General features: G+C 51.8%; 62 protein-coding genes and 1 other RNA gene (2 of these 63 only partly in view). 46 read left to right on the forward strand and 17 right to left on the reverse strand.

The genetic code is table 11. The annotated features are described in order from the left end of the window. From hemH to PAECUDRAFT_RS00750, 5 genes are all read left to right on the forward strand, one after another. Positions 1-246, forward strand: partial view of a ferrochelatase gene (gene hemH / locus PAECUDRAFT_RS00730; RefSeq protein ID WP_006036166.1) — the end only. Its footprint begins 714 nt before the window's first position; the window shows 246 of its 960 coding nt (coding positions 715-960); the start codon falls outside the window, past its left edge; its stop codon occupies positions 244-246. Between the two features lie 141 nt (positions 247-387). Beyond that, positions 388-1,773 carry a CapA family protein gene (locus tag PAECUDRAFT_RS00735; protein WP_006036167.1) on the forward strand — a complete coding sequence of 462 codons (1,386 nt, stop codon included), beginning with the start codon at positions 388-390 and terminating at the stop codon, positions 1,771-1,773. A gap of 19 nt (positions 1,774-1,792) precedes the next feature. Then, on the forward strand, positions 1,793-2,524 hold the full coding sequence (locus tag PAECUDRAFT_RS00740; RefSeq protein WP_006036168.1) for a glycerophosphodiester phosphodiesterase: 732 nt from the start codon (positions 1,793-1,795) through the stop codon (positions 2,522-2,524). A 4-nt stretch (positions 2,525-2,528) separates the two neighbouring features. Continuing rightward, positions 2,529-3,434, forward strand: coding sequence for a DUF92 domain-containing protein (locus PAECUDRAFT_RS00745; RefSeq protein WP_006036169.1), 906 nt, complete (start codon positions 2,529-2,531; stop codon positions 3,432-3,434). A gap of 19 nt (positions 3,435-3,453) precedes the next feature. Further along, positions 3,454-4,467 (forward strand): LacI family DNA-binding transcriptional regulator, encoded by a 1,014-nt coding sequence (locus tag PAECUDRAFT_RS00750; protein ID WP_006036170.1) that lies wholly within the window; start codon positions 3,454-3,456, stop codon positions 4,465-4,467. Positions 4,468-4,557: 90 nt separating this feature from the next. Here PAECUDRAFT_RS00750 and pepF read toward each other — a convergent pair whose 3' ends face one another. From pepF to PAECUDRAFT_RS00765, 3 genes are all read right to left on the reverse strand, one after another. After that, complete coding sequence (gene pepF, locus PAECUDRAFT_RS00755) at positions 4,558-6,348, reverse strand: oligoendopeptidase F (RefSeq protein WP_006036171.1); 1,791 nt, start codon at positions 6,346-6,348, stop codon at positions 4,558-4,560. 241 nt (positions 6,349-6,589) lie between these two features. Then, positions 6,590-6,769, reverse strand: coding sequence for a hypothetical protein (locus PAECUDRAFT_RS00760; RefSeq protein WP_006036172.1), 180 nt, complete (start codon positions 6,767-6,769; stop codon positions 6,590-6,592). Between the two features lie 108 nt (positions 6,770-6,877). Then, on the reverse strand, positions 6,878-7,111 hold the full coding sequence (locus PAECUDRAFT_RS00765; protein ID WP_006036173.1) for a hypothetical protein: 234 nt from the start codon (positions 7,109-7,111) through the stop codon (positions 6,878-6,880). A gap of 163 nt (positions 7,112-7,274) precedes the next feature. Here PAECUDRAFT_RS00765 and PAECUDRAFT_RS00770 point away from each other — a divergent pair, with 163 nt between their 5' ends. The 3 genes from PAECUDRAFT_RS00770 to PAECUDRAFT_RS00780 all read left to right on the forward strand — a co-directional run bounded on the left by PAECUDRAFT_RS00770 (position 7,275) and on the right by PAECUDRAFT_RS00780 (position 9,170). Further along, the gene (locus tag PAECUDRAFT_RS00770) at positions 7,275-7,985 is read left to right on the forward strand and encodes a class I SAM-dependent methyltransferase (RefSeq protein ID WP_006036174.1); all 711 of its coding nucleotides are present in this window, start codon (positions 7,275-7,277) and stop codon (positions 7,983-7,985) included. A gap of 74 nt (positions 7,986-8,059) precedes the next feature. After that, positions 8,060-8,257: a cold shock domain-containing protein gene (locus PAECUDRAFT_RS00775; RefSeq protein ID WP_006036175.1), complete on the forward strand. Its 198-nt coding sequence runs from the start codon at positions 8,060-8,062 to the stop codon at positions 8,255-8,257. A gap of 118 nt (positions 8,258-8,375) precedes the next feature. Beyond that, positions 8,376-9,170 carry an alpha/beta hydrolase gene (locus tag PAECUDRAFT_RS00780; protein ID WP_006036176.1) on the forward strand — a complete coding sequence of 265 codons (795 nt, stop codon included), beginning with the start codon at positions 8,376-8,378 and terminating at the stop codon, positions 9,168-9,170. A gap of 71 nt (positions 9,171-9,241) precedes the next feature. On the opposite strand, the gene PAECUDRAFT_RS00785 is transcribed toward PAECUDRAFT_RS00780, so the two are convergent. After that, entirely contained in the window at positions 9,242-10,432 is a 1,191-nt protein-coding gene (locus PAECUDRAFT_RS00785; protein ID WP_006036177.1) for an MFS transporter, read from the reverse strand. 166 nt (positions 10,433-10,598) lie between these two features. Here PAECUDRAFT_RS00785 and PAECUDRAFT_RS00790 point away from each other — a divergent pair, with 166 nt between their 5' ends. The 3 genes from PAECUDRAFT_RS00790 to pfkA are packed head-to-tail and all read left to right on the forward strand — an operon-like array spanning position 10,599 to position 13,009. Continuing rightward, complete coding sequence (locus PAECUDRAFT_RS00790; protein ID WP_006036178.1) at positions 10,599-10,916, forward strand: hypothetical protein; 318 nt, start codon at positions 10,599-10,601, stop codon at positions 10,914-10,916. 33 nt (positions 10,917-10,949) lie between these two features. Beyond that, positions 10,950-12,017, forward strand: coding sequence for a tetraprenyl-beta-curcumene synthase family protein (locus PAECUDRAFT_RS00795; protein WP_040710543.1), 1,068 nt, complete (start codon positions 10,950-10,952; stop codon positions 12,015-12,017). Between the two features lie 23 nt (positions 12,018-12,040). Then, a complete protein-coding gene (pfkA, locus tag PAECUDRAFT_RS00800; RefSeq protein ID WP_006036180.1) occupies positions 12,041-13,009 on the forward strand; it encodes a 6-phosphofructokinase in 969 nt (322 codons plus the stop codon). Between the two features lie 116 nt (positions 13,010-13,125). On the opposite strand, the gene PAECUDRAFT_RS00805 is transcribed toward pfkA, so the two are convergent. The 4 genes from PAECUDRAFT_RS00805 to PAECUDRAFT_RS00820 all read right to left on the reverse strand — a co-directional run bounded on the left by PAECUDRAFT_RS00805 (position 13,126) and on the right by PAECUDRAFT_RS00820 (position 16,366). Next, the gene (locus tag PAECUDRAFT_RS00805; RefSeq protein ID WP_006036181.1) at positions 13,126-13,575 is read right to left on the reverse strand and encodes a peroxiredoxin; all 450 of its coding nucleotides are present in this window, start codon (positions 13,573-13,575) and stop codon (positions 13,126-13,128) included. A gap of 200 nt (positions 13,576-13,775) precedes the next feature. Continuing rightward, positions 13,776-14,963, reverse strand: coding sequence for a putative glycoside hydrolase (locus PAECUDRAFT_RS00810; RefSeq protein ID WP_006036182.1), 1,188 nt, complete (start codon positions 14,961-14,963; stop codon positions 13,776-13,778). A 224-nt stretch (positions 14,964-15,187) separates the two neighbouring features. Continuing rightward, on the reverse strand, positions 15,188-15,382 hold the full coding sequence (locus tag PAECUDRAFT_RS00815; protein WP_040711211.1) for a hypothetical protein: 195 nt from the start codon (positions 15,380-15,382) through the stop codon (positions 15,188-15,190). A 135-nt stretch (positions 15,383-15,517) separates the two neighbouring features. Next, entirely contained in the window at positions 15,518-16,366 is an 849-nt protein-coding gene (locus PAECUDRAFT_RS00820; RefSeq protein ID WP_006036184.1) for a YitT family protein, read from the reverse strand. A 117-nt stretch (positions 16,367-16,483) separates the two neighbouring features. On the opposite strand from PAECUDRAFT_RS00820, the gene PAECUDRAFT_RS00825 reads away from it, so the two are divergent. The 6 genes from PAECUDRAFT_RS00825 (at position 16,484) to PAECUDRAFT_RS00845 (ending at position 22,877) form a co-directional block, all read left to right on the forward strand. After that, a complete protein-coding gene (locus PAECUDRAFT_RS00825; protein ID WP_006036185.1) occupies positions 16,484-17,890 on the forward strand; it encodes an MBOAT family O-acyltransferase in 1,407 nt (468 codons plus the stop codon). 32 nt (positions 17,891-17,922) lie between these two features. Continuing rightward, positions 17,923-19,422: a copper amine oxidase N-terminal domain-containing protein gene (locus tag PAECUDRAFT_RS00830; protein ID WP_006036186.1), complete on the forward strand. Its 1,500-nt coding sequence runs from the start codon at positions 17,923-17,925 to the stop codon at positions 19,420-19,422. Positions 19,423-19,555: 133 nt separating this feature from the next. Then, the gene (locus tag PAECUDRAFT_RS00835) at positions 19,556-21,196 is read left to right on the forward strand and encodes a DEAD/DEAH box helicase (RefSeq protein ID WP_006036187.1); all 1,641 of its coding nucleotides are present in this window, start codon (positions 19,556-19,558) and stop codon (positions 21,194-21,196) included. Between the two features lie 154 nt (positions 21,197-21,350). After that, on the forward strand, positions 21,351-22,127 hold the full coding sequence (locus PAECUDRAFT_RS00840) for a YesL family protein (RefSeq protein ID WP_006036188.1): 777 nt from the start codon (positions 21,351-21,353) through the stop codon (positions 22,125-22,127). 48 nt (positions 22,128-22,175) lie between these two features. After that, positions 22,176-22,358, forward strand: a non-coding RNA gene (ssrS, locus tag PAECUDRAFT_RS25125) — 6S RNA. Between the two features lie 126 nt (positions 22,359-22,484). After that, on the forward strand, positions 22,485-22,877 hold the full coding sequence (locus PAECUDRAFT_RS00845; protein ID WP_006036189.1) for a DUF1499 domain-containing protein: 393 nt from the start codon (positions 22,485-22,487) through the stop codon (positions 22,875-22,877). Positions 22,878-22,958: 81 nt separating this feature from the next. Here PAECUDRAFT_RS00845 and tpx read toward each other — a convergent pair whose 3' ends face one another. Continuing rightward, positions 22,959-23,477 (reverse strand): thiol peroxidase, encoded by a 519-nt coding sequence (gene tpx, locus PAECUDRAFT_RS00850; protein ID WP_006036190.1) that lies wholly within the window; start codon positions 23,475-23,477, stop codon positions 22,959-22,961. 96 nt (positions 23,478-23,573) lie between these two features. Between tpx and PAECUDRAFT_RS00855 the strand changes: the two genes are divergently transcribed. Continuing rightward, a complete protein-coding gene (locus PAECUDRAFT_RS00855; RefSeq protein WP_006036191.1) occupies positions 23,574-24,188 on the forward strand; it encodes a rhomboid family intramembrane serine protease in 615 nt (204 codons plus the stop codon). 51 nt (positions 24,189-24,239) lie between these two features. Next, positions 24,240-25,145, forward strand: coding sequence for a LysR family transcriptional regulator (locus tag PAECUDRAFT_RS00860; RefSeq protein ID WP_006036192.1), 906 nt, complete (start codon positions 24,240-24,242; stop codon positions 25,143-25,145). Between the two features lie 64 nt (positions 25,146-25,209). Here PAECUDRAFT_RS00860 and PAECUDRAFT_RS00865 read toward each other — a convergent pair whose 3' ends face one another. Both PAECUDRAFT_RS00865 and PAECUDRAFT_RS00870 read right to left on the reverse strand, forming a co-directional pair. Then, positions 25,210-25,899 carry a zinc metallopeptidase gene (locus PAECUDRAFT_RS00865; protein ID WP_040711213.1) on the reverse strand — a complete coding sequence of 230 codons (690 nt, stop codon included), beginning with the start codon at positions 25,897-25,899 and terminating at the stop codon, positions 25,210-25,212. Between the two features lie 31 nt (positions 25,900-25,930). Continuing rightward, positions 25,931-26,395, reverse strand: a complete 465-nt coding sequence (locus PAECUDRAFT_RS00870; RefSeq protein WP_050794241.1) for a MerR family transcriptional regulator — start codon at positions 26,393-26,395, stop codon at positions 25,931-25,933. A gap of 367 nt (positions 26,396-26,762) precedes the next feature. Here PAECUDRAFT_RS00870 and PAECUDRAFT_RS00875 point away from each other — a divergent pair, with 367 nt between their 5' ends. Genes PAECUDRAFT_RS00875 through PAECUDRAFT_RS00885 form a run of 3 tightly spaced genes read left to right on the forward strand, consistent with a single transcriptional unit; the run spans position 26,763 to position 30,008 of the window. Beyond that, a complete protein-coding gene (locus PAECUDRAFT_RS00875) occupies positions 26,763-28,139 on the forward strand; it encodes an ammonium transporter (protein ID WP_040710566.1) in 1,377 nt (458 codons plus the stop codon). 42 nt (positions 28,140-28,181) lie between these two features. Next, complete coding sequence (locus PAECUDRAFT_RS00880; RefSeq protein ID WP_006036196.1) at positions 28,182-29,255, forward strand: DUF294 nucleotidyltransferase-like domain-containing protein; 1,074 nt, start codon at positions 28,182-28,184, stop codon at positions 29,253-29,255. Positions 29,256-29,273: 18 nt separating this feature from the next. Then, entirely contained in the window at positions 29,274-30,008 is a 735-nt protein-coding gene (locus PAECUDRAFT_RS00885) for a 3'-5' exonuclease (RefSeq protein WP_006036197.1), read from the forward strand. A 31-nt stretch (positions 30,009-30,039) separates the two neighbouring features. On the opposite strand, the gene PAECUDRAFT_RS00890 is transcribed toward PAECUDRAFT_RS00885, so the two are convergent. Then, a complete protein-coding gene (locus tag PAECUDRAFT_RS00890; RefSeq protein WP_006036198.1) occupies positions 30,040-30,534 on the reverse strand; it encodes a M67 family metallopeptidase in 495 nt (164 codons plus the stop codon). A gap of 207 nt (positions 30,535-30,741) precedes the next feature. Here PAECUDRAFT_RS00890 and PAECUDRAFT_RS00895 point away from each other — a divergent pair, with 207 nt between their 5' ends. Further along, on the forward strand, positions 30,742-31,293 hold the full coding sequence (locus tag PAECUDRAFT_RS00895; RefSeq protein WP_006036199.1) for a TlpA family protein disulfide reductase: 552 nt from the start codon (positions 30,742-30,744) through the stop codon (positions 31,291-31,293). A gap of 75 nt (positions 31,294-31,368) precedes the next feature. Here PAECUDRAFT_RS00895 and cimA read toward each other — a convergent pair whose 3' ends face one another. Further along, the gene (gene cimA, locus PAECUDRAFT_RS00900; protein WP_006036200.1) at positions 31,369-32,982 is read right to left on the reverse strand and encodes a citramalate synthase; all 1,614 of its coding nucleotides are present in this window, start codon (positions 32,980-32,982) and stop codon (positions 31,369-31,371) included. A 193-nt stretch (positions 32,983-33,175) separates the two neighbouring features. On the opposite strand from cimA, the gene PAECUDRAFT_RS00905 reads away from it, so the two are divergent. The 3 genes from PAECUDRAFT_RS00905 to PAECUDRAFT_RS00915 all read left to right on the forward strand — a co-directional run bounded on the left by PAECUDRAFT_RS00905 (position 33,176) and on the right by PAECUDRAFT_RS00915 (position 36,357). Next, positions 33,176-34,483, forward strand: coding sequence for a DNA polymerase IV (locus PAECUDRAFT_RS00905; protein ID WP_006036201.1), 1,308 nt, complete (start codon positions 33,176-33,178; stop codon positions 34,481-34,483). An 80-nt stretch (positions 34,484-34,563) separates the two neighbouring features. Continuing rightward, on the forward strand, positions 34,564-34,800 hold the full coding sequence (locus tag PAECUDRAFT_RS00910; RefSeq protein WP_006036202.1) for a ferredoxin: 237 nt from the start codon (positions 34,564-34,566) through the stop codon (positions 34,798-34,800). A 147-nt stretch (positions 34,801-34,947) separates the two neighbouring features. Beyond that, positions 34,948-36,357 carry a L,D-transpeptidase family protein gene (locus PAECUDRAFT_RS00915; RefSeq protein ID WP_006036203.1) on the forward strand — a complete coding sequence of 470 codons (1,410 nt, stop codon included), beginning with the start codon at positions 34,948-34,950 and terminating at the stop codon, positions 36,355-36,357. 7 nt (positions 36,358-36,364) lie between these two features. Here PAECUDRAFT_RS00915 and PAECUDRAFT_RS25850 read toward each other — a convergent pair whose 3' ends face one another. Beyond that, positions 36,365-36,502, reverse strand: coding sequence for a hypothetical protein (locus PAECUDRAFT_RS25850; protein WP_006036204.1), 138 nt, complete (start codon positions 36,500-36,502; stop codon positions 36,365-36,367). 221 nt (positions 36,503-36,723) lie between these two features. On the opposite strand from PAECUDRAFT_RS25850, the gene PAECUDRAFT_RS00920 reads away from it, so the two are divergent. The 5 genes from PAECUDRAFT_RS00920 (at position 36,724) to PAECUDRAFT_RS00940 (ending at position 42,118) form a co-directional block, all read left to right on the forward strand. Then, positions 36,724-37,821, forward strand: a complete 1,098-nt coding sequence (locus tag PAECUDRAFT_RS00920; RefSeq protein WP_006036205.1) for a quinone-dependent dihydroorotate dehydrogenase — start codon at positions 36,724-36,726, stop codon at positions 37,819-37,821. A 20-nt stretch (positions 37,822-37,841) separates the two neighbouring features. After that, positions 37,842-38,645, forward strand: coding sequence for a GTP pyrophosphokinase (locus PAECUDRAFT_RS00925; RefSeq protein WP_006036206.1), 804 nt, complete (start codon positions 37,842-37,844; stop codon positions 38,643-38,645). A gap of 65 nt (positions 38,646-38,710) precedes the next feature. Further along, the gene (locus PAECUDRAFT_RS00930; RefSeq protein ID WP_006036207.1) at positions 38,711-40,483 is read left to right on the forward strand and encodes an RsmB/NOP family class I SAM-dependent RNA methyltransferase; all 1,773 of its coding nucleotides are present in this window, start codon (positions 38,711-38,713) and stop codon (positions 40,481-40,483) included. Then, positions 40,484-41,266, forward strand: coding sequence for a pseudouridine synthase (locus PAECUDRAFT_RS00935; RefSeq protein WP_006036208.1), 783 nt, complete (start codon positions 40,484-40,486; stop codon positions 41,264-41,266). A gap of 21 nt (positions 41,267-41,287) precedes the next feature. After that, a complete protein-coding gene (locus PAECUDRAFT_RS00940) occupies positions 41,288-42,118 on the forward strand; it encodes a Cof-type HAD-IIB family hydrolase (protein WP_006036209.1) in 831 nt (276 codons plus the stop codon). 68 nt (positions 42,119-42,186) lie between these two features. Here PAECUDRAFT_RS00940 and PAECUDRAFT_RS00945 read toward each other — a convergent pair whose 3' ends face one another. The 3 genes from PAECUDRAFT_RS00945 to PAECUDRAFT_RS00955 all read right to left on the reverse strand — a co-directional run bounded on the left by PAECUDRAFT_RS00945 (position 42,187) and on the right by PAECUDRAFT_RS00955 (position 45,582). Then, positions 42,187-42,285, reverse strand: a complete 99-nt coding sequence (locus PAECUDRAFT_RS00945; RefSeq protein WP_006036210.1) for a hypothetical protein — start codon at positions 42,283-42,285, stop codon at positions 42,187-42,189. Positions 42,286-42,606: 321 nt separating this feature from the next. Then, entirely contained in the window at positions 42,607-44,043 is a 1,437-nt protein-coding gene (locus tag PAECUDRAFT_RS00950; protein ID WP_006036211.1) for an RsmB/NOP family class I SAM-dependent RNA methyltransferase, read from the reverse strand. A 36-nt stretch (positions 44,044-44,079) separates the two neighbouring features. Continuing rightward, a complete protein-coding gene (locus PAECUDRAFT_RS00955) occupies positions 44,080-45,582 on the reverse strand; it encodes a DEAD/DEAH box helicase (protein ID WP_006036212.1) in 1,503 nt (500 codons plus the stop codon). Between the two features lie 162 nt (positions 45,583-45,744). On the opposite strand from PAECUDRAFT_RS00955, the gene PAECUDRAFT_RS00960 reads away from it, so the two are divergent. The 15 genes from PAECUDRAFT_RS00960 to spoVAD form a co-directional block, all read left to right on the forward strand. Further along, entirely contained in the window at positions 45,745-46,044 is a 300-nt protein-coding gene (locus PAECUDRAFT_RS00960; protein ID WP_006036213.1) for a hypothetical protein, read from the forward strand. A 172-nt stretch (positions 46,045-46,216) separates the two neighbouring features. Then, a complete protein-coding gene (locus PAECUDRAFT_RS00965; RefSeq protein ID WP_006036214.1) occupies positions 46,217-46,864 on the forward strand; it encodes a phosphorylase family protein in 648 nt (215 codons plus the stop codon). Further along, the gene (locus PAECUDRAFT_RS00970; protein ID WP_006036215.1) at positions 46,857-47,387 is read left to right on the forward strand and encodes an AAA family ATPase; all 531 of its coding nucleotides are present in this window, start codon (positions 46,857-46,859) and stop codon (positions 47,385-47,387) included. The genes PAECUDRAFT_RS00965 and PAECUDRAFT_RS00970 overlap by 8 nt, the downstream gene beginning before the upstream one ends. Then, positions 47,371-47,913, forward strand: coding sequence for a YfiT family bacillithiol transferase (locus tag PAECUDRAFT_RS00975; protein ID WP_233516703.1), 543 nt, complete (start codon positions 47,371-47,373; stop codon positions 47,911-47,913). Before PAECUDRAFT_RS00970 ends, PAECUDRAFT_RS00975 begins: the two co-directional genes overlap by 17 nt. Beyond that, the gene (locus PAECUDRAFT_RS00980) at positions 47,901-48,377 is read left to right on the forward strand and encodes a GNAT family N-acetyltransferase (RefSeq protein ID WP_407636286.1); all 477 of its coding nucleotides are present in this window, start codon (positions 47,901-47,903) and stop codon (positions 48,375-48,377) included. Before PAECUDRAFT_RS00975 ends, PAECUDRAFT_RS00980 begins: the two co-directional genes overlap by 13 nt. A 13-nt stretch (positions 48,378-48,390) precedes the next feature. After that, positions 48,391-48,816 carry a GNAT family N-acetyltransferase gene (locus tag PAECUDRAFT_RS00985; protein WP_006036218.1) on the forward strand — a complete coding sequence of 142 codons (426 nt, stop codon included), beginning with the start codon at positions 48,391-48,393 and terminating at the stop codon, positions 48,814-48,816. After that, entirely contained in the window at positions 48,813-49,490 is a 678-nt protein-coding gene (locus tag PAECUDRAFT_RS00990) for a hypothetical protein (protein WP_050794242.1), read from the forward strand. The genes PAECUDRAFT_RS00985 and PAECUDRAFT_RS00990 overlap by 4 nt, the downstream gene beginning before the upstream one ends. Before the next feature lie 230 nt (positions 49,491-49,720). Continuing rightward, positions 49,721-50,203 (forward strand): SRPBCC family protein, encoded by a 483-nt coding sequence (locus PAECUDRAFT_RS00995; RefSeq protein WP_006036220.1) that lies wholly within the window; start codon positions 49,721-49,723, stop codon positions 50,201-50,203. A gap of 69 nt (positions 50,204-50,272) precedes the next feature. Next, positions 50,273-50,884: a LysE family translocator gene (locus PAECUDRAFT_RS01000; RefSeq protein ID WP_006036221.1), complete on the forward strand. Its 612-nt coding sequence runs from the start codon at positions 50,273-50,275 to the stop codon at positions 50,882-50,884. A 44-nt stretch (positions 50,885-50,928) separates the two neighbouring features. Then, positions 50,929-51,180: a DUF2164 domain-containing protein gene (locus tag PAECUDRAFT_RS01005; RefSeq protein ID WP_006036222.1), complete on the forward strand. Its 252-nt coding sequence runs from the start codon at positions 50,929-50,931 to the stop codon at positions 51,178-51,180. Between the two features lie 154 nt (positions 51,181-51,334). Further along, a complete protein-coding gene (locus tag PAECUDRAFT_RS01010; protein ID WP_006036223.1) occupies positions 51,335-52,126 on the forward strand; it encodes a lipid II flippase Amj family protein in 792 nt (263 codons plus the stop codon). A 135-nt stretch (positions 52,127-52,261) separates the two neighbouring features. Further along, positions 52,262-53,017 (forward strand): phosphoribosylformimino-5-aminoimidazole carboxamide ribotide isomerase, encoded by a 756-nt coding sequence (hisA, locus tag PAECUDRAFT_RS01015; protein WP_006036224.1) that lies wholly within the window; start codon positions 52,262-52,264, stop codon positions 53,015-53,017. Between the two features lie 103 nt (positions 53,018-53,120). Next, positions 53,121-53,351, forward strand: a complete 231-nt coding sequence (locus PAECUDRAFT_RS01020) for a hypothetical protein (protein WP_006036225.1) — start codon at positions 53,121-53,123, stop codon at positions 53,349-53,351. A gap of 655 nt (positions 53,352-54,006) precedes the next feature. Continuing rightward, a complete protein-coding gene (spoVAC, locus tag PAECUDRAFT_RS01030; protein ID WP_006036226.1) occupies positions 54,007-54,501 on the forward strand; it encodes a stage V sporulation protein AC in 495 nt (164 codons plus the stop codon). A gap of 1 nt (position 54,502) precedes the next feature. Further along, positions 54,503-55,295 carry the 5' portion of a stage V sporulation protein AD gene (spoVAD, locus tag PAECUDRAFT_RS01035; protein ID WP_006036227.1) on the forward strand. The gene runs 221 nt beyond the window's last position, so the window shows 793 of its 1,014 coding nt (coding positions 1-793); it begins with the start codon at positions 54,503-54,505; its stop codon lies beyond the right edge, outside the window.

The following is a 55,295-nucleotide window of genomic DNA, read 5'->3' on the forward strand; positions in this document are numbered from 1 at the left end:
GGGCCAGATGTCCTGGAGACGCTGAAAACGCTCCGTGAGGAAGGATATGAAGCGGCGCTCGTTGCGCCGATCGGTTTCGTGTCGGACCATCTTGAGGTGCTGTACGATCTGGATATCGAAGCGAAGGCGTTCACGCAAGAGCTCGAAATGTCGCTGGAGCGGATTGCGATGCTCAATAGCGATCCTCGTTACATGGAGACGCTTGCGGATGCAGTGGCGGAAGCTGCAGGCAAGCTTGCGCGATAAACGCTTTGCCTAATCGAATAGCCCGTCCGTAAACGCCAAAAGTGCGTGACATGGACGGTCGTAATGCTGGTATAATGGGTGAAGTCCCGTTATACCTTTTTTTTATAAATTTGTCCTAATAGCCCTTATCGGAGGTTGGTCATGTACGTATCGCGTTCGGATTCGCAGCAGCAGAACAAGAAACGGCGACGGAGGCGAGTGCGCCGGCTGGTCGTCATTAATTTCACTATGCTCGCCATCATACTGATACTGGTTGCCGTGTTCTGGTCAACGATTTTTTCCTCCAAGCAATCGGACGGCGGATTAACTAGCAAGGCGGAGCACGGGAATTCGGACACAAACAATGCCCCAAGCGAGCCTGAACAAGTAGATAAACCGAAGGCTGCGCCCGATATATCTGATAGCGGACAGCATTCTGCAAAGGATAATTCGGTAAAACCTCCGGATACAACAGATGACGCGAAACCCGGCGACACAGAGTCTCCTTCGACAGATTCATCTAAACCGGACGATGCAAGCAACCAGCCGCCTGCGGCGAATGAAGGCGAGCAGGGTGCGGCAACGGATGATTCGCAGCAGGCATCGTCATCGGTTAATCTGGCATTTGTCGGCGATATATTGTTAGGCTCCTCCGTCGAATCGACGATGCGAAGCCAAGGCTTCGACTATCCGTTCTCTGGCGCGTTGAATTTGTTAACGGGAGCGGACCTGACAGCCGGAAACTTGGAGGGCCCAATTACGACGCGCGGCGTCCCCGCACAAAATAAGCAGTACGTATTCAAAGGCGCGCCGGATTTATTGAAGTCGCTGACGGATTCCGGTTTTGATGTCGTATCGCTAGCGAATAATCATACATTAGATCAAGGCGCGCAAGGCTTGCTGGACACGATCAAGCATCTGGATAAGGCTGGATTGCCGCACATGGGCGGCGGGAACAACGATGCCGAAGCATTCGCGCCAACGATTCTGGAAGCGAGTGGCGTGAAGGTCGCCTACATCGGACTAAGCCGTGTAGTGCCCGAGACCAACTGGAAAGCGGATAAGGATCATCCGGGCGTGGCAGAGACGTACGATTCGACGCGTGCGGTTGCGGCAATCAAGAAGGCGAAGGAGCAGGCAGATCTCGTTGTCATTATGGTCCATTGGGGCGTAGAGCGCGCGGAGCAGCCGGTCGAACATCAGACAACGTTGGCGCGGCAATATATCGATGCAGGCGCGGACCTCGTCATCGGCAGCCATCCTCACGTGCTGCAAGGCTTCGAGCAGTACAAAGGCAAGTGGATTGCGTACAGTCTCGGCAATTTCGTTTTCAATGAAACGGCAACCCCGCGTACGAAGGATACTGGCGTACTGGAAGCGGCTTGTTCCAAATCGGGCGATTGCAAGCTGACGATTCACCCGATGGTGGCGAAGCAATCCCGGCCAGCGCCAGCTGATCCCGATAAGGCGAAGGAAATTATCAGCTACCTGACCCGAATCTCGTTAGGCGCGAAGGTCGATGCAGAAGGCCATATTATTTCAAAATAACGGTTGGGAGAGTGAAGCCGTGCGGAACCCTTGTGTAGCGCATCGTGGCTGGTCGGGCAAAGCGCCGGAAAATACGCTCGCTGCGATACGATTGGCGATGGCGGAGCACGATTTGTTTTGGATCGAAATCGATGTTCAGCTGTCCAAGGACGGCATTCCGGTCGTTATTCACGACTATACGCTCGGCCGAACGACGAACGGCTGGGGCGAGGTGCGGGCGCATACAGCCGCACAGCTGCAGCAGCTGGATGCAGGCAGCTGGTACGGCGAGGAGTTCCAAGGAGAGCCGGTGCCAACCTTGGAGCAGGTGCTCGCCATCACATGCGGACGCTGCCGGCTTAATGTCGAGCTGAAGACGGATGGACGATATGCAGGCTTGGCGGATAAGGTTCTCCAGCTGCTGTATAAATACAGCCTCCAGCATGATACCGTCCTGACCTCATTCCATATCCCTTCCTTGCGAGAGGTTCGCAAGCTGAACGATGAAGTTGTCACTGGCTTAATTATCGATGGATGGCGCGAAACGCTGATCGATGAGCTGCGGCAGATGAAAGCGAGCTTCCTCTCGCTTGGTTACCCGCATGCAACGCCTAAGCGCATTAAGGCGCTTAAGGCCGCCAAAATTCAGACGATGCTGTGGACGTTAAACGATGCGAAAACGATCAAAAAATATGCAGCGCTTGACCCCGATGTCATGATTTGCACGAATTACCCCGACAAGTGGCGGGAAGGCACGTCAGGAGAGCTATAATACAATGAACTTATTGGATTGGCAGAGTTGGGTACACGATACGAGCTGGATATGGGGAGGCCATGAGGGGTTAATCCCCCGGGCAGTCGTAGGTGTTGCCGGCGGGGCATACGTAGGGCGAATGGCAATTCGAAAGCGAGCCTTAACACGGTCAGGAGCTGCTGCGGCTGCTGTAATGGGGGCTTGTTACACAACGTTCGGAGGCGTACTTTGGTTCGCTACCTTGCTGATGTTCTTCGTGACGTCATCGATGCTATCCCGATGGAAGAAACATCATCGGAGCAAACAGGCAGCTGAGCAGAATTATGAGAAGAAGGGCGCGCGCGACGCAGGGCAGGTATGGGCAAACGGCGGCGTTGGCCTCCTGTTGTGCATCGTACATGCAGCGTGGCCGAGTCCCTATTGGCTGGCTGCTTTCGTCGGCGTCATGGCAGCTGTTAACGCCGATACCTGGGCGACGGAGGTCGGTGCATTAAGCCGCCAAAGGCCGCGCTCCATCTTGACGGGCAAGCGTGTCGCGACTGGAACGAGCGGAGGCGTCACGATGCTGGGGAGCGGTGCGGCTGCAGCCGGAGCGTTTGTCATCGGACTGACAGCGGCATGCTTGGCTGCCGTGCCGGGTTATCAGCAGGCTGGCGGCTATGCAGTTTCCTTCGGGCTGCTTGCTGGAATCGGCACGCTGGCGGGTGTTGCTGGAGCATTTATCGATTCTTACTTGGGCGCGACGATTCAAGCGATGTTTCGGTGCAGCGTGTGCGGCAGCGAGACGGAGCGGATGAGTCACTGCGGACAAGCTACAGCGCCAGTTCGCGGATGGGCGTGGATGAACAATGATCGAGTAAATATGCTGGCCTCTGTCGCAGCGGGTGCGGTAGCGTGGGGATTAAGTTTATTAATCCATATAAATTGATCTAAGAGGGGTGAGGGCAATGGCTTCCATTACGGACGTGGCTAAGCATGCAGGCGTCTCGGTCACAACGGTCTCCAAAGTAATAAATAATTACTCGGACGTCAGCGAGAAGACGCGGAAAAAAGTGAATGAATCGATTCAACTGCTTCGTTATGAACCGAACGTCGTAGCGCGCGGACTAGTCAAAAGACGTTCCTGGACGATCGGCATTTTGCTGCACAATATTATGACCAATCCGTTCGTTTCGGAATTAATGGCGGGGATGCAGCAATCGTTATCCAAGAGCGGCTATGATTTGCTTCATTTGACAGCGGACTTCAACGATCCCGAATATTCGGTTGTGCGCCATTGCTCTAGCCGCAACGTCGACGGAATGGTCGTATTCGGGGTAGGTCGAGACAATAAGATTCCGCTGGACCTCGTCAAAGCAGAATTGCCAACGATGTTTGTCGACACCGATTTGATCGGCAGGCGCGCAGGATATATAACGGCGGATAATCGAAACGGCATTTTAATGGTAGTGGAGCATCTGTATGAGCTTGGCCATCGAAAAATTGCATTCGTTTCAGGCTTCATGGGCTACGTTGCGGGTCGAACGCGGTTTGAGGGCTATCAGCAAGGCTTGAAGCAGTTCGATCTTCCCTACCATTCGAATTATGTGGAGGTTTGCAGCTTCGACAGCATGGGGGGCTACAATGCGATGCAAAATTTGCTTAAGCTGCCGGATCCGCCGACAGCGGTCGTATGTGCAGCCGATGCGATCGCGATTGGTGTTATGAATGCGATTTCAGACGCGGGGCTGCGTGTGCCAACTGACATTTCGGTTGTCGGTTTTGATAACACAGCGTTTGCCTCGATCGTAAAACCGGGGTTGTCTACGGTTAATCAGAACATTTTCTCAATCGGCGAGCGAGTCGTAAATCAATTAATCGAGATGGTGGAAAACCCGGACCATTCTCCGCCGATCGTCGTGGAGCCCGTCGAGCTAATCCTGCGGGAGTCCACCTGTGCTCCGCGCAGCACAACGCAGTAGGAAACATAAAAACGCCGCTATCATAAAAAAAGGCTCGCCAGCTTGTCGGTCGACAGGCAAGCGAGCCTATTTATTTGATCGGATCGGCAATTACTTCGTGAGCTGCTCCATTTGCTCGATGAGCTGCTCAAACACAGCCATCGCTTGCTCAATCGGCTCCGGCGAGGACATATCGACGCCCGCACGCTTGAGGATGTTAATCGAATAGTCGCTGCCGCCGCTCTTCAGGAAGCCAAGATAACGCTCGACTGCAGGCGCGCCTTCGTCAAGAATTTGCTTCGCGAAGCTGGTTGCAGCCGAGAAGCCCGTAGCGTATTTGTATACGTAGAAGCTCGTATAGAAGTGAGGAATGCGTGCCCATTCCACCTCAATGTCCTTATCCACGACCATGCCTTTGCCATAGTACAGCACATTCAGGTCATAGTAAATTTTGGACAGATCCTGCGGCGTCAGCGACTCTCCCGCTTCTGTACGCTCGTGTACGATTTTTTCGAATTCCGCGAACATCGTCTGGCGGAATACCGTCGTACGGAACTGATCGGCGTAATAGGTGAGCAGATACATTTTTTCTTTTGGATCGGTCGATTTGTTCAGCATGTGATCCATCAGCAGCGCTTCATTCAACGTAGAAGCGACTTCTGCGAGGAAGATCGTATATTGCGCATCACGATAGTTCTGCGAGCTGTCCGAGTAGTAGGAGTGCAGCGCATGGCCCATCTCGTGCGTCAACGTGAACATGCTGTTCAGGTTGTCTTTATGGTTCAGCAGCACGTAAGGATGCGTGCCGTAAGCGCCCCAGCTGTAAGCGCCGCTGCGCTTGCCTTCGTTCTCGTACACATCGATCCAACCCTGGTCAAACCCCTCTTGCAGAACGTTAAGATAAGCATCGCCGAGCGGCTTGAGGCTCTCTTTGACGGTCGTTTTTGCTTGGTCATAGGTAATATCCATCTTAAACTCATCAACGAGAGGAGCGAATAGGTCATACATATGCAGCTCGTCGACGCCAAGCAGCTTCTTGCGGAGCTCCATATAACGATACATGAGCGGAAGATGCTTATGTATCGTATCGATTAGATTCGTATACACTTCCTTCGGAATGTTATCGCCGAAGAGCGACATTTCGAGAGCAGAAGGGTATTTGCGAGCGCGGGAATAAAAGACGTTTTTCGTTACGTTAGCATTAAGCGTTGCAGCCATCGTGTTGCGAAGCTTGCCGTATGTATCGTACATCGCCTTGAAGGCATTGGCGCGAACATCGCGATTTTTGCTCTCCAGGAATTGAATGTATCGGCCTTGCGTCAGCTCGATTTCTTCGCCTTGCTCATTTTTTACTTTTGGGAATTTCAAGTCCGCATTGCTCAGCATGCTGTAGATCGTATTAGGAGCTTGCGTGACGCTGCCAACCTGAGCAAGCAGCGCTTCCTCGGCCTTCGACAGCACATGCGCTTTTTGGCGGCGCATTTCCTCCAGCGTCTTCTTGTAAAGCGCGAGATCGCTATTATTAATGAGTGCGTCAAGCTGCTCGTCAGAGAGGCTAAGCACCTCAGGCGTCACATACGATAGCGCTTCGCCCGTCTCAACGCTAAGCTTTTTGGTTTTATCGGAAAGCGCCTGGTAAGTGGGCTCGGCTGTATCCTCATGATGCCGCATGTTCGCATATACATAGAGGCGTTCGACATGCAGCGACAGCTCGTCCTCGAGCTCGAAGCAAGCTTTGAGCTGGGCAGGGTCAGCCAGTTTGCCCTCATAGGCTGCCGCTTGCTTGATTTGCTCTTTAGCAAGGGCATATTCACGGTCCCAGGAAGCTTGATCGCCGAACAGATCCTCCAACTTCCAGTGGTGTTCAGCAGCGGTTTCAGAACGTTTCGGTACGCTTGTCATCTTATTCCTCCTAGAATGAGAATTCGGTTGTATTTTTTCAGATCCGAGTTGCCTGACATAGGATAATGGTGCCTGAGCGTGGACATTAGGCGCGGAATCGCCAAGGAGAGCAGTCGGCAGCAGCAGGACAGGCAGTAGAGCGGAATACCATTTCATCGGCACACACCTCGCAGCACAATTTGCCACTAGTATGCCGGTATAGGCGGGGGCATATCCGTCTAAGACGGAATGCCCTGCCGGGTTAGCTGCCCATGGTTGTCAGGCTGTAGACGATGAGAAAAAAAGCAAACAAAATGAAGACGATAGCAGAAAGCGCAAGCGGGCGCCGCAGCGAAGCGGGCATGTTGTTCCGATTCATGAGAATAACGCCGCCTAACACGAATGCCGCAATGATGAAAATAAGCGTTGCCTTCGGATCCATGAACGATCTTATCCTCTCGTAGTGACTAGTATGCGGATGCTGTATTCGATATGTTCGCCATTCACATGGAATATCCTTCCGTATGGTTTTCGGCGAAAGGGGAGGAGGCTATACCTCTTTGAAAGCCGCCATAATCGTTGCCAGTTCTTCTTCGCGGCCAACGAAGTCGCTTGGGCGGAAGCGATTCTCTGCCCAATGCAGCATTTCGGGACGGCTGACGAAAGTGTGGCACTCTTCGCCCCATTGATCCGAAATTTCACGGACGATTAGCGTTTTGCCTTGCACCTCGACGGTGAGCATGTTGTATTTGTCGGTTTTGTAAATCTGATGTTTCTTGAACATGGGATATGCCCCTCTCAAAGGTTTGCATTCATCATAGCCAATGAATGGGGTGGAAATCAACCTTAGTTAGTGGTAGGATTAGGTATCCGGAATCCATGCGGCGGCTTGACCGACCGGTGCCGGACCAGTTGAGCATGAGAAGAAGAGAAGGAGACGAGTAGAGATGAGCGTAAACAAGAGGGACGTATATGAGCAGGTTGGCGTTGCAGCCACTTGCCGAGGGTTTGAAGAATACAAGCGCATGTTTGTGCTGCCGGACCAGCTTGAGCATTCACGCATTCTTGATATTGCGGGCGGCGCATCTTCTTTCACGGCGGATTGCCGATCGAGAGGCATTGACGCCATTGCGGTTGATCCTAGATATGCATTAGAGCCAGAGCTCATGCTTGCGGACGGGAAGCAAGAGATTGAGACTTCCACCGAGAAGCTGCGTGCGTTAGCCCATCGATTCGACTGGACTTTTTATGGCAATATTGATCTGCATCGGGAAGGACGATTGCGTTCCTTCGACAAGTTTGCTGCAGATTATGCGTCATCCACGGCCAAGGGCCATTATATAGCGGGATCGCTTCCGGAGCTTCCATTTGAAAGCGGGACCTTCGATCTTGTGTTGTGCAGTCATTTCTTATTTTTATATGCCGAGCAGTTTGATGCGAGCTTTCACGAGCGTGCCGTGCTCGAAATGATGAGATTATGCCGTCCTGGCAGCGGCCAAGTCCGCATTTATCCGCTTATGTCGCTGCGGTGGGAGCCGTATGCGCATATGGATAGATTGCTGGAGACTATCCGCCGAGCAGGAGGCAGGCCGCGTTTTGAGCGTTCCCAGCTGCCGTTTATGCCGGGATCAGAGGACCTGCTCGTCGTCGAAGTTTAATTGCAATTTTTATAGGGCGCGTGTATAATAAGTGTATTCGCCGTATACGGCGATAAGCTTAGGAGGTTGTTTACATGAAAGGCACAGTAAAATGGTTTAACGCAGAAAAAGGCTATGGCTTCATTCAAGTAGAGAACGGTGAAGACGTATTCGTACACTTCTCCGCGATCACAGGCGAAGGCTTCAAAACGCTTGAAGAAGGTCAAGCAGTAGAATTCGACATTACCGACGGTAACCGCGGTCCCCAAGCAGCTAACGTCATTAAATTATAAGATAAAAGCTTATAATAGATGCCCTAGCACGACGAAGAGGCTCTCTGCTCAAGCAGAGGGCCTTTTTCTTACCTCTACTCATCATGCACCTATTCCATGAAGCGAAGGAGCACTGCACATGAATGCCAATATCTATCTATGGCCGGAAGGCGCGCCGTATGCGGCTGGAGAGCAGGAGCAGGATCGTCCGCATTTGATTCCTTACCTGTTGCATTCGGAGAAATCGGTTAGCGCTGTCATTGTATGCCCAGGCGGCGGTTACGAGTTTCTTGCCGATCACGAGGGAGGGCCAATTGCACAGTGGCTGAACGAGAATGGGATCGCGGCATTCGTGCTGAAGTACCGGGTTGCTCCGTACAAGCATCCCGTGCCTCTGATGGATGTGCAGCGTGCAATCCGGCTCGTGCGGCTCAGGGCAGCAGAGTGGAACATTGATGCGAGCCATATCGGGATTCTCGGTTTTTCTGCTGGCGGGCATTTGGCATCGACGGCGGCGACCCATTTCGATGACGGGCAAGCTGAAGCGGCAGATCCGGCGGAACGGCTATCGTGCCGGCCCGATGTGGCGGTGGTTTGTTATCCGGTTATTTCGATGGGCGAGTTCCGGCATAATGGATCACGGGAGAATCTGCTAGGACACAACCCGACCGAGGCCGAAATAGCGCTGCTGTCCAATGAGCTGCAGGTAACGCCTTCAACGCCGCCGGCTTTCATCTGGCATACGATGGAGGATGATATCGTGCCTGTCGAAAATGCGCTATTGTTCGCAAGCGCGCTGCGCCGTAACGGCGTGCCATTCGAGCTTCATGTTTATGAGCGCGAAGGCCATGGGATGGGGCTAGCCGAATGGGAGCCATCTGCGCGGACATGGCCGAATTTATGTGCGGAGTGGCTAAGGAAGCAAGGGTTCTAGCGGAGAACAAAAAAGCCGTCTATCGATTGAACGATTGCAAGGCGTTCAATCGATAGACGGCTTTTTTGCATTCATGTGGCCTGACGCCGTTCAGAGAGATGCTTGCTCAGGAAGCCGACAGCGGCTATACATGCTAATCCGGCAGCAAGCAGATAAAAAGCTTCACGGCCCATGTGGCCGTAAACATATCCGCCGAAGAGTCCGCTAATCGCGCCGGAAATGCCGTTCCAGACGACAGCGAATACGGCTTGTCCAGACGACCGGAAGTCATCTGGTATCAGATGCGAGATATAGCGCAGCGAAGTCGTAAAGAAGATGCCGAACGTCACGCTATGCATCAGCTGCGTAACAACGACCATCCAAGGCTCAGTCATCTCAGCGACGAGCAGGAGCCGGATCGCATAGAGGGCGCTTGCGATAAACAAGAGCGGCAGCTCCTTGAATTTGTGGCCGTATTTGCCCAGTAAGAAGAAAATCGGAATCTCACTGCAAGCCGACAGCATCCAAGCTAGCCCGACTAACGAATCGCTGGCGCCCATATGCCGCAGCGTAACCGCGAGAAAGCCTTCGTACATTCGATGAGCGGTCGAAATGATAAGCAGGATGGCGAAGAAGGAGACGACCTCCGGCTTGCGAAGCAGATGGAAGAAGCCGGAGAAGTTCATTTTCTTCACGGCCCCTTGATAGTCGCGAAGCAAGAAGGTCAACGCTAACGTAATACCGATTGTACATAGAGCTAGCGGAATCGTATAGCCGGAACCGACTTGCTTGAGCAATAAGCCGAACGCATATGCAGACAATGCAAAGCCAAGCGATCCAAATACCCGAATGTGGGCGTAGGGCCTGCCTGTATAGCTGCTCGACAACAGAATTAAGCTGTCGCTGAGCGGATTAATGGGCGTCTGGAAAAAATAAAAGCCGACCATAACCAAGCAGGTAAGCACAAAGGTGTGGAAGGGAAACAACAGCGACACCATGACCAATTGGCCAAACAGCAGCACGTGGAGCAGCTTTTTGATCGTCCGGTATTTGTCGCTGGCTATCCCCATAATCAAGTTCGCTACGATAGAAATGAGCGGGCCTGTTGAATAGATGACGCCGATCTGCTGCTCGGAAAAGCCTTTGTCGAGAAAATATAAAGGAAAATAGGAAACGGTGAGCGCTTGTGTAGCATAGGCGCCAAAGCTAAATGCCCGCAAGGCGGTCGTTTCTTTAGCTGATGATCGCTTAGGGTGTGCGGCCGCATAAGATGTAGGTTCCATGATGTACTCACTCCTTGATGTAGAGGGCGAGCGGCGTCCCCCGCTCTGCGCATGTCCTTCACAGTATACCACGGTCATTCGGGTGGGAGGGGAGTATTTTCTGAACCGTGCAAGGCTGGATTTATAGACCGTAAAATGTTAAATTAGGAATGGAGGATTGCGAAGAATGACGAAATATCAGTTCGTTTGGAATGACCGTCTGGGCATCTCGCTGCCGACGCTTGAACTGCAATGGGACGACTACACGGATGCTGAGCGTCTGGCTATCGTCGAGCAGTGGGAGACGATCAGAGGGGCGATCCCGGATCGGATAATAGCCCTCGAGCAGCTCATCCGCGTACAGCAGGCACGGCTATACGATGAAGAGGATTTTGAGGCCAGCTGTTTGCTGAATTTTGATATTGCAGAGCTCGCAAGCCAGATTAACGATTTACATATTTGGTACCGCATCAATCAAGAGATTGAATCGCGGCGTCATTCCTGACGGATCGGACACAAAGGAGGCGCCAATCTCAAAATGGGTACAACGATGATGCCGACTGGAGCATTGCGAATGATGTATCGCGTATACAGATTCGTGCTGCCCGAGGTGCGCAAGGAGCTTGCCGTTTGGCGTCAGCATGCGGCGGGCATTCCGGATCCGGAGTTGCGCGCGCAGGCGCTTGCCAGCCTGGCAACCAAGCAGTTTCACTGCGAAGGGGGAGCGGTTTACGCCGCTGCGAATCCAGCCTATAGGCATGTCTTGATACCATTAATTGTAGCGCTTCAGACCATTAGCGATTACTTGGACAACCTATGCGATCGAAGCACATCGCTAGATCCGGACGATTTTCGGCTGCTGCATCAGTCGATGCTTGATGCGATTGATCCACGCGCAACTGCGCGCGATTATTATGAGCGCCGTGTCGAACGGGACGATGGAGGGTATCTGCAAAGGCTGGTGTTCACCTGTCAGCAAGCTGTGGAGCAGCTGCCATCCTTCGCATCCGTCCAGCCTTATGTTACGGAGCTTGTCCGTCTTTATTGCGATCTTCAAGTGTATAAGCATATTCGAATCGAGCAGCGAGGACCCGAACTCCTTGCATGGCGCGAACGCTACGGCGATCTGGCGCCTCACTTGCAATGGAACGAGTTTGCGGCTGCAACGGGATCAACGCTTGGCATGTTCATGCTGTTCGTAGCGGCAGCTGAGGACGGTTTGACTTCCGGCGAAGCGAAGCAGGTTCGGGATAGTTATTTCCCGCATGTATGCGGATTGCATATTATGCTTGATTATTTGATCGATCAAGAGGAAGATCTGGCAGGCGGAGACTTGAACTTCTGTAACTATTACGCTGATCAAGAAACGCTTACGAACCGAATTGGCCTCATGGCCGATCAGGCTCGCGAAGATGTGCGACGATTGCCGGACGCGAAGTTCCATCGTTTGGTCATTGAGGGGCTGTTGGCGTTGTATTTGTCCGATCCGAAGGTTAGAAGCCAGCGTGACGTCAGGCGAATAGCGCGGCGGCTCATGCGTCGCAGCCCGTTGTCACGATTGTTTTTTTATTGGAACAGCATCTGGATTAGAGCAAGGCAAGCATAAGACATCGATAGGGGGATACGAATATGTCAGCAGTGAAATCGATCGCCGTCCTAACAAGCGGAGGCGACTCGCAAGGAATGAATGCAGCGGTTCGTGCGGTTGTACGGAGCGCTATTTTCCATGGCATTGAAGTGTACGGGGTGCAGCGCGGATACCAAGGGTTGCTGAATAATGATTTGCGCCAAATGGATCTTCGCAGCGTAGGGGATATCATTCAGCGCGGAGGAACGATCTTGCAGACGGCACGCTGCAAGGAGTTTATGACGGCTGAAGGGCAAGAGCGCGGGGCGGAAATTCTTCGTGAACGCGGCATTGATGGACTGGTCGTTATCGGTGGCGACGGCTCCTATCAAGGCGCTAACAAGCTGAGCAAGCTCGGCATCAAAACGATGGGATTGCCAGGAACGATTGACAACGACATCCCATTCACTGATTTTACGATCGGATTCGATACGGCGGTCAGCATTGTCGTTGATGCGATCAACAAGCTGCGCGATACGATGACCTCCCACGAGCGCTCGTCTATCGTTGAAGTTATGGGCCGCCATTGCGGCGATATCGCTTTATATGCGGGTCTGGCAAGCGGAGCAGAGACGATTCTCGTCCCTGAAGTTCCATTCGACCTCAATGAAGTATCGAATCGGATGGCAGATAACTTCCGCCATGGCAAGCGCCACAGCATTATCGTCGTAGCCGAAGGAGCTGCGCGCGGCGAAGATATCGCAGCAGCGATCACCAAAAACAACGGCATCGAGCCGCGTGTTACCGTGCTCGGACATATCCAACGCGGCGGCGCGCCGACGCACAATGACCGTGTACTTGCAAGCCGATTGGGCGATTTTGCTGTGCGCAAGCTGATGGAAGGCGATTCCGGCAAATCCTGCGGCATCATCAAAGGCGAGCTGGTCGTGACCGATATCGATACGGTTGTGAACACGAAGAAGTCGTTTAATATGGATATGTACGATCTGGCGCTTCGTCTTTCACAATAACGCTTATTTCGAGAGACAAGCCAATATGGAAAGCCTTATGCTAGGCAGCGTTGCTAAGGGGAGATCCCTGAGCGGCTGACAAGCATAAGGCTTTATTTTGTGTTGCTGCCAATAAATTATGCGTGCGGCTGAAGGGCTTGCAGCGCCTCCAGTATTTCTTCAGTAGGACGGTTGCCTTTCTCGGCGAACACAATGCGCCCGTCTTGCCCGATAATGAACACGACGCGCTGCTGCGCGAATAAGCCCAATAATTTGCCTACGCCGAACGCTTTGCGGATCTCGCCGCCGGCATCGACGATGAGCGGGAAATCATAGCCCTGTCTTTCGGCAAATTGCTGATGATGCTCCAGAGTGGAGGGATTAACGCCCATGACAAGCGCGTTGTACCTTGCATATAGGGAACGTGAATCGCGAACGGCGCATAACTGCTTCGTGCAGCCTGGCGTTTCGTCCATCGGGTAAAAAATGAGTACAATAGGCTGCTTGCCTACGTAATCGCTAAGCTTGATGATGCCTTGCGTGCTATTGGCTTCGAATAGCGGAGCTGTCGATCCAATCGTCAACATGGTCCATGACCTCCACTGCATTTAGATTTTATACTATTATATTGTATACTATCGATAAAGGGAAGACAAATCATGTTTTTAGCAGCAATAAATAAAATAAGCCCTCTAGCGGGAAGCAGTCGATGAGACTGTCGCCGTTAGAGGGCTTGTTCGTATTTAGGAGTAAGGAATGATAGCAGCTTGGTTGCTATAGATCAGAGCTAGAAATTAGCATCTTCCGTATAGCTGTTGCCTGCGTTCCAAAGCAAATATTCTTCAATGTTCGTATCCTTCAACGCTTTAATCTGAGCTTCGACTTCAGCTTTGCCGTATTTCTTGTAATGGCCTTTGCCCAGCCAGCTTGCGGTGAAGTCTTGAATCCACGGGCGAATGACTGGCTTGTATACAGGGCCAAGCGGCCCAAGCTTCTTGTGCGTATCGACCATCGCGCCTTTGATTGTTGCGTATGGATCAAGATCAGGCTCCTTCACTTTGAACCAGCCTGTGCTGTAATGGCTTGGGTATACCATCGGGCTAATGACGTCGACTTGCTTGGAGATTTTCACGAAATCTTGTCCGATTCCTTCTGCTGCCGGTACGGAGGCTGCGTAGCCGAAAATATCGACCGAGACTCGGACGCCAAGCGGCTCTAACTGTTCACGAGCGTATTTGACGAAGTCTGCAATAACGTCAACGCGTTTCTCTGCCGTTTTGTCGAACGTAAGGGAAGCTTCTTTCTTCTCGAAGCCTTCAGGGAAGCGTACATAATCGAATTGAATTTCTTTAAATCCGAGCTTCGCAGCTTCTTTGGCGATTTTTACGTTGTAATCCCATACTTCTTTGCGATAGGGGTTGACGAAGCTGTCGCCTTTGCCATTTTTCCAGATCGATCCGTCCTTGTTGCGATACGACAGCTCAGGATGCTTGTGCGCCAATACCGTATCCTTAAACACGACGACGCGAGCGATCGGGTAAATCTTGTGGTCTTGCATTTGCTTCACGGTTGCATGAATGTCTTTGATGTACCGCTGAGGCGTGCCAAGCTTCTGCAGCTCTGCATTGTCTGTCTTGTACGTGATGTAGCCGTAATCATCTTTGATGTCGACAACCATGCTGTTCAGATCCGTACGATCGAGCAGATTAAGCAGCTTTGCCATTCGTTCTCCGCCTGCGCTGTGCGCAGTCACGTAAATCCCTTTAACCTTTGGCGCATCCTTCTGAGGGTCTTTCTTCACGAACACATTGGTTGGCTGTCCGTCCGTTGTCCCGCTGCTTGAAGATGATGTGGAGCCTGGCCCGGCATCTTGGTGCGCGATTGCCGTAAGCAGCTTATGGGCGGAGGTGCTGTCGTCTCCTGCTCCAGTTAGCAAATTGTAAAACAGTAATAATGTGGTCAGCAAGATGTCCATTGTGTTCTCTCCCCATCTGTAATCATTAATGATTATAAATCAGATTGAGAGAGAGCGACAGGCGTCTTTGGATCGATTTTTGTTGAAAATAGATGGAAAATGGGGAGAAGTTTGAAAGCGTATGCAAACATAATGAAACAGATAAGAAAAAAGCCTGCTTCCCTTGAGGGACGGCAGGCTGCTCATAAACACAAACTCGATAAAGCTATATGATTAACGATCGGTTAATGCAGGCTTGCTTCGCGTTGCTGCTCGCAAATACTAAGCTGAACGATTTCCATCGCGTCTTCCGGTTCAAGTACACCAAGTCCGTCCCGCAGCACGATGTTCAAGTGCCGTTCACGTTCCGTAAGAAAAGGTTCGAGTTCAGGCGCCAGTTTTTCCACAATCCTCGACAATTTGACTGTTTCCATATCCATCATGCATCACCCTCTCATTAGTCATGTTCAGGGCAAACCATCTGGCTAGAAACTAGGAACCACGGGATAGCTTTATTATAACAGGGGGCAATGAAAATGAATAGCGGCTTCCATGAAAATCCATTCCAGCCCGTATTACGGGAGCGGCTTATGGAATTCGCCAATTACGCCCACGGTTTCGACAATGTTGACGAATGCTTTGGGATCGATCGTTAGAACGGTTTTGCGAAGCTCAGCCAGCTCGTAGCGAGTCGTTACGGTCATTAGCATATCCTGCTCGTGGGAGGTGAAGGCGCCTCTCGTACGAATAACGGTAATGCCCCGTTTATTTTCCAGCAATTTGCGAAGCATTTTGTCCGTCTCTCTCGTCACAATAAAGGCGGTCACTTTTACATAACGGATATGCACCAAGTCGACCACTTTGCCAGCCGTAAAAATCGATAGGAGCGAGTAGAGCGCGATATCCGGATCTCGCGTGAATAAAACGAGCGCGCCGATGACAACGCCGTTCAGCAGAAAAATAAACATGCCGACCGGAACATCCCGCTTGCGCGAGATGATCGAGGCGATGATGTCAAAGCCGCCGGACGATCCGCCATGCCGCAGCGCCAGACCGCTGCCGAAACCGATCAACAACCCGCCGAACACGGACGCCAGCAGGATGTCATTAGCGATTTGTCGGACGGGAATGAACTGCAGGGCTAACGTTGTTACCACAACGGAAAAGACGCTAAGGATAACGAATCGCCTTCCAAGCGAGATCCATCCCCAGATCAACACCGGAATGTTAAGGGCCAGATATAGCCAGCTTATCGTTCCGCCTGTAATATAACCGATCATCATCGAAATGCCGGCAATGCCGCCGCTAAGCAATTGATGCGGGATCAGGAGCATATTGAATCCGATTGCAACCAGAATAGCCCCGGCTAGCGTGAACAAGATCGTATAGACTTGCCGTGCCGTCTTGCGTGCATAGAATGCCATCGAAAACCTGAGCCTCCGTTCGTCGAATGATCGTGTCAGGATTATGCAGAGAAACAGGATAATTAAGCATGTTTATCGAATAGTGTTCAAGGAAGAACATGGAGGAGGATTGACCAGATGCTGTTCAACTCGTACCCGTTCATCTTTGTGTATTTGCCCATCACGGTGATGGTCTACTTCGCCTTAACGCGGCAGCGGTGGCTGCTCGCCGCCAAATGCTGGCTGGCGTTTGCTTCGATTTTCTTTTACGGCTGGTGGGATTATCGCTATATACCGCTTATTGTCGCATCGATTGGGTTTAACTATTCAATTGGGCGAATTCTTGGAGCGCGTGCAGCAAGCAGCGAAGGGCCTCGAATTCAGGGGCGAAAACGGAAATGGGTGCTGATAGCGGGAATAAGCGCAAATTTGCTGCTGCTCGGCTACTATAAATACGCCAATTTTTTCTTGGAAAATGTATCGGCTGCAACAGGCAGGCCAATGCCGATGCTTCATCTCGTATTGCCGCTAGGCATAAGCTTTTTCACCTTCACGCAGATCGCTTATTTGGTCGATGTATATAAAGAGAAGGCGCGAGAAGCAAATGTTGTGCAGTATACGCTGTTTGTTACGTTTTTTCCTCATTTGATCGCAGGCCCCATTCTTCACCATAGCGAAATGATGCCTCAGTTCGATCGCTTGCGCAGCAAGCTGTGGGATTGGCGCAACGCAGCAGCAGGCTTGTACTTATTTACGTTAGGCTTAATCAAAAAAGTCGTAATCGCCGATACCCTGGCGCCATACGCGAATGACGGCTTTGCGCATGCTCGTCTGTTTCTTGAGAGCTGGGTGGCATCGTTGTCGTACACGCTCCAGCTTTATTTTGATTTTAGCGGATATACCGATATGGCCATCGGACTTGCGCTGCTGTTTAATATTCGGCTTCCTCAGAACTTCAACTCGCCCTATAAAGCGCGCAATATCCAAGATTTCTGGCGGCGCTGGCATATGACGCTTAGCCGGTTTTTGCGCGATTATATTTATATCCCGTTAGGTGGGAATCGCAAAGGCGAGTCGCGAATGCTCGTTAATCTTATGATTACCTTCCTGCTCGGCGGGTTATGGCATGGCGCTGGCTGGACGTTTTTGATGTGGGGATTCCTGCATGGCGCCGGACAAATCATCCATCGGCTGTGGTCGCGCTTCGGCGTCGTTATGCCTCGTTGGCTCGCTTGGCTGATTACTTTTCAATTTATTAATTTAACGTGGGTGTTCTTCCGAGCGGATTCGTGGAACGAAGCTTTTCGGATTATTAGAGGAATGACGGGAGTAGCAGGCCTGTCGATATCTGGTCTAGAAGCGATCGGGCCTGCTATGATCTGGATTGCGCTGCTGCTCCCAGTCGTTTTGTTCATGCGCAATACGAAAGAGCGTGAGCAGACGATGCAGCCCAATTGGCGTACAGCAGCAGCGATTGGGTGCTTATTCGTCTTTTCATTGATGTATTTCAACAAGATTTCGACATTCCTGTATTTCAATTTCTAGAAGATGATTGGTTATTAGGAGGTGCTTCGGTCTTGTCTACCCATATGCCTGCCTCACAGAAGACCCGCTCGACGGCGGGTTCTCAGCAAGCGCCGGCTCGCCTTCGTCGGCATGCCGCAAGGAAAACGGCCAAACGAATGGTTGCCGCTGCTGGCGCGTTCGCAGTAGTGTTCGGAGCACTCGCGGTACTCCTCTCATGGGCAATTGATCCGCTGCAGCTTTACCATAAATCATGGTATCCGCCTGTGTACTCCTCAGAGGAACGTTACCAGAACGCGGGGCTCGCTCGTCATTATGATTACGATACGATTATTCTGGGTACTTCGATGACTGAAAATTTTTTGCCATCCATCGTCGGCCAAGCTCTTGGCGGTAAGGCGATGAAACTGTCGATTCGCGGTTCTACGATTCCGGAACAATATGACACGGCGAATCTGGCATTAGCGACAGACCAAGTCAAAACGGTGCTGTGGGGCATCGATTATTTTGCTCTGCGGATAGGGCAAGACGAGGCGGAGGATCGTTTCCCATCGTATATGTACGACGACAGCTACTGGAACGATTATAAATATTGGTTTAGCATCACGCCGTATGAGCAGCTTGGACATGGCATTATGAAGCTAGTCGTGAAGGGAGAAGGAGGGGATCTGGAGCGATTGGACAACTGGAACCGCTGGGTGACTTTCGACCGTAAAGAGGTTCTGGCTGATTACCGTAAGGCGCGGCAGCAGGAAGCGTACTATGGCACGAATGAAGCTCCTCTCGCGGATGTGCAGCAGGCTTTCGTCAAATACGTGCTGTCCGTGGTCAAAGCTCATCCCGAAGTCCAGTTTCGCTTTTATTACCCTCCTTATTCGATATTGCGGCATGTCGTCTGGCAGGAAACAAATCCGGTCAGGTTTGAAAACCAAATCTACATGCGGAAGTGGATGTTCGAGCAGTTGAGTAAGCTGCCTAATGCTTGGGTCTACGATTTTCAAGGCGAGAGTCGATGGACGTTCGATTTGGATCAGTATAAGGATTTATCTCATCACCGGGAGGAGGTAAATTCAGCGATTGCTGAAGCGGTGGGACGGAATGATTCCGCTTATCGCATAACCGATCAGAATGTCGACTCGATGAATGAGCTGCTCGAAAGCCAGGTTCGAACCTACGTGATAATGGAAGACGGCAAAGTGCGAGCGGTTCCTGTTCAGGTGAATGGGAAGGACGTACTATTTTCGACGAGAATAGCTGCTGATGGGGACATATTCGTACCGGCTAAGGAAGCGAGCGTGGCATTGAAAGCTAATTTGGAATGGGATGTTCAAACAAAGACGTTAACTGTTTCGAAAGGCAGTAACGTGCTTAAGATGACGATGGGAAAATCGGATGCTGCGCGCGATGAGCGGAAAATGGAAGCGCAATCACCGATAAAGCTGATTAAGAATCGGCTTCAAATTCCGCTAATTTTTGTCTCCAAGCAGCTTGGATTTCAAGTCGAGCGACCCGCGTTAGAGCCCGCCATTACGCCAATCTTGATTCGTGACTAATCGAGCAGGGCAATATTTAAAAGGCTTTCGCTAATGCTTCTGCGCTTCGCTTGCTGGTATTCAACGTTCAAGATGTGTTATAATGAACTGGATATTTTTAAGTAGGCTGAAGATAGAAGGAGTATGAAGAAGTTTGAAAACATTTGCTGAATTCGGACTGGAGCCCAAAGTGCTTCAGGCCATTACGGAGCTTGGATTTGAGGAAGCAACCCCAATCCAGTCCAAATCGATTCCTATTGCGTTGACCGGCAGCGACCTTATCGGCCAAGCGCAAACAGGTACAGGTAAAACTGCTGCGTTTGGTATTCCACTTATTAACAAAATCCCGGTAACCGAAGATCGTATCGTCGCGCTCATTATGACGCCGACGCGTGAACTTGCGATTCAGGTAGCCGAAGAGATTGGGAAATTGACGCGTTACAAGGGTCTCCGTTCCTTGCCAATTTACGGAGGTCAAGAAATTGGCCGTCAGATTCGCGCATTGAAGAAACACCCACAGATCATTATCGGTACGCCTGGTCGTTTGCTCGACCATATCAACCGTAAAACGATCAAGCTTGCTGATGTTCAGACCGTAATCCTGGACGAAGCGGATGAAATGCTGGACATGGGCTTCATGGAAGATATTACTTCGATTCTTAGCATGGTGCCTGCTGAGCGCCAGACGATGCTGTTCTCGGCTACAATGCCTCCGAACATTCAACGTCTTGCTCAAACGTTCCTCAATAATCCGGAACATGTTTCGGTTATCCCTAAGCAAGTTAGCGCTCCGCTGATTGATCAAGCGTATATCGAAGTGCATGAGCGTCAGAAGTTCGAAGCGCTTAGCCGTTTGATCGACATGGAATCGCCAGAGCTCGCTATTATTTTCGGTCGTACGAAGCGCCGGGTTGACGAGCTGAGCGAAGCGCTCCAAAAACGCGGATACTCTGCAGACGGCCTGCATGGCGACCTGTCGCAGAACCAACGTGACAACGTGATGCGTAAATTCCGTGACGGCAGCATTGATGTTCTCGTTGCAACGGACGTAGCTGCACGCGGCTTGGACGTTTCCGGCGTAACGCACGTAATCAACTTTGACTTGCCGCAAGATCCAGAGAGCTACGTTCACCGTATCGGCCGTACGGGTCGTGCTGGTAAAGAAGGTACGGCTTGGTCGTTCGTAACGCCTCGCGAGACGGATCACCTGCACTTCATCGAAAAGGTTACCCGCCACAAAATTACGCGTAAACCGCTTCCTAGCATTGCAGAAGCAATCGAAGGAAAGCAACGCGTAACGGCAGAACGCCTGATCGATATTGTGCAAAACGAAGGCAACCAAGAATACAAAGGAATCGCGATCCACTTGCTGGAGCAATATGATTCCGTTAATCTCCTTGCAGCAGCAATCAAGCTTCTGACAGGCGAGAAGAAGGATGTCAACATTGAGCTGACTCCGGAAGATCCGATTCGTGCGAAGAAGCGTCGTCCTGACGTGCGTACGAGCGGTCGTCGTTATACGGGCTCCTCGTATGGTGGCGGACGTAGCGGTGGAAGCGGCGGCAATGGCGGCGGCGGCGGCGGATACCGCGGCGGCAGCAGCAACCGTAGCAGTGAAGGCAATCGCGGTGGATACGGCAGCGGACGCGGCGGTTATAACAATAATCGCGGCGAAGGCTACAAAGGCCGCAGCGACAGCCGTCCAAGCGAGAACCGTTCCAGCGAAGGTCGTTCGGATCGTGGCGGCGATTCCCGTCGCAAATATTCGTCGTCCGAGGACTTCGTAAACAAATAAGTGACTCTGACCGGGGGAACGAGCTGCGCCGCTGGCGTAGCCGGCCCCCGGTTTCTTATTATACCCATACATGATGCTCTATCAGGCTGTTGGTAAATGGCACCGCTTTCGCTATTGCTGGACAGGCTGATACAGCGATACTGGAGGAAATCACATGGAAATGAGAGGCATCATGGGGGGATTCTACAAAATCTCTGAGTGGATCATGCGTCTTTCGGTTACAAACGTGCTGTGGGCAATATGTTCGATACCGTTCTGGTTCTTCGTATTTTCGGCATTGTTTTTGCCAACGTCAGAGCAGGGCTCTACGATCGGCATGCTGTATGTAGCAATTGCGGTTTCGCCATTTACGCTCTTCCCGGCGACTGCTGCGATGTTCACGGTTGCTCGCAAGTGGGTGATGGGTGAGGTTGACGTCCCATTGTTTAAAACCTTCTTCCGCGGGTACAAGGAAAACTTCCTGCAAAGCATGCTGGGCGGACTTTTGTACGCAGTGCTCTTTGCGATAATGGTTGTTGACTTGACGGTATATCGTTCGGAGCCGAGCATGCAGCTCATTTCCTTCCTTTTCATCGGCTTTTTGTTTATTCTTATCGTTTCGTTGTTTAACTTCTTCTCGATGCTGGTCCATTATCATATGAAGACGTTCCAGCTCCTTAAAAATGCCGTGTTAATTACAATTGGTCGTCCATTCCGTTCCATTGGCACGCTTGCGATGGCGATTGTGGTGCTGATGGCCAGCTGGAAATTCACGTTCCTGTTCCCGTTCTTTACGGGCAGCGTAATCGCGTTTTTATCGTATTGGAACTTTAATCTGATTTATCAAAAGATGCAGGCGCAGGCCGAGAAGCTGGCAGCTGCCGAGGCTGAACAAGCATCGAATGACGAATCAGAAGACGAGACTTCGGATATCGTGACCGGTAAAAAATAACGTATGGCTGTACGTTTACTTTTGATGAAGAACGGTCTATAATAACGATACATCCTGCGATGTACGTAACGGCTCTTCGTTGTTTTGAACCAATGGCTGTTTCACGGGAGACCTATATCGGAATGCAGCTGACATGCCCTCATGTAGGGATCTCAAACCCATTCCTGCGGACCCCCACCTGCGAGAGCGGGTTCAGAAACATGTGAGTCGGACGGCATTCGCGGGTTTCTGCAATCAAACAATCCCGGTCCTACTTGGACCGGGATTTTTGCATAGGACGGGTTAAAATTGTCGGATGAGGTATAATCATGGTATGATAGTGATTAGTGTTTATAGAAGTCGGAGGGGGAGATCTAGTTGTTGAAGCGGACCTTGATCGGATTGCTGCGCAGTCATGAACAAACAGGGGACAAGGCAAAGGATCCGTTGTTGAAATCCCATTATTACAAGCTGTCTAAGGAAAAAGCTTGGGACGAGGTAATATCTACACTTAAGAAAATCCAAGGGTATAAGATCATTCATGAAGTGCCTTCTGTAGGGGAGATTGTCCTGGAGAAGCGTACGATGACAGGACGTACGATGGATATTACCGTATCCGTCATCGGGATTAACCCGCTTAATAGCGCGGTTGATATCTATTCTGCATCACGTGGTTCGCTTGGGGACCTAGGCTCTAACTACCGCGTAATAGTCGATTTATACCGGATTTTGGACAAGAAGCTGTCTTCCTACAAGACAACGAACAGCTAACAGCCATTTACGGTCATATCGATCCAAATAAAAAGCGAGGAAGGAAGCTCCTTCACTCGCTTTGTTTATGCGATAAGCTAATTATAGAAGCGCTTTAACCGCAGCAATCGCTTGCTCGTAGTTCGGGTGCTCCGTCATCTCGCTCAGGTACTCAACGTATTGCACTTTGTCGTTGCTGTCGAGGACGAAGATCGAACGCATATCCAAGCCGAACTCTTTGATGTATACGCCGTAAGCTTCGCCGAAGCTGTGCGCTTTGAAGTCGGACAGCAGGACGACACGATCGACGCCTGCAGCTCCGCACCAGCGTGCTTGAGCGAATGGCGTATCTACGCTAATGGTGAGGATAACAACATTCTCGCCCAAGCTGCTTGCTTCTTCATTGAAACGGCGAGTCTGCGCATCGCATACCCCAGTATCAATCGAAGGAACGACACTGATAAGCTTGATTTTGCCGGCATAGTCCTTAAGGGAAACTACTTCAAGCAGGTTTTTGTTCAGTTGGAAGTCTGGCGCTTGATCGCCAACTTGGAGAGCAGGACCAACGAGTGTGATTGGATTACCTTTAAATGCGGCAACGCCGTTGCGTTCTTGTGTCATATGAAAACGTCCTCCTTAGGGAAAATGGTGGATACCACCAATCATTATAATCCTTTTGATTCCGGCTTGTCCAATTCGCGCCAAAGGGGATATTGAATGATATTTTTACGTTATGAAACCTTCCGTGGTTATTTGCGTATGTATCCAGTCACAGCGCTCATTGTCGCTATTAATATTGTGATGTTTATCATTACGATGCTCAATGGCGGCTCTGAAGATGGATATACCTTGTATCGGTTCGGTGCGTTTCTTCAAACGGAGGATGATCCGTTCGGGCTTGATGAGCCTTGGCGCTATGTGACAGCTATTTTTTTGCATGCGGGGTTCATGCATCTGTTTTATAATTTGATCTCTTTGATCATATTTGCTCCGCCGCTGGAACGGTTGCTTGGACACGTGCGTTACGGCTTGTTTTTTATTGTAACGGGCGTCGTCGGGAATTTGTTTAGCGCGCTGTTTCATCACGGCGAGGTGCTGTCTGTCGGAGCGTCAGGAGCGATTTACGGCGTGTATGGCGCCTTCCTGTTCTTGAGTGTGTTCGGCAAGCATAGGCTCGATGAGGGCTCGCGCAAAACGGTTTACAGCATTCTGATCTTTGGTTTGATCTACTCGTTCTTGGTGCCTACAATCAATATTTGGGCGCATGTCGGGGGCGGAATTGCAGGTTTTGTCCTGTATGGATGGTTCGAACGGAAGCAGCTGCGTCGATAAGGCGCAAGCTTTGCGTGCAGAATAATGGAAGGAGAGAATTCACGACTAAACATGGAACTACGCCAGCTTCACTACTTCGTGAAAGTAGCTAAGAAAGAACACGTTACGCAAGCAGCGGAAGAGCTGCATGTCGCGCAGTCGGCCGTCAGCCGACAAATCCACCAATTGGAAGAGGAGCTTGGGGTAAAGCTGTTTTTGCAAAAGGGCCGAAATCTGCAGCTTACCCCTGCAGGGCAGCTCTTCTTGAAGCGCGCGGAGGTAATTCTCAGCGACCTGGAGAAAGCGGTAATTGAAATCCATGAGTTTATGGATCCAGAGCGTGGAGAGATTCGATTAGGTTTCCCGCATAGTCTGGGGATGTCGCTTGTGCCGCAGGTGGTTGCTGCTTTCCGCAAACAGCATCCAAAGGTGAAGTTTCGATTCAAGCAGGGCATGTTCCCGACGCTGCTGCGGGATATGGTGCAAGGGGACATTGATTTGGCGTTTATCTCTCCTTTCCCGGATGATCATCAGTCGGTATGCGGCGAGGTGCTGCTGACGGAGCATCTACTAGCAATTCTTCCGCCCAGCCACCCGCTTGCAGGCAAAGAGGAAATCGATCTTGCGGAGCTGAAGGACGAGACGTTCGTGATGTTCAGCGAAGGGTACTCCTTGCGTCCGATTGTATGGGAAGCATGCTTAGAGGCGGGATTTGTGCCTAAGGTAGGGTTTGAAGGGGAAGAGACAGATACGATTCGCGGCCTCGTTGCGGCGGGTATGGGTGTGAGTCTGCTTCCTGACATGGCATTGCGCCAAACAGGCCCTCTACAGCCAGCTAAAGTGAGGATACGAACGCCGAGTGTCACACGTACGATCGGATTGATTCGCCGAAGCAATGAGAAGCTGCCTTTGGTAGCTAAAGTGTTCCAAGCCTTCTTGATCGATTATTTCAATAACACGCTTCAAGACAATCATTAATGAAACAATAACCCTCCGGAAATCATTCCGGAGGGTTATTGTTGTTCTAGGATCAAGTAATCCATTAATCGTCGTTATTGGACGAGGTGTAGATCATAATATATTTAATGAGCTCCAATAACGAAATGAGCGCTGCTGCTACGTAAGTTAAGGCAGCGGCATTCAACACCTTGGCGACTCCTCGTTCCTCGTCATTGCGAATGAAGCCTTCCGAGACCATGAGATCCCGTGCTCTGTTGCTGGCATTAAACTCGACGGGTAGCGTAATAAGCTGGAAAGCTACCGCGACTGAGAAGAAGATAATGCCGACGCCGATCAATCCTGTCCAATGGAATAAGAAGCCTGCCAGCAGCAAGAACGGGGCGAAGCCGGATGCAAAGTTGACGACTGGGAAGATCCGGTGCCGAAGCTCGAGCATTGGGTAATGGTTCGCGTGCTGAATCGCATGGCCGACTTCATGGCATGCTACTGAGATGGCTGAAATCGAGCTTTCATAATAAACGGGCTCGGATAAGCGGACGACACGGTGAATAGGATCATAGTGGTCGGACAGCGAACCTTGTACCGGCTCGATCGGGATGTTGTGCAGTCCGTTAGCATCCAGCATGCGCCGGGCGGCGTCGTAGCCTGTCATCCCGCTGGCCGCATGGACTTGAGACCAACGGTTAAACGTGCCACGCACGCGAAATTGGGCCCAAACCGATATGCCGAATGCAATGAGAATCAAGAAATCCATAGGATGGAAAAATAGCATCATGGGTATCCCTCCGCATATATACGTGGTGTTACATCAGATTGCTTTTGTTCATTAGAAGCATGAGCGCTTCGACGCAGGCGGCGGTCTGTGGAATGATCCGCGTGTAGAGACGATTCGCTTGTCTAGGCTTCAATTGATTAAGAACAGGCTCTAGCTCCTTTACCTCTCGCTCCAGCTTGACGAGCTGATGCTGCAGTTCACTGAGCTTTTGCGATACCTCCTCTTCAGATGTTACCTTATTCCAATCTCGAAGCTCGCGCTTAATTTCATCCAGCGAATATTTCTCCGCCTTCATTTGTTCAATACGTTTCAGCCTTACTAATGTTTCGTCGCAATATAGGCGGTAATTTTTGTCGGAACGACGTTCAGGTTCAATTAGTCCCAAAGAAGTATAGTAGTCAATTGTTCTCGGGCTGACGTTAGCCTTCTTCGCTAGTTCACCTATACGGTATAACGATTTCTCAACCACGTTCGCACCTTCTTTCTCTCGCATTCGCACTCTTTATTTTATGATAACGGGTAAAGAACCATACAGTCAAACGTCATGCTTTTTGTTGCGGATATCGTTAAAAAGACGTAACAATCCTGCCACATGAACATCTTGCAGTTTACGAAAGTAAAGCCATACAGGCAGAGGGGTGGACAAAAGACTGGTTTTAAGAAGAGTTGGTGTCATTTGTACACCTTAGTTCCTTTGAATCTGTCACAAAACTTAACATTTGGCATGCGGAGGGTTACGAATGTTACGGGATGTAAGCAATTTTGAAAAAAACGTATTGTCAAATGTGAAGATCCTTACTATAATGACATTAAGTCTTTCGCGTAGTGTTAGGAAACATAACATTAAGGGAGTGGTCGTTGTGGTCAAGAAATTATTGCTTTCTGTAGGGGCATTGCTAATGCTGTTCCCGGCAATGGCATTTGCAGCGGATGAAGGACCATCCACCGCAATGCTTAATATGGGTCTGAACTCGGTATGGATCTTGGTGTCATTCATACTGGTACTTTTGATGCAAGGCGGATTCATTCTATTAGAAACAGGTTCAACTCGAATGAAAAATGCAGGCCACGTTGCCGGCAAAACGATATTTACAGTTGGTCTTTGTACATTAATTTATTGGGCGTTCGGTTACGGCATCTTCAACGGTAGCGATGAAATTAGCGCGGGATTGAAGAAATTCATTGGATGGGGCGACTTCTTCTTCGATCCAACGGTAGCAGGCGGCGAGGGCGACAGCTACCCGATCACGACGTTCTTCCTGTTCCAGCTCGCATTCGCAACAATCTCGTTGTCCATTGCTTGGGGCGGTTTCGCAGAACGTGCTAAGCTTTCCGTTTACCTCGTATTCACGGTATTGTTCTCCATCTTTGTGTACCCGGTCGTAGCGCACTGGATTTGGGGCGGCGGTTGGTTGGCGCAAGACGGCGCGCAAGACTATGCAGGCTCGACGGTTGTTCACTTGACGGGCGCTTTGGCTGCTATGGCAGCTACGATCCTGCTTAAGCCTCGTATCGGCAAATTCAATAAAGACGGCTCCTCCAATGAAATTCTCGGTCATAACCAAGTATTCAGCGCATTATCCGTGCTCTTGCTGTGGGTAGGCTGGTTCGGCTTCAATGCGGGCAGTGCATTGGGTGTAGGCGATGGCTTCTTCGGCTTCGTAGCATTCAATACAATGTTAGGTGCTGGCGCAGGTACGGTTGCAGCATTGCTCATCTCGTGGGCAATTACGGGTAAAGCAGACATTACGACGACGCTTAACGGCGCACTGGCGGGCTTGGTTGCAATCACGGCATCTTGTGCATTCGTAGATCCGTGGGCAGCAGTCGTCATCGGTTTGGTGGCTGGCGTGCTTGTATTCTTTAGCGCTAAATTGTTCGAAAAGCTTCGCATCGACGATCCAATCTTCGCGCTGTCGGTTCACGGTGCGGCAGGTGTATGGGGGACACTCGCTAACGGTATTTTCGCTACGAAGGATCTGGCGGAAAAAGTTGGCGTAGGCCAAGGCGGACTGATCGATACGGGCAGCTGGCATCAGCTGTGGGTTCAATTCGAATCCGTAGTCGTATCAGGTGCTTATGTTCTCGTCATTTCGTTCATTATCCTCGGTGTCATGAAACTTGTCATGGGTCTTCGCGTAACGGAAGAGCAAGAAATTATCGGTCTCGACTTGAGCGAGCACGGTACGTATGGTTACCCAGAGCAAATGAAAAAAGCAAACAATATTCAAGCTTAGCTGGATATTGCAGGCATATTGACCGAGGGGAGAGGACGGGGCATGAGCGATCCGGAAGCGGTGCAGCTCTTGAAGTCGATCGGATCTGCCGTCGACGAAAGCGCGCTGCGCAGCCTGCGGGATCATGTTAACGATCGTATGGAAGCGATACGGTCTGATCTACCGGTCGAACAGTTTTATAACGAGCTGAACGAGGCTTATGATGCAATCATTAAACGCGCAATAAGCCTCGCAGAAGCACATTTGGCACGGATGGGGATGGGTTCTCCTCCCGTGCCTTATGCATATTTGCTGTTCGGAAGCGGAGGAAGACAAGAGCAGACTCTATCAAGCGATCAAGATAGCGGCCTCGTGTATGCAGATATCGAATCGTTGGAGCAGGCGGAGGCTGGCAGGCGCTATTTTACCGAATTGTCGAAGCAGATTGTCATTCAATTGGAATTGCTAGGATTCCCTCGCTGCGAGGGGAACGTATTGAGCGATAACCCTTCCTGGGGGATGCCGCTAAGCCAATGGCGAGAACAGATCAATGGGTGGTTTGAGGAGCCGGCGTGGGAAGCGGTGCGCTATTTGCTCATCGTAGCAGACGGACGCTGCGTGTATGGGGAGTATGCGCTGTCCGAACAATTGAAGGATATATTTTTTAATGATGTGCGCAATCATCCGATTATCACGACCCGTATGCTAGAGAATACGATGCGCCATAAGGTGCTGCTCGGCGTGTTCGGCCAGCTGCTGAAAGAGCAGTATGGCGAAGATGCGGGCAGTTTGGACCTGAAATACGGTGCCTATATTCCGATGGTGAACGCTGTTCGGCTTATGGCTATTTTGCAAGGGGTCCGTGAAACGAAGACGATCGGTCGGATACAGGCGCTTCTTGCGGCAGGCGTGATCTCATCAGAGGAAGCGGAATCGATTACGAATGCGTTTCGATTATTTTTGCGGCTGCGTTTGATGACGACCGAGAAGCATGAAAATGGTTTGTACACCAACAATGGAATGTTGGCTGTCGGCAAGCTGTCCAAAGAATGGATCGAAGAACTGAAGAGCGGCCTCAAAGTCGGCAAAAAGCTGCAGCGGCGCGTTTTTAAGCATACCTCAGGCAAGTTCAGGTAATTCGGAGGGGAACAGGCGATGAAAGAACAGAAGGGCGCCGGGCGGATGTGGCATCTGTATAAAATGGGCGGGATCACTCCGGCAATCGCATCCATGCTCGGCTCTCAGAATGCTCAGCAGATGGCGTTCATTCGATCGATGGCAAAGGAGCAGCGTAAAAAATCTACATTAGATATTCCGCTGCGGGAGCTGGAAATCATCGTGTTCGATCTCGAAACGACAGGGTTTTATCCATACAATGGAGATGAAATCATTTCGTTTGGCGCTGTGCTCGTCAAGGGAGATGAAATATTCGAGGATGTTTCCTTCTATAGTCTAGTCAACCCAAAACGCCGAATTCCAATGCATATCACCCAGTTGACGGGCATTACGAATGAGATGGTGGAAGGTGCGCCTGATTTGATGCAGGTGCTGCATGATTTTATGGAGTTTGTCGGAAGGCGCATACTGCTTGCGCATGGCAGCGGACATGACAAACAGTTTTTGAATGCAGCGCTTTGGCGAACGTCCAAGGTTAATCTGACGCATCGATTGCTGGATACGATGATGGTGGCCAAATGGCTGGAGCCGAAGCGTCCGGACGGTTACGGTCTGGATGAACTGCTGGAGAGCGCCAATATCCCAATCGCTGACCGGCATCACGCGCTCAAGGATTCCATAATGACTGCTAAGCTATGGATGGCCTATTTGAAAAAAATTCAAGAGCGCAACATCGTAACCTTAGATGACTTGTATGCCTATTTAAGTAAATAACAACAGCCCGGGAGCATAGCTCTTGGGCTGTTTATTTAGGCTGCAAACTTGGCGGGACGAGCGCTAAGGCTAGGGACTCCCAAGTATGCGAGAAGGAGATGTGACGATATGCATTTAATTCCGCTGTTGCTGCAGCGAATGACACAATCAGCATGACGGGATCGCTGCCGATCGGCAGTCCGCTGGCATCTGCAGCTGAAGGAATGGCTGTCGTCGTCGGATGGCTGTGATAATATCCGACTAGCGTTTGCTTCGTTTGCATCAGGCGATATAAGGCGGCTGTCCAGGCTTGCGGTTCAAACGCGAAGGCATGTAGCGGATGAGGATGCGCATTGGGGATTGGCACGATCGTATCGACGATGAGTGCGTGCGTTGCCGTTGAATCGGGAGAGCTATCCAATCTAGGTTGTTGCGAATAGACAAGCAGTCCGCATGCCTCGTTCGGTAAGCAGGTCTGGCCGTGATCAAGCAAGCTGCTGTAAGCTTCGCGGGTAAGCATCAATACATCTGGTGAAGAGTTGCGCATCGTCTAGTCTCCTGACCACTCGTAATGAGTAACGAATTCCAGTATAACGCACTTTCCATACCGGATACACTAGAGGATAAGCGGAATGTGTCATATTGATGAAACTGCGGGGCGAAGGAGCAGGTTCGTTTGGCTGATCGCTTGAGCACTGTCGCGCCTGCGTGGTAACATGAAGGAAGCATTGTCAGGGAAGGAATGGACGGTAGAATGAATCGGAAAATGATATTCGTTGCGCTTGTTGTTGCGGCGCTTGTTGTCGTAATGGTTACGCAGTATACGCAAAATAAAGACGAATCGGCATCAACATCCGCCGAGATAAAGCCGAAGGCGGGATTCGATGCGCCAGTGGTGGAGCTGCCGGACTTGAAGGGCGTCAACGTTCAGGTGGGCGGTATCGGCCAGCAGCTGCGTTTCGTTAATTTTTGGGCAGCTTGGTGCGGTCCATGTGAGCTGGAGGCGCCGGAGCTGCAAGAGGCTTTTGAGAAATATGGTGACCAGATGTCGTTTCTAGGCATAAACTCGACGAAGAATGATCGCGAGCGGGACGCTAGAAATTTTGTAGTCGAGCAGAAGCTGACCTTTCCCATTGTCCTGGACCGTAAGGGGGATGCGACGAATCAATATAAGGTGAACGAATTTCCTACCTCTTTCGTGCTTGACCGCAACGGGAAAATACTAGAGCGAATTAACGGGGTTGTCACATTGGCTGATATTGAACGGATTGTAAAAACGTACGGCGGAGACCGGAATCACGGCTAATTGGGCTGACGGCCTTCTCATCATAAAAGGCTGCACCGTCTAGAAGACGCGTGCAGCCTTTTTTGATTCAAGCGATTAGTGATTCACAAGGCCGAGACGCTCATGCGATTCATAACCGACCGATTCGATCTTCGACATGCCAAGCAGTGCATAACGAATGCTGTCGACGAGCGCTTCCCAGCTTGCTTCGATGACGTTGCTGGAAACGCCGACGGTACTCCACGTGTTCTCGAAATTAGACGATTCAATAAGCACGCGCACTTTGGCAGCGGTAGCGTCTTTCTCGTCGATAACACGCACTTTGTAGTCGGATAAGTGGATATTGTTAATCTCTGGATAGAACTGAACGAGCGCTTTGCGAAGGGCGTTGTCCATCGCATTAACCGGTCCATTGCCTTCGGCAGCCGTGTATACGGTCTGATCGTCAACCGTGAGCTTGACAATGGCTTCGGACAGCATGTGGCCGTTCGATTTATCGACGAGCATCTTGAACGATTCGACTTTGAACAATTCGGTCGTCTGGCCATAAGCTTCGCGAAGCAGCAGCTCAAGCGATGCATCTGCGCCTTCGAATTGATAGCCTTGATGCTCGAGATCCTTGATCCGGTTCATTATGTCCTTCGTCTTCTCGGTGTTTGCATTGACGTCCAGTCCGAGCTCTTGCGCTTTGGAGATGATATTGCTTTGTCCTGCAAGCTCAGACACGAGAATGCGCTGCTTATTGCCGACAAGCTCAGGCACAATATGCTCGTATGTTTTGGAATCCTTCATAATAGCCGATACATGGATGCCGCCCTTATGCGCGAATGCTGCATTGCCCACATAAGGTTGTCCAACAGGCATGTGGACGTTTGCGATTTCGCTCACATAACGAGCAGTGCCCGTTAATGCTTGGAGCTGCTGCGTGCTCACGCAAGAATAGCCCATTTTTAGCTGCAGGTTTGGAATGATGGAGCACAGGTTCGCGTTGCCGCATCGTTCGCCATAGCCGTTAATCGTGCCCTGCACCTGTCGTGCGCCTGCCTGAATAGCTGCCAGAGCGTTCGCAACAGCCAACTCGCAATCATTATGAGTGTGAATGCCGATTGGCGTGCTTAATTCCGAACGGATTCTGGAAACGATCTCATGGATCTCGCCAGGCAAAGTGCCGCCGTTCGTATCACATAGGACGAGCCAATCCGCACCAGCCTCTTGGGCGCGTTTTAACACGGACAATGCGTATTCCGGATTGTTCTTGTAGCCGTCGAAGAAATGCTCGGCGTCGAACATCGCTTCGATTCCGTTATGCTTCAAGAAAGCGATGGAATCATAGATCATCGCGATATTCTCTTCCAGCGTTGTTTGCAGCGCGGTGTGAACGTGGAAATCCCACGATTTGCCGACGAGCGTCGCAGCAGGCACGCCAGATTCCACGATACGCACGAGGCTGGAGTCATGCTCTGCGATGCTGTTTTTGCGGCGAGTGCTGCCAAATGCGGTAAGCTTAGCATTCAATCCGATTGATTTGGCGCGTTGGAAAAATTCAATATCTTTGCCGTTGCTTCCGGGATTGCCGCCTTCAATATAATGAACGCCCAATGCGTCAAGTTTCAGAGCAATTTTAAGTTTGTCTTCCGCCGACAGGCTAATCCCTTCACCTTGTGTGCCGTCGCGCAGCGTAGTGTCAAAAATCGAGATGACATTCGTCATGGCCGGGACGTCCCTCCTTCAGTTTCCGTTCCGAAAAACGTTCTTTCTCAAGTCATAATTTCCTATTATAACACTTGTGCAACGGAAAGTAGAGAGGAAGCGCTATTTTTTTTAGGTTATGTTCCCGTTGACCCCCTGAAGATGAAGAGGGTATTCTGGAGAGGATAGGTAATGGACGGGAAATCAAGGTGTAATGCGCAAAAGAGGCGATAAATTGGAACAAAATGATCGGTATTATCCGGCAAAGGGCCGGGTCATCCTACACTTGGATATGAATGCTTTCTATTGCTCGGTGCATGAGGCAGAGGATCCGCATCAATATGCCGGTCAGCCGACGGCTGTGGCGGGCAGCGTCGAGCTGCGCAAAGGCATTATCGTTACTTGCTCCTATGCTGCCAGGCGTAAAGGGGTACGTACGGGCATGACGGTAAAGCAGGCGATGCGGCTTTGTCCGGAGTTGATGCTCATTCGCCCTGATTTTGAATTGTATCGGCAGTACTCGCGCGGTTTTATGGCGATTGCGAACCAATATACGCCACTCGTTGAAGCGACGTCGATAGACGAGTGTTATTTGGATATTACAGGGTCGAAACAATTCGGTTCTCCGCTCGATATCGCCCATGAGATTCAGCAACGCATCCGAACGGAATGGTCGCTCCCATGTTCAGTAGGCGTAGCGCCCAACAAACTGCTGGCGAAGATGGCATCCGACATGCAAAAGCCGAATGGGCTCACGGTGCTCCGAATCCGCGATGTGCCTGCCCTATTGTGGAATAAGCCGTGCGATACGTTGTTCGGCATCGGCCGGAAGACGGCGGACAAGCTTCGCAAGCTGAACATTATGACGATCGGCCAATTGGCTGCGACAGAGGAATCCTTGCTCGTTCGCCAATTCGGCGTTTATGGGCATTGGATGAAGGCGGCTGCGCACGGTCATGACGATTCTCCGGTGAAGGAGGGGCGGGAGCGGAATAAGTCGATCGGCCATACGACAACGCTGCCTGCCGACCTGACGAAGCGGGAGGATGCGCATCGCGTGCTGCTGAATCTGGCAGACCAGACAGGCCGGCGGCTTCGTCGGCAGCAAATGATGGCGAAGGTCGTCCAAGTTACGATCCGCAGGCCGGATATGACGACGATTCAACGTTCCTCGACCTTGGAGGTGCCGACCGAGACGGCGGATATCTTCTATAGAGAAGCATGCCGGCTATTCGATGCGAACTGGATTGAGCATGAGCCGGTACGGCTGCTAGGCGTTACGCTGCAGCAGCTGTCGCGGAAGGTGGACACAGCGGTGCAGCTGGATCTTTTCAATTATGAGGAGCAGCCGCGCAAGGAGGCGTTGACGCGCGCGATGGACGCGCTTCGCGACAGGTTTGGAGAGAGCGCCGTGCTGACAGCCGGGATGATTGGAGACGATCCATCTGCCTTAATTCGGAATAAACGAATTAGAGGGACATCCTTGCAAACTGACGAGCATATGATATATAGTGATGAGTAAAGAATTCTTTTGAATTCGCACATACATCATGCATTATCATATAATGCTAGTTTACTGCAATTTATATAGGAGGGTTTATCATGGGGAAATTTACTTGGGTAGATAAAGATACGTGCATCGCATGTGGCGCATGCGGAGCTACTGCTCCTGACATCTATGATTACGACGATGAAGGTCTCGCGGAGACGATTTATCAAGCAGACGGCAACACGGGTACCAAAGAAATTCCGGAAGACCTGTTCGACGACCTGCAAGATGCAGCTGACGGCTGCCCGACAGATTCCATCAAGATTGCTGATGAGCCGTTCAACGCTTAATTGCATACTGACACCTCAAGCCTTGTCCGTTACGCGGACAGGGCTTTTTTATATGTCCAGCTTGCCCGCAGGAATCATCGTTTGCCCATTACGATCCGATATAAAGGATAACGAACATGCGTGATGTGTTATGGAGGTGAGCCATGTATGGAGCCGATCCGGCATGCGGAGCATTTGAAGCAATATGTAAAGAAGCATCCCGATAATCAAATGGCATGGTATTTGCTTGGCAAGCAATACGAGGACCAAGGCAAAGCAGCAAAAGCGAATTACTGTTTTATGCAGGCTGGACATGTCTATGAGGCGTTCGAGCAGAGGCTGAACCCCGTAGATGAAGCGCAGGCTCAAATCCAAGCGCAGGCGGCACATGCGATAGCGTGGCTTCGCAAGGCTCGCATTCGTCGATTATGGTATCGCACCGCAACCGTTGCGGCGCTGTTGCTGTTTCTTGTCGTTGCGTGGCCGATAGGGAAATTCTCGGATGAGGACAGCCAAGAGCCGCATGCTCGCCCGATGGACGCAGCAGCAGTAGGCGTCGTATTCGTACAATCGAAGGAAGCGGGGGAGCTGGGCGAAGCTATGCATCAGCTATCGGTTGGCGAGCGGCGGGCAGCACTGGGCATAACTGCGCGGCTGCAGCCACTGGACGGCTGGCGTAACTGGAATGGAAATACCGCGCTATTATTTGCCGTGCAACGGCTGCCTGCCGGGGGCGTAGTCAAAATGAGCTGGTACGAGTCGCGCTTATGCGATTGCGAACCTGCGGATGCAACGAGCGCTTATGCGGCGTATGCCGAATGGAGCCAAGAGCAGGAGCAGCGCTGGACGCTTGGCAGCGGAATTCGGCACTATTTTGCGCGGTCGGGTCGTTGGCCTTCTTCGCTTGACGACCTCACGAAGCCTTACCCTAACAACATGATCTCAGGGGATACGCCGTTAATGAAAGCGATGTTTAACCAAGTGTTGGAGGATGCGAAGGACGAGCAGAAACAATCCGGCAGCGATGGGAAGCAAGGAGCTGGCGGAGGAACGGGAGCCTCGCAGGGCCAAGGGAACGGCTCGAAGAACGGGCAAGGAACGAGCAGCGGCGATCAGTCGAAGCTGTCTCTGTCGAATGAGCCGCTTCGCATTATCGTGGACAAAAGTGTGCATCGGCTTGCAGTTGTAAGCGGAGATGTGCTCGTAAGATCGTACAAGATTGGTCTCGGGGGCGGGAGAACGCCGGAGGGCGAATTCAACATTAGTGAAAAGGTTGAGAACCCGAACGGAAGGTCAGATGGGCCATTCGGCAGCCGGGGCATGACATTGTCGAATACGCGTTATGCGATTCACGGGACGGATGAGCCGCAGAGCTTGGGAGGCGACGAGTCGCTCGGATGCATACGGATGAGCCGGGAGGATGTCGAGGAGCTTTATGATCTAGTGCCGCTAGGCACGCGTGTGACAATACAAAAAGGAGGGCTGCCCGACGATGTTTCGGTACCTGACAGCCGATTCCGGCTGGATCCGAAGCAGGACGAGACGAACCCCCGCGGTGTGTATGCATGGTTGGATTAACGCATGATTATGTAAGAATTAGCAGAAGGGCCATGCCGACAATAATAATGCCTACAATAGAACCAATCCAAACTAGAGCCCGTTTGTTTACCGTCTCGACCTGCTTGGCTTTCATCGTAGGCGCTTTACGTTTCGGTGCGCTCATGGCGATCACCCTTTCTATGGGGAAGTAGGAAACTGCGAATATCTGTATTGTAACCGTTTACGTGAAACGCTGCAATAAGGACTATCTCGCTGGCAATCTCGATGATAAGCATAGATGAGCCGGTTCTGGAAGGGACGGCTCTTTTCTTTTCCTCTAGAAACGGCTACACTGAAGGGTAGAGAATTAACGTGTATGTACTATAGAGAACGGAGTGAACACCTTTGCTGTATACGAAAATGCTCAAACCGTTGATGTTCAAATTGGATGCGGAGCGAGCCCATCACCTCACAATCGGAGGGCTATCAGCCGCTGGGCGCATTCCAGGCGCAACTGCGATGCTTCGCTCGCTGTACGGTGTAGGCGCCGCTCCTGAGCTGGCGATCGATTTGCTGGGCATGTCATTCGCCCACCCGGTTGGACTGGCTGCGGGGCTCGATAAGAATGGAGCGGCAACGGACAGCTTCTCGAGCGTAGGCCTTGCTTTCATGGAGGTAGGGACCGTAACGCCGAAGGGACAAGCGGGCAACGACCTGCCGCGCCTGTTCAGGCTTCCGCCTGACGAAGCGCTCATTAATCGCATGGGCTTTAACAATGAAGGCGCGCAAGCGATGGCGGACAAGCTGAGCAAGCGCCGCAAGCGTACGGTGCCTTTGGCGGTCAACATTGGCAAGAACAAGACAACGCCGAATGAGCTGGCTCACGAAGATTACCGCAGCTGCATTCAAACCTTGTACGATCACGGCGATTTCTTCGTCGTTAATATCAGCTCACCGAACACGCCGGACCTGCGGGCGCTCCAGCATGGCGATGAGCTGCGTCTTCTGCTTGCGACGGTTACGGAGGAGATGGCTGCACAAGCTGCGAAGCGCGGACAGCAGGTGAAGCCTGCGCTGGTCAAAATTGCGCCGGATATGACCGATGAGCAGCTGGCATATACCGTGGATACGATCGCGTCCAGCGGCATTGCTGGCATCATTGCGACGAACACGACACTCTCGCGCGAAGGGCTGACCCACGCGAACGCCCGAGAGATGGGCGGCATGAGCGGCAAGCCGCTGCGTGACCGTTCGACGGAGGTAATCTCGGCTATTTATCGCCAAACGGGCGGGAAGCTGCCTATTATTGGCTCCGGAGGCATTTTTACAGCGGATGACGCATACGATAAAATTCGCGCAGGTGCGAGTTTAGTCGAAATCTACACTGCGCTTATTTATAAAGGACCCGAGGTGTTCCGTGAACTGACCGACGGATTGAAGGAACGGCTTAGACGGGACGGATATCGAAGCGTGAAGGAAGCGGTAGGCTCCAGCCATCACTAATCGGAACAGGAGGCGGCCGGATGGACGGAAGAGATTGGAATTTATTTTTGCAGCCCTATGAGCAAGCTGTTGAGGAATTAAAGGTCAAGCTGAAGACGATGCGGTCGGAACTCAAAATGCGTGAAGCGTATGCTCCGATTGAATTCGTCACCGGCCGTGTCAAAAAAATATCCAGCGTGATGGAGAAGGCCAAACGGCTTCAAGTGCCGCCGGATAAGCTAGAGTATGGGATTGAGGATATTGCGGGTATACGCATTATGTGCCAATTCGTCGATGATATTCATCGCGTAGCGGGACTTATTCGTTCTCGTCAGGACCTGACGCTCGTATACGAGAAGGATTATATTACAAACTTCAAGGACAGCGGCTACCGCAGCTATCATATGATTGTGGAGTATCCGGTTCAAACGGCGCTCGGGCTGAAGAAGGTGCTGGCCGAAATTCAAATTCGGACGCTGGCGATGAACTTCTGGGCGACGATCGAGCATTCCTTGAACTACAAATATAAAGAAAGCTTGCCAGAGGACGTGCGGCAGCGGTTGAAAAAAGCAGCGGAGGCTGCTTCGCTGCTCGATACGGAGATGTCGAGCATTCGAGCGGAAATATTGGATGCCCAGCGCGGTTTCGAAGAGAAGTCGAACGTCGTTTCCCGCGTGTTGACAGGCATTCAGCATCTATACTTTTACCACCGGTTCCGTGAAGCTGCACAGTTTCAGCTTAAGTTCAATGAGCTGTGGGAGCAGGAGGATGTGTTCGGGTTAAAGCAGCTGTCGGATGAGCTTGAGCAGTCGATTGTAAAAGCCAAACGAGGCGCGCAGCAATAGAGAGGAAGGCCGGGCGACCTAGCGGTCAGCCCGGTTTTTGTTCTGACTAGCAGGAGGACGGAAAGATGAAATACGACTTGCCGACGGTGTTCGTTGAGCAGATGAAGCGGCTGCTTGACGGGCAGTTTGACGAATTCATGTCATCATATGATGCGCCGAGGCTGTACGGGCTTCGTTCGAATAGCTTGAAGGTAGGCCAAGAGCAATGGGCCAAGCTGTCGCCTTGGCAGCTGCGGCCGATTCCTTGGTGCGGCACAGGCAGCTACTATGACGGTGAAGACCGTCCTGGCAAGCATCCCTATTACCATGCAGGGCTATATTATATTCAAGAGCCTAGCGCAATGGCGCCGGTTGAGCTGCTGGATGTCCAGCCAGGCCATCGCGTGCTTGACTTATGCGCTGCGCCTGGCGGCAAGTCGACGCAAATCGCGGCGAAACTGCAGGGAGCGGGAATGTTGGTTTCCAACGATAACGCAGCAGAGCGAACGAAGGCGCTGGCGAAAAATATCGAGCTGGCAGGCGTTCGCAATGCGGTCGTATTAAACGAAGAGCCAGCCTCGCTCGTGCCCGCCTTCACGGGATGGTTCGACCGCATTCTCGTTGATGCGCCATGCTCGGGCGAGGGCATGTTCAGGAAAGACGAGTCGATGATTGCCGCTTGGGAACGGCATTCCGTTGAGCGGTGCTCGTTGATGCAGCGAGATATTTTGCGCGATGCAGCAGCGATGCTGGCGCCTGGCGGCGTACTTGTTTATTCCACATGCACATTCTCCCCTGTAGAAAATGAAGCGCAGATCGCCGCCATTCTGGCTGCCGACGACGAGCTGGAAGCTGTGCCTGTTCGGTTGGCGACAGGGTTCGTGTCAGGGCGGCCAGAATGGGGACAGGCTGCCGTTGACCGTGAAGACGGCGCACAGCAGGGCGAACAGCAGCTGCATGCTGCAGCGGCAACCAAAGAGGATGAGGCGGATGGCTGGGCAGCTTGCGGCATGGTGCGGCTGTGGCCGCATCTGCTGGATGGCGAGGGGCATTTTGCTGCCGTTATACGACGTCGCCCAGCGGAGATTGTCGACGGTGCAACGAAAGCTGTCCAGAAGGCAGATGCTGCCGCGGCAATGGCGAGCAGAGACGATACAGCAGGTCGTAATGGAAGCGGCGCCATTCTCGCTGCTTCCGAAGCGCCGCAGCACCGTGAAAGCGGAGGCAAGCGGGGCGGTCGCAATGGCCGAGAGGCGGATACGAGATTGCAGGCAAGCCGCGGTGGGAAGACGAGCGGCAGCAATGGCGCAAGAGCAGCTGGCGGAGCCTCAGGCAAGCGGGGCGAGGCGTCAGCTTCGCGAACAGGTGCAGGTAAGGGCAGGCGAGGCGGCTCGCCAGCAGCTGCTCCCGTTGATCCGGCTGCGTCCTGGCGCGGATTCGCGGACGAGCATTTGATTGGGGCGGACAATTGGCCTGGCACGATCGTTGCATTCGGCGCGCGCGTCTATTTGCAGCCTAGCGGGCTTCCGTCGTTAGACGGCTTGCGCGTGGTGCGCGCCGGCTGGTATTTGGGCGATGCGGGGACGCATCGATTCGAGCCGTCTCAAGCGTTAGCGATGGGCTTGCAGGCGAGCGAGATGAATCGCGTTTGGCAGGCATCAGCGAATGATCCGTCGATTTTGCGATATTTGAAAGGCGAAACGCTGCATTTGGAACCCGAACAATTGACCTTAGTTGATTCGGATACGCCTGCTAAAGGCTACACGCTCGTCTGTGTGGATGGATATCCGCTCGGCTGGGGCAAATATGCAACCGGCATGTTGAAAAACGAGCTGCCGGCTGGATGGAGATGGGTATAGATGGGAAGAGCGAGCAAGGAACAGACGGCTACCGATAAACGGATGCGATTGGACAAGCTGTTAGCCAACATGGGGTACGGGACGCGAAGCGAAATTAAAAAGGCCGTCAAACAAGGCAAGGTGACGGTGGATGGCCGTGTTGTGAAGGATAGCGGTTTGCAGATTAAGCCAAACGAGCAGCAGGTGGCATTCAGCGGCGAGCTTGTCGTTTATCGGGATGTCGTTTACCTCATGCTGCATAAGCCGCCGGGCGTTGTTTCCGCAACGGAGGACTCGCGCGATGAAACAGTGATCGATCTGCTCGACGCTGACGATCGCATCTTGCAGCCTTTCCCGGTTGGCCGGTTGGATAAAGATACCGAGGGGCTGCTGCTGCTGACCAACGACGGACAGCTGGCGCATGATTTGCTGTCTCCGCGCAAGCATGTGCCTAAGACCTACTTCGCACGCGTATTAGGCGAGGAACCGGTTGGCCAAGCGGATCGCGAGCGCTTCGCTGCTGGCGTTGAGCTGGATGATGGCTACGTGACGATGCCGGCTGAGCTGGAGGTGGAGCAAGCGGAGCAGTCGGATGACGGGTGGGTTTCCTTGATTCGGATAACGATTCAAGAAGGCAAATTCCATCAGATCAAACGGATGTTCCAAGCGGTTGGCAAACAAGTCATTTATTTAAAAAGGCTGTCTATGGGGCCGCTGCACTTGGATGAGACGCTGCCGATTGGCGCATATCGCGAGCTAACCGAGGACGAGATTGAGCTGCTGCGATCCCATCGCAACGGATAAGAGAGGGAGAGGATGACTGCAATGACGCATCAATTAGAACTGCCTTATGCGCTTATCGCGCTTGATGTAGACGGGACGCTGCTCACGGATGACCACGAGCTGACAGAAGGGACGCGCGAAGCGGTGCGCGCTGCCGGTTTGCATGGAGCGGAGCTCATGCTATGTACGGGACGCGGCCCTGCGGGCGCGCTGCTGATTATGGATCAGCTCGGGCTTGGCGGGACGATTATTACGCACAATGGGGCAGCGACGGTCGATGCGGAGGATCGAAGCATCGTCCATCAATTTGATTTTACGCAGGAGCAAGTTGAGCCTTTCGTGACCTATTGCCAAGAGCATAAGGTTCATTACGATCTAAATACGGCCTTCGATCTTTATGTGTTTCAGCAGTTGGAGCAGGAGGGGCTCGACATGTATGCCAAATATGGCGTCGTGCCGATTGTGCTCAAGCCCGGTGACCGTGTGCCTGGCGATCTTGTGAAGCTGACTGTATTCGCGGAACCGAAGACGCTTGATGCTTTGGAAGCGGAATGGCGAACGTGGCAAACGGATTTGCAGGTCATTCGAAGCGGTGAATATTTTGTCGATGTTCAGCATGCCTCGGCGAACAAGGGCAGCGCGCTTGAGCAGTTCGCGTTGAAGCGAGGCATTGATCAGCAGCGGATTATGGCGATCGGCAATTATTATAATGACATAGGCATGCTTCGTTACGCCGGGCTTGGCGTTGCGATGGCGAACTCGCCCGATGAAGTGAAGGCTGCAGCGAATGCCCAAACGCGATCCAATGCGGAGGACGGCGTAAAATTCGCGCTTGAGCGTTATGTACTAGGCGTCGAGCAACACAACCAATAAAACCGGAAAAGCGCCAGACAGCTTAGCTGCCTGGCGCTTTTCCTATGGTTTACGCATCGCTCAGGTGATTAGTACAAGATTCCGCGAGTAACAATTACCAGCAGAATGAACAGAACCAGGATGACACCTGCCGTCGTGAAACCTCCACCGCCGTATACACCGGACATGCGATATTCCTCCCTGAATCTTTATTTCCGGCCCTCGGGGCTTGCAGCCGCTTGTGGTTCGTTTGTTGTTGTCGTTTGTTTCGTCTGCCCCGTCGCTCGGTATACAGTATAGTATGAAAAACAGCCCGCAACGATTGGACATTTGCCCTGTATCACATACATTTGGGCATCTGCCCGCTTCGAGCATCCGAATGGATGGTACGCGGCATCCATGATAGTCAACAGGGAGGGATTGCTGAACGGGAGACAGCTGGCTGCAGGGCAAACGAAAGGCTGAGCGCTCGTCTCCAAAGACGGACGCTCAGCCTGTGCAAGCTGGCATTAGGATAAACGGCGCAGCCCTTTTGGCAAATGGTTTTTGAGCTGATTTTCGCTTGCCTTTGCCCATCCGACAGGGAGACCGTCGACGGCTATAAGCGTCCAGCCGTTGCTCGCGTCAGGCGCGTGCAGCGCCTCACCGCGAAGAAATGCAGCTAATTCTGGCGCATCAGGCGAATAGGATACAATGCGAGCAGCTGCACTGGCAGGCATTGCAACGGCAAGCGCATGCGCGGGCTCGATCCGTTTGGTTCGCATATCGCCGAGATGCAGGCCGGGCCGAACGACTTTCAACCCATGCAGAGCGGAAGAGCCAAACCGGCGTTCTGCATCGGATGGCAGCCAGTATAATGCGTCTCCGAAGCGCAAGGGCTCGCCAGCTCCGAGCTCCAAGCCAGGCAGCGCTTCCTGTGCGAAAGCATCGAACAGCGCCATCTCGGCAGATAAGCTGGTCTGGCCGCCGCTAGGCTTGCCGCCTGAGCGGCGATCGCCGCGCTTCGACTTCGATCGGGGCTGGGGGCTGGCAAGGGAGGAGTCCGCCGATGCATGTTCCTCCTCGGCTGTGGACTTCGTCAGTACAGCGACAAAATGCCCTTCGCCCTTGCATTGATGAGGCCACAGGCGCTCCGTATGTTCCAACCGAAATGTCGGGAAGGCTTCAAGGAATGCGGCGATGGCATCTTCATTCTCTGCGCGATTGAACGTGCAGGTCGAGTAAACGAGCCGACCGCCAGGCTTCAGCATACGCGCCGCATGGACAAGAATATCGGCCTGCCGAGCAGCGCAAAGCTCCACATGAGCAGGGGACCATTCTGCAATCGCATCCGCATCTTTTCGGAACATCCCTTCGCCCGAGCAAGGCGCGTCCAGCATAATGCGATCAAAGAAAACGGGAAACCGCTCCGAAAGCTGATCGGGTGTCGCGCAGGTGACGACCGTATTGCGGAAGCCGCAGCGCTCGACGTTTTCGCTTAATATTTTGGCGCGGGCGGGATGAATTTCATTCGCAATAAGCAAGCCTTGATTCTGCATTGCGCCCGCGATTTGCGTCGTCTTGCCGCCGGGCGCAGCAGCGAGGTCGAGTATCGTCTCGCCAGGCTGCGCTTCCAGCGCTTCGGCAGCGGACATTGCGGAAGGCTCCTGAATGTAATAAAGGCCTGCGGCATGATACGGGTGTTTGCCGGGGCGGACTTCTTCATTATAGTAGAAGCCTGTCTTGCACCAATCGATCGGCTCAAGCCCGAACATTTGGGTTAAAGCGTGAAAGCGCTGATCGCCATTCCATTGCTGGGGCGGCAGCTTTATTGGATTAAACCGCAAGCCGTAGGCCCGGGGCGCATCATAGCTGGCGAGAAACGCTGGCGTCTCGTCGCCCAGCAGCTGCCGAGCTTGCTGAATGAACGCCTCCGGGAGCAGACTGCGTACGTGGGTAAGGGACAATTTCAAGCACTCCTTCTAAATCGGAAAAAGTGACGGTTACCGTCCGCGGCGTCCGCCGCCGTTATTCGAGCGGTCGCCGCGCGAGCTGCCGCCTCGAGGAGCAGAGCCACTGCTGCCGCGCGAACCGCCGCGGGGCGCAGAGCCAGCGCTGCTGCGGGAGCCGCCGCGACCGCCGCCAGCAGGGGCGTCGCCCCAAGGGCTAGCGCTAGCGGAACCGCTGCCGCGCTTGCCTGCTGGCGCAGAGCCAGCGCTGCTGCGGGAGCCGCCGCGTGCATCGCCGCGACCGCCAGCCGCGCCGCGCGAGCCGCTGCGACCGCCGCCAGCCTTGGCGCCGCCGCGCGAACGGCTGTTGCGCTCCTGCTCTGCTTTTGCGCCTTGGCGGTCCGGCTTCACGCGAACCGGCACAGCGCCGCGCGCCACGTCGGAATCCTGACGCAGCTCGATTTTGACGCCAAGCGTCTTCTGAATATTGGCGACTGCGCCAATATCATGCGAGGATACAAGCGTGACAGCCATGCCCTCATTGCCCGCACGCCCTGTACGGCCGATCCGGTGGACGTACGTTTCGGGATCTTGCGGCACATCATAGTTAAACACGTGGGAAACGCCCTCTACGTCAAGCCCGCGTGCCGCCACGTCCGTAGCGATGAGCACCTGCAGACGCGCTTGGCGGAACCGTTTCATAACTTGCTCGCGCTTGGCCTGCGACAAATCGCCATGCAGCTCGTCGCTGGAAATGCCGCGCTCTTGCAGCGCTTCATTGAGCTTCTTCGCCCGAACCTTCGTCCGGCAGAAAACGACCGCCAGATAAGGCTGATATTTCCCGATGAGCTCGACCAACGTATCTTCCTTGCGGCGATCGGTTGTCTCAATCGCAACCTGACGAATTTTGTCAACCGTCACCTTTTCAGGCGTGATGTTTACATCCGTTGGCCCATTCATATACTCCGCGCCAAGTTTGCGAATCTGTGCAGGCATCGTCGCGGAGAACAACATCGTTTGACGATGCTGGCGCGGCATCGATGAGACGATGGTCTCGACATCCGGCAGGAAGCCCATATGCAGCATTTGATCCGCTTCATCTAATACGAGCATGCGGATTTTGCCCAGACGAATCGTTTCGCGGCGCAAATGATCAAGCAGGCGGCCAGGCGTAGCGATCACGATATGCGGCCAGCTGTTGCGCAGCTTGCGAATTTGCGATTCCACATCTTGTCCGCCGTATGCGGCAAGGATGTTGGCGCCGACCGTTTTGGCCAGCTTGTTCAGCTCCGTCGTAATTTGAATTGCGAGCTCGCGCGTTGGGGTCAAAATAAGCGCTTGCGTATGGTTTTTCGTCGTATCGATTCGCTCCAGAATCGGCAAAGCAAACGCAAGCGTTTTGCCCGTACCCGTCTGGGCCTGTACGATAACGTCCGCGCCATTAAGCACCAGCGGGATGGCTTTATGCTGTACGGGCGTAGGCTCCGTAATGCCGTATGAAGAAAGAACGCTTGTCAGCTCTTGCGATACGCCAAGCGTCGAAAATGTAGTTGCCATTTCAAAAACTCCTCTTTGTTGCGACCTGTTCCGGTCGAATAATCCCATTAAGTATACCAGTTGCGGCGAAATAGCGCATCTTTCTGCTTTATTCGCCTCTTTTTTCATGTTTAGCTGTTATGTTATACTACCTGAATCACATGGGATAAAGGAGATCGCAGCATGGCATTCGGCGTTAAGAGACACGAGCTCCAGGAATGGAAAAAGCGCGTCGAGCGCGGCGAAATCGCCCTGCTGACTCATTATTGGTACGAGGAGCGTTTTCCGGGCAATCGGACGATTACGAAGGTAGGCTGCAGTGATCTGGACCGCTTGGCGGCTTGGTGCGTACAGTACGGGCTTGATCCGCGGTACATTCATCACCGGGAGCATTTTCCGCATTTTGACCTGATTGGCCCGAAGCAGCGGTCTGTACTGGAGCAAATGGGACGGCATGATCTCATTGCGCGTTTTCGCCTATGAATAGCAAGAGATCTCCAATTGGGGGTCTCTTTTTTTGTATGGCTGGATTCTCTTAATCCTGGTGGAAAAGCACGGAAAATGTGGTAACTTAATAGATATAGTATACCCAGTGCCACATGGTTTATAGCGATGAGTAGGTGAAAATCTTAATCGGAAAAGGATGGTGGAGCGTATGATCGAGGATCGTTATTTAACGCCTTCGCAAGTGATGGCGCATCGTTATCAGAATCATCCGAGACCGAATTGGACGATTGCCATTTTATGCTTTCTTGTTAAGGAGCTTACGCATCTTGGGGTTGAAACGATCATCGGCTACGGCGCTGCGGGTTCGATTAATCGAACGATGAAGCAAGGCGCTCTTGCGCTTGGCGCGGAGTCGCTGAACAGCGATGGGACAAGCCGGACCTATTTGCCAGAGAGGCACAGGTTTTCTTGTGATCCGGCGCTGCTTGATATAGCAAGAGAAGTATCGGAACGTATGAAGCTAGAAGTGCATGAAGCTATAGCGGCGAACATCGATGGACTATTTCGCGAGACGAAGACGCTGGTGCGGGAGCTGCAAGCGGAAGGCGCCCAGATGGTTAATTTGGAAACGTCCGCGTTGTATGCCTCAGCAGAAATTTGCAAGGCAAGGAGCACTTGGCTCGGATTCATTAGCGACCGTCTCGTGCAGGAGGAATGGGAGAGCTGGGACATCGATTCGTCGGCTTTGTCGACTCAGGTTTCGCTCATTTGTTTGGGTATTGTGAAGCAATGGGTTTCAGCTGCTGCTTGCGAAGTCCCTTATCGGAACGGATCGGAGGAGACTGTCCATGAGTAAAGATGGTGTAATTGAGGAATTAGCAGAACGGTTGAAAGAGCCTTCTGCCTTCGTCGTGATGATGTGCGGCGTGGCCGGGTCTGGCAAAACGACATTCGCTCAGCAGCTGGAGCAAGCCGGTTATGTTCGTCTTTCAATTGATGAAGAGATATGGTCGACCAATGGGCGATATGGCATCGACTACTCCCCTGATGATTATGAGCAATTAAAGCGGGATGCGGAAGCGAAGCTTCGAAAAGAGCTCATCACGCATGTTCGCAATCAGCGCTGCGTCGTCGTCGATTTTAGCTTTTGGGCACGCAGCAGAAGGGATGAATACAAGCAAATTATTGAAGAGGCCGGCGGGCAATGGGCACTCGTTTATTTGAAGGTGGGACCGGAAGAATTGCGCAAGCGGCTTCGTATACGGAGCGAGCGCTTTGATGCGAATGCGGCTTTTCCGATTACGGAGGAAATTTTATCGTCGTATCTGAGCGGCTTCGAAATGCCTGTAGGAGAAGGAGAGATTGTCATTGACGAATGATGCCATTCGGTTCCCAATCGGTCCGTTTACGCCAGCGCTGGCTATTTCAAGAGAGGAAAGAGCGAAGCAAATCGGGCAATTAACCGAGGTGCATGAGACGCTTGCCAAGCTGACCTCCCATCTGAACGAGGACCAGCTGAACGTCCCCTATCGGTCAGGCGGGTGGACGATTAAGCAAATTATCCATCACATGGCGGACAATGATATGAATGCGTATCTTCGGTTCAAGCGAGGACTGACGGAGGATGCGCCGATGGGAAGCTCGTACGATCAGGACGGATTTGCCGGACTGAGCGATTATCGCGATGTTCCAATCGACAATTCGATTCAGCTATTGGCGATTCTTCATGCTCGATTGGCGACTCTGGTCCAGCGTCTTGATACAGATGCGTTTGCTCGGAAATTAAATACTGCAGCGCTCGGCGAAATTACGTTAGATATTGCGTTGCAGCGATTCGTGTGGCATAACCGGCATCATATCGGACAAATCGAGTCGCTTGTGAAGTCGCGGGGGTGGGGAGCTTGATTAATAAACGATCTAGAGCCATTGCTCGCCCTATCCATAAGGATGAGCTGCCACAGCTCCTTCAGCTTTATCAACATTTGCATGCGGATGACCCCGAACTGGTTATGAATGATGCGTTAGAAACGCTTTGGGATGAAATGCTTCACGACCCGAGCACGCGCATTCTCGTCATGGAGCATAATGGCGAGCTTGTCGCCTCCTGCGTCCTGAGCCTGTTGCGAAATTTAACCCGCGGCGCAAGGCCCTATGCGCTGATCGAAAATGTTGTCACCCATGCGAATTACAGGAGGCAAGGACTCGGCAAAGCCGTGCTGGAGCATGCGATCGCGATTTGCGAGGAGCATCATTGTTATAAAATCATGCTAATGACGGGGTCCAAACGTGAAGAGGTGCATCATTTTTACGAGAGCGTTGGATTCAAAAAGGGTTTGAAGACAGGGTACATCATCAAGTTGGGTGAATAGGAGGGAAACTTCAATGCAGGTTGCTTATTTAGACTATGTTATTACGGATAACAAAACAAAACTGGACATTGAAGTCGTATCGGATCTTTTGTCCAGAAGTTATTGGGCAAATGAACGGTCCCGGGAACGTATTGTAAAGTCAATTGAAGGATCGGTATGCTACAGCGTGCTGCATCACGACAAGCAGATCGGCTTTGCCAGAGTCGTGACGGATGGCGCGACCATGTACTATTTAGCTGATGTTTTCATCTCGGAGGACTACCGGGGAGAAGGAATCGGGAAGAAGCTGGTGGAGGTTATCGTGAACCAACAGGATTACGAAGGGTTGACTGGCATTCTCGGGACGTTGGACGCGCATTCTTTGTATGAGCAGTACGGTTTCGAGCGAGAGCCCGAACGGTTTATGCGCAGGGCAGCTCAGGAGCACAGCGAGCGTTGAAGCAAAAGTTGATTGCCAGGATCGAATCGATGCTCATGAAGCTGCTGTTCGAGCATCGCGTTGATCCGCCGTTTACCGAGGAGGAAACGGCTGAGTTTGAACGCCTGTATGCGGCTGCGCTACAGCATGGAGGAAATGTCGACTATCAATCGAAGTTTTCCAAATTTCGCTTCATCGATTACATCGTCCAGACCCGCAAATACGTCGTACACGGCTCCAATTATCGGACGATCAAGCAGTTTGAGATGAGGAAGCAAACCCTATTTGATGGTACTGTTGTCAATGCTGTCTTTGCTTCTACGGACGGCCTTTGGTCGATTTTTTATGCGGTGTTTGATCGCAGCAAGGTAACAACGAATTTCAGAAACGCATGCTTTAAATCAATGGACCGCAACCGCTATTATTTCTTTTCACTCACTAGGGACACGATGGATCGCGATCCATGGACGACGGGCATCGTTTATTTCATCCCGGGCGATAGATTCGAGCAGGTCCACAAGCGTCGCATCCACTTTGACGAATGGATATCTAATATGCCAGTGAGCCCGCAGCTCATGCTGGTAGTAGATCGGCGGGATTTTGAACCGATCAGAAGAATTTCCGTCCATAAACCCAAGGAGCCTATGATCAAGACCTGGCTCCTGTACAAATTTAGAACACGGAATGGAGCTTAACGCACAAGTGAACAAAGACTTGATGGAGGATTGGGGCAACGAGGAGCTATCAGTCCGCAGCGAAAAGAAAAGAAAAGAACGATCAAGCTGTTTGTGACAGGATGTTTGATCGTTCTTGTGATTATCGTTGTATTTATTGTTATGGAGTTTGATTTACTCCGTTCAAAGCTATTAAATATTTGTAATACGACGAGCTGTTGAATAGCATAGCCAGAGAGGAGCAAGACGTCATGATTCAAGTCAAGACAGAAATCGAAATTGATGCACCGATTGACGTCTGCTTTCGCTTGGCGCGAGACATCACTGTCCATACAGAGACCGTCTGGAAGCATACAAGAGAACGGGCAGTCGCAGGCGTAACGTCAGGCCCGATCGGCTTGGGCGAAACCGTAACGTTTGAGGCTACGCATTTTCTAGTCCGCCAGAAGCTGACCTCTCGCATTGTAGCCTACGAGGAACCGACGTTATTTATTGATGAAATGCAGCGGGGGGCGTTTAAGCAGCTGAAGCATATCCACGCGTTCAGGCAAGCGGGGCAAAAGACGATAATGACGGATATTTTACACTTCTCTGCTCCCCTCGGACCGCTCGGATGGATGGCAGAGCGACTCGTTTTGCAGCATTATATGAAACGATTTTTAATCGACCGCAACGAACGATTGAAGCAGATGGCCGAGCGAATGTGTGCCGAGCAGTTCAATAACAAGGTTTGAATGGCTTCGACAACGCCGATAATGGGGAACAATTACAGCCAATATTGAGACGGGATGTCGAGCTTAGCTATGTCCATTTTACTAAAAGGGATCATGATCGGACTGTCCATCGCGGCCCCCGTGGGACCGATTGGCATTCTCTGCATGAAACGAACCTTGAATCAGGGGAGAGCGTTCGGGATTGTATCGGGTTTTGGCGCGGCAACGGCAGATGCCGTGTACGGACTTATCGCAGCGGTTGGATTCACATTGATAACCGAGCAGCTGCTTGCATATCAAACATGGATTCGCCTTATTGGCGGTCTGTTCCTCTGCTACTTGGGCTTGCAAGCGATTGTTGCAAAACCGCAACTGCCGCATCAGGAGGATGCGGCATCCAGCCGTCATTTGCTTGCGGCTTATTTAACAACCTTCTTCTTAACGATAATGAATCCGATGACGATCCTATCCTTCCTTGGCGTGTTTGCTGGTGTGAATGCTGCCGGCGCTTCGCATGGACGAGCCGTGACCATGGTGGTTGGCATTTTTGTTGGCTCCATGCTGTGGTGGCTGCTGCTTGCGATAATGGTGGGGCTGATTCGGGATACATTGACGCGCGGAGCGATGGTTGCAATCAACCGTATATCAGGCTGTCTCCTTGTGGGGTTCGGTCTATATGCAATCGGTCGAATGCTGGTTTAACCGTGATGGTTCCTAAACTATGAAAGTGAAGAGGTGTTTGTTTCATGATCGTCATTAAGCTGCCTAAGGAAGAAAAGGCGGAAGTCATTAAGCAAGTTCAGGCATTTTTCGAAGAGGAGCGTTCAGAATCGATTGGCGAAATTGCAGCTGAGCTGCTCGTTGATCGCATGATTCAGGAGCTTGGGCCATATATTTATAATCGGGCCATTGCGGATACGAGGGCAATGGTTTCGGACAAGTTTAACCAAATCGATGACGAACTCTATGCGCTGGAGAAGCCAGCAAGCCGGCGATAGATGACGGGGGAGATCCATTTTGTTTAGACATCAATTGCCAGCTGACGCTGAAACTGCCGGTATGCGGTTGGGGGTTGCTCGGGATCGGTCGTAGGATTACGCACATTAATTTATCCGCAGATGATGTAGAATCGTTTCGGAGGGTGATCGCGCGTTGATTAATAGCTTAATGATCGTGTTTGTTCTCACGCTAGTCATTCACACGGCGGAAACCCTGTCCTATGCGGTACGCTTCGCTGGTGTGAAGCTGAATAAAATCGCAGTCGCCTTATCGTTGACTGGCATTATCGTGCTCGTGTCGCGAACGGCGAATTTGATCCAAGCGCCATTAACGGCGAAGTTTGTCGACTATGCGAGACATCATGCATCATTTCCGCTAATTGATTATATGCGTTTTATTCTGCTCGCTTCCTCGGTCGGTACGATCGTGGCCATTGCGTTGTTTCCGACGTTTGTCAGCTTGTTCAGTCGCGTGATCGCCAAGCTGGAGGTCGCAGGGTCGATCCCGAAGCTTATTACGAGTGTAACGATCGGACAATTGATCAACACGAAGCATTATTTGCGCAAACCAGCTTTCTCGTTCTATTATTTTCGTTATTTAGGCATTCCAAAACGGCTTATTTTTCTTAATGTTGTCGTAACAGCGTTCTATACGGTTGGTGTTATGGCATCGCTCTACGCCGCACATTTGCTGCCAGCGTTCAGTACGACAGCTTCACAAGCCTCTGGCATGATCAATGGGATCGCGACGATTCTGTTGACCATTTTCATCGATCCGCAGCTTGGTTTGATTACCGATAAGGCGCTGCACCATGAGGAATACCGCAATCAGCTTGGCAAAATTTACGTCGTTCTAATGACATCGCGTTGCTTAGGCACGCTGCTCGGCCAATTTATACTTATCCCGTCTGCCTATTTTATCGGGATGATTGTGAGGCTGATCTAGTGAGGCGATGGTCGTTCTTAAGATCAACATAACATAACCGATCCCTATCAAAACATGGTAGGATAGACAAGAGAAAAAGCGCATGCAATTAGAAAGGCAATAAGAAACAGCATGTAATTAACGGAGGATTCAAAAATGAAATTCAGACCTTGTATTGATATGCATGACGGCAAAGTGAAACAAATCGTAGGCGAAACGCTTGATGCGGATAAAACGGCAGTCGTCGAGAACTTCGTATCCAGCTACGACTCGATCCATTATGCGAAGATGTTCCAACAGGATGCGCTTACCGGCGGCCATGTCATTATGCTTGGCGGCGGCAATGAGGAAGAGGCTGTTCGCGCACTGAACGCTTATCCGGGCGGACTGCAGATCGGCGGCGGCATTAACGCAGGCAATGCGCGTTATTACCTTGAACAAGGCGCTTCGCATGTGATCGTTACCTCGTATATTTTCAGCAATGGTCAGCTTAACATGGATAATCTGCAAGCCATTATTGCAGAGGTTGGCGTAGACAATCTTGTTATCGATCTCAGCTGCAAGGAGCGGGACGGGCGCTGGTATGTGGTAACGAACCAGTGGCGGCAGTTCAGCGATTTTGAAGTGAACGAAGCCAACATTCGATTCCTAGAGCAGTATTGCGATGAGTTTCTCATTCACGCCGTCGACGTGGAAGGCAAGCAAAGCGGCATTCAACAAAGCCTCGTAAGCGCGCTGGCGCAGTGGGTAACCATCCCTTGCACCTATGCGGGCGGCGCACGTTCGATGGAGGATTTGGAATTGTTCCGACGCCTGACGGACGGCAAGCTTGATATTACAGTAGGCAGCGCACTAGACATCTATGGCGGCAAGCTGCCGTATGACCAGGTCGTCGCGTATTGCCAAGAATAGCAGCTTCCATTTCTCGGCATGAGCGCTTCGTAATTGGAATATAGATGAGGGAATGGCGTTTAGCACCGGATTCCTTCTCATTCCTTCAGCGAGGTGAGCTAAAATGATGCTTTGGGGAACGCTTCTGGCAATCGGGTTGACGGTTGTCTTATCCTTTTTGTTTGGGCCTTACGGCGGAATTATTGTACTGGCTGTGTTATTCGGTTTCGTGTTCAGCAATTATTATAGCAATAAACGAATTGAGCGCGATGTGCAGTTAATTAAACAGAAGCTCGGTGTTATAGAGGAATCAACGGAAGAGAAGCTGCCGGACCCGCAAACACCAGCTAACTGAACAAGAAAGCGGGTAGCTAATGCGTAATAAGATGGTTGGAATTGGATTATTCGCACTAGGTGTTCTTCTTGCATCATATGGAAGGTATGAAAAGATACATTATTATAACGAGATCAAAGAGCAATGGGGTTCCGACGCTGCTTTATATATTGGCTATTCGCCAACGTTCTTTTGGTGGACGAATTTCATTATTCTAGCAGGCATTATCGATGCAGCTGTTGGAGTCGTTCTGTTAGCAAGAGACCCTCTACAGCGGACATGGAACAAATGGGATCGTGCGTATGAAAGGTTTATTCAACAGAATAGGGCCCAACATACGCATCCGAATTAGGACAACTTCCGCGCTCGCCTCCCCTGCATACTATAGTTGCAGAAGTCCGCAGTATGCGGTGGAAGGAGAGCGGTATCATGAGCAGGCGTGCATTAATGATCTTATCGCTCGTGCTTTATGTGCTATTGGCCATTTTTCTCCTGATTGTATCGATATTTGATTAACGTACGCTGGAAAGCGCATCCGAACCAAAGAGCATTGCTTCGCTAAAATCCGCCCATGTGGCGGATTTTTTGTGTTGCCGCGGCTATCATGGCATGTAGCATAATGATGACGGCTTTTACAAATAATGAATTCGACTTTTGCACAAGGGAGATGACCACGTTGTCAACGAGTAGCGCGGGCGGACGCCCTTATAAGAAAATGAGCATGTCTCCTAAAGAGTATCAAGCATTCGCCAAGCAGCGCGAACCTTCACGATCGATTTTCAAAAATTGTATCAAAGCATTCGTTGTTGGCGGAGCGATCTGCGTTCTCGGCGAGTTCATTCAGCAGCTGTATATTCACCTTGCAGGCATGGACCCGAAGGCGGCGAGCAACCCGACCGTCGCGACGTTAATTTTCTTATCGGTTATACTGACGAGCTTGGGCGTCTATGACAAAATCGCGCAATGGGCAGGGGCAGGCACGGCAGTGCCCGTGACCGGATTCGCCAATTCGATGTGCTCGGCAGCGCTGGAGCATCGGGCGGAGGGGCTCGTTCTTGGCGTCGGCGCGAATATGTTCAAGCTTGCCGGCTCTGTTATCGTCTACGGTACGGTTGCAGCCTTCTTCGTGGGCATCGGGCATTTGATCTTCGGTACGGGAGGAGCACACTGAGATGCTGCGCGGCAAACAAACCTGGTGGTTCGACAGCAAGCCCGTTATTATTAGCTCTGCTACCGTCGTCGGGCCCGATGAAGGCGAGGGTCCGCTGGCAGCGGACTTCGATCTTGTTCATCCCGAGCTGGACATGCAGCAGAAAAGCTGGGAGAAGGCAGAGCGGCTGCTGCTGGAGCAGGCATCGGATTTTGCTGTGACGAAGGCAGGGTTGAAGAAAGACGACATTCAATTCTATATCGGCGGCGATCTGATGAACCAGATTATTAGCAATAGCTTCGCTGCTCGTTCCTTAGGAGCGCCCTATATCGGCATGTTCGGCGCTTGCTCGACTTCGATGGAGACGCTGGCGCTTGCCGCACAGCTGATTGACTCTGGCAATGCGCAGCATGCGATGGCCGGAACATGCAGCCATAACTGTACAGCAGAGAAACAATTTCGTTATCCGACGGAGTATGGTTCGCAGAAGCCGCCCACTGCGCAATATACCGTGACCGGTGCTGGAGCGGCAATTGTCGCTGCAAGCGGCGATGGGCCTGTCGTTGAGTGTGCGACGATCGGCAAAGTAATGGATTTGGGCATTACGGATCCATTCAACATGGGCGCTGCAATGGCGCCGGCTGCAGTCGATACCATTCAAGCCCATTTTAACGATACGGGAAGGAGCCCTGCGGATTACGATCTCATCGTCACAGGGGATCTTGCATCTGTCGGCCATCCCATCGCCAATGAGCTATTGCTGCGTAACGGAGTGCCGATGACCGATACCGTCTTTAATGATTGCGGGCTAATGA

The organism is Paenibacillus curdlanolyticus YK9, from assembly GCF_000179615.1.
In the GTDB taxonomy this organism is placed as follows: Bacteria; Bacillota; Bacilli; order Paenibacillales; family Paenibacillaceae; genus Paenibacillus_T; species Paenibacillus_T curdlanolyticus.

Coding starts and splice junctions, on each gene's coding strand:
- PAECUDRAFT_RS00735 (WP_006036167.1), top strand. CDS start 388: ATGTACGTATCGCGTTCGGATTCGCAGCAGCAGAACAAGAAACGGCGA.
- PAECUDRAFT_RS00745 (WP_006036169.1), top strand. CDS start 2,529: ATGAACTTATTGGATTGGCAGAGTTGGGTACACGATACGAGCTGGATA.
- PAECUDRAFT_RS00750 (WP_006036170.1), top strand. CDS start 3,454: ATGGCTTCCATTACGGACGTGGCTAAGCATGCAGGCGTCTCGGTCACA.
- pepF (WP_006036171.1), bottom strand. CDS start 6,348: ATGACAAGCGTACCGAAACGTTCTGAAACCGCTGCTGAACACCACTGG.
- PAECUDRAFT_RS00760 (WP_006036172.1), bottom strand. CDS start 6,769: ATGGATCCGAAGGCAACGCTTATTTTCATCATTGCGGCATTCGTGTTA.
- PAECUDRAFT_RS00765 (WP_006036173.1), bottom strand. CDS start 7,111: ATGTTCAAGAAACATCAGATTTACAAAACCGACAAATACAACATGCTC.
- PAECUDRAFT_RS00770 (WP_006036174.1), top strand. CDS start 7,275: ATGAGCGTAAACAAGAGGGACGTATATGAGCAGGTTGGCGTTGCAGCC.
- PAECUDRAFT_RS00775 (WP_006036175.1), top strand. CDS start 8,060: ATGAAAGGCACAGTAAAATGGTTTAACGCAGAAAAAGGCTATGGCTTC.
- PAECUDRAFT_RS00780 (WP_006036176.1), top strand. CDS start 8,376: ATGAATGCCAATATCTATCTATGGCCGGAAGGCGCGCCGTATGCGGCT.
- PAECUDRAFT_RS00785 (WP_006036177.1), bottom strand. CDS start 10,432: ATGGAACCTACATCTTATGCGGCCGCACACCCTAAGCGATCATCAGCT.
- PAECUDRAFT_RS00790 (WP_006036178.1), top strand. CDS start 10,599: ATGACGAAATATCAGTTCGTTTGGAATGACCGTCTGGGCATCTCGCTG.
- PAECUDRAFT_RS00795 (WP_040710543.1), top strand. CDS start 10,950: ATGGGTACAACGATGATGCCGACTGGAGCATTGCGAATGATGTATCGC.
- pfkA (WP_006036180.1), top strand. CDS start 12,041: ATGTCAGCAGTGAAATCGATCGCCGTCCTAACAAGCGGAGGCGACTCG.
- PAECUDRAFT_RS00805 (WP_006036181.1), bottom strand. CDS start 13,575: ATGTTGACGATTGGATCGACAGCTCCGCTATTCGAAGCCAATAGCACG.
- PAECUDRAFT_RS00810 (WP_006036182.1), bottom strand. CDS start 14,963: ATGGACATCTTGCTGACCACATTATTACTGTTTTACAATTTGCTAACT.
- PAECUDRAFT_RS00815 (WP_040711211.1), bottom strand. CDS start 15,382: ATGGATATGGAAACAGTCAAATTGTCGAGGATTGTGGAAAAACTGGCG.
- PAECUDRAFT_RS00820 (WP_006036184.1), bottom strand. CDS start 16,366: ATGGCATTCTATGCACGCAAGACGGCACGGCAAGTCTATACGATCTTG.
- PAECUDRAFT_RS00825 (WP_006036185.1), top strand. CDS start 16,484: ATGCTGTTCAACTCGTACCCGTTCATCTTTGTGTATTTGCCCATCACG.
- PAECUDRAFT_RS00840 (WP_006036188.1), top strand. CDS start 21,351: ATGGAAATGAGAGGCATCATGGGGGGATTCTACAAAATCTCTGAGTGG.
- tpx (WP_006036190.1), bottom strand. CDS start 23,477: ATGACACAAGAACGCAACGGCGTTGCCGCATTTAAAGGTAATCCAATC.
- PAECUDRAFT_RS00855 (WP_006036191.1), top strand. CDS start 23,574: ATGATATTTTTACGTTATGAAACCTTCCGTGGTTATTTGCGTATGTAT.
- PAECUDRAFT_RS00860 (WP_006036192.1), top strand. CDS start 24,240: ATGGAACTACGCCAGCTTCACTACTTCGTGAAAGTAGCTAAGAAAGAA.
- PAECUDRAFT_RS00865 (WP_040711213.1), bottom strand. CDS start 25,899: ATGCTATTTTTCCATCCTATGGATTTCTTGATTCTCATTGCATTCGGC.
- PAECUDRAFT_RS00870 (WP_050794241.1), bottom strand. CDS start 26,395: ATGCGAGAGAAAGAAGGTGCGAACGTGGTTGAGAAATCGTTATACCGT.
- PAECUDRAFT_RS00880 (WP_006036196.1), top strand. CDS start 28,182: ATGAGCGATCCGGAAGCGGTGCAGCTCTTGAAGTCGATCGGATCTGCC.
- PAECUDRAFT_RS00885 (WP_006036197.1), top strand. CDS start 29,274: ATGAAAGAACAGAAGGGCGCCGGGCGGATGTGGCATCTGTATAAAATG.
- PAECUDRAFT_RS00890 (WP_006036198.1), bottom strand. CDS start 30,534: ATGCGCAACTCTTCACCAGATGTATTGATGCTTACCCGCGAAGCTTAC.
- PAECUDRAFT_RS00895 (WP_006036199.1), top strand. CDS start 30,742: ATGAATCGGAAAATGATATTCGTTGCGCTTGTTGTTGCGGCGCTTGTT.
- cimA (WP_006036200.1), bottom strand. CDS start 32,982: ATGACGAATGTCATCTCGATTTTTGACACTACGCTGCGCGACGGCACA.
- PAECUDRAFT_RS00905 (WP_006036201.1), top strand. CDS start 33,176: ATGCGCAAAAGAGGCGATAAATTGGAACAAAATGATCGGTATTATCCG.
- PAECUDRAFT_RS00910 (WP_006036202.1), top strand. CDS start 34,564: ATGGGGAAATTTACTTGGGTAGATAAAGATACGTGCATCGCATGTGGC.
- PAECUDRAFT_RS00915 (WP_006036203.1), top strand. CDS start 34,948: ATGGAGCCGATCCGGCATGCGGAGCATTTGAAGCAATATGTAAAGAAG.
- PAECUDRAFT_RS25850 (WP_006036204.1), bottom strand. CDS start 36,502: ATGAGCGCACCGAAACGTAAAGCGCCTACGATGAAAGCCAAGCAGGTC.
- PAECUDRAFT_RS00925 (WP_006036206.1), top strand. CDS start 37,842: ATGGACGGAAGAGATTGGAATTTATTTTTGCAGCCCTATGAGCAAGCT.
- PAECUDRAFT_RS00930 (WP_006036207.1), top strand. CDS start 38,711: ATGAAATACGACTTGCCGACGGTGTTCGTTGAGCAGATGAAGCGGCTG.
- PAECUDRAFT_RS00935 (WP_006036208.1), top strand. CDS start 40,484: ATGGGAAGAGCGAGCAAGGAACAGACGGCTACCGATAAACGGATGCGA.
- PAECUDRAFT_RS00940 (WP_006036209.1), top strand. CDS start 41,288: ATGACGCATCAATTAGAACTGCCTTATGCGCTTATCGCGCTTGATGTA.
- PAECUDRAFT_RS00945 (WP_006036210.1), bottom strand. CDS start 42,285: ATGTCCGGTGTATACGGCGGTGGAGGTTTCACGACGGCAGGTGTCATC.
- PAECUDRAFT_RS00955 (WP_006036212.1), bottom strand. CDS start 45,582: ATGGCAACTACATTTTCGACGCTTGGCGTATCGCAAGAGCTGACAAGC.
- PAECUDRAFT_RS00960 (WP_006036213.1), top strand. CDS start 45,745: ATGGCATTCGGCGTTAAGAGACACGAGCTCCAGGAATGGAAAAAGCGC.
- PAECUDRAFT_RS00965 (WP_006036214.1), top strand. CDS start 46,217: ATGATCGAGGATCGTTATTTAACGCCTTCGCAAGTGATGGCGCATCGT.
- PAECUDRAFT_RS00970 (WP_006036215.1), top strand. CDS start 46,857: ATGAGTAAAGATGGTGTAATTGAGGAATTAGCAGAACGGTTGAAAGAG.
- PAECUDRAFT_RS00985 (WP_006036218.1), top strand. CDS start 48,391: ATGCAGGTTGCTTATTTAGACTATGTTATTACGGATAACAAAACAAAA.
- PAECUDRAFT_RS00995 (WP_006036220.1), top strand. CDS start 49,721: ATGATTCAAGTCAAGACAGAAATCGAAATTGATGCACCGATTGACGTC.
- PAECUDRAFT_RS01000 (WP_006036221.1), top strand. CDS start 50,273: ATGTCCATTTTACTAAAAGGGATCATGATCGGACTGTCCATCGCGGCC.
- PAECUDRAFT_RS01005 (WP_006036222.1), top strand. CDS start 50,929: ATGATCGTCATTAAGCTGCCTAAGGAAGAAAAGGCGGAAGTCATTAAG.
- hisA (WP_006036224.1), top strand. CDS start 52,262: ATGAAATTCAGACCTTGTATTGATATGCATGACGGCAAAGTGAAACAA.
- PAECUDRAFT_RS01020 (WP_006036225.1), top strand. CDS start 53,121: ATGATGCTTTGGGGAACGCTTCTGGCAATCGGGTTGACGGTTGTCTTA.